This is a genomic window from Bacteroides faecichinchillae JCM 17102 (genome assembly GCF_000614145.1).
Classification (GTDB): domain Bacteria; phylum Bacteroidota; class Bacteroidia; order Bacteroidales; family Bacteroidaceae; genus Bacteroides; species Bacteroides faecichinchillae.
This window is the reverse complement of sequence record NZ_BAKK01000005.1, coordinates 115,344-168,161: the sequence shown is the minus strand read 5'-3', so window position 1 is coordinate 168,161 and position 52,818 is coordinate 115,344. Positions and strand designations below refer to the sequence as shown.

The window sequence follows — 52,818 nt, the reverse complement described above, 5'->3', positions numbered from 1 at the left end:
GGATAGGAAGTTCCATTTCTATTTGAAGGATCATCAGGGGAATGTAAGGGTTGTGGCGGACAAGGATGGTAATGTAGAGGAGACGAATGCATATTATCCGTTTGGGGGGACGTTTACTTCAACTAATAGTGTTCAGCCTTACAAGTATAATGGTAAGGAGTTGGATACGAGGAATGGGTTGAACTGGTATGATTATGGGGCGAGGCATTATGATGCGACGATAGGAAGATGGCATGTGGTGGATCCGATGAGTGAAAAGTATTATAATTCTAGTCTTTATATGTATTGTGCGAACAATCCAATAAAGTATATTGATCTAACAGGATTAGCATGGCGGTTAACATATGATGAAGACCATGATGGAAAAAGAAAATATAATGGTTATGAATGGGTGTCAGAGGAAGAATCATATAATGAAGATGGCTCATTGAAGAAAGGATTATATGCACAAGCTATTTTTTTCTCTGATAATGGCACTTTTGATTCTAAGAAAAACTATAATATAGGTTCTTCTACTGCGACTGTATATCTAGCTGACGGAACGACTCTAGAGTATGATGCTTCTACCAACCCCTCCGATCCAGAAGTTTTTGCAACGGTTCCTGAGGTATTTACGAGGCAAATGTAGGAACTCATCATGGTTCAAAAAGAAATTATACAGCCTTAAAGATGAGAGACATAAGAGCTAAGTCTCAAACATTAGAGTTAGGAATGACTAATCCAGCATATCAGGATGGAAGAACATTTGCTACAGGTATTGATATACATTATGCAGGTTATCTTAATTATACAGGTACTATTAACAATGGGAAAAATGGTGTATCCCAAGGTTGCTTACTTATTGATGTTAATGCTTGGTCTAATTTTATAAGCAATTTTGATAACAATATCCAACGGTCAAATTCCGTTAGTGTTACAGTTTCAAGAACATTTTCAACGCCAGTAAATGGGAACCGACTTCCGGCATTCAATTTTATAATGAATGGTTCAAGATCTAGTTTTTTTAATTCAAAAATAAGATAGAATATGAGAAAAATTAATTTAATTAAAGTTTCTGCTACTTTTTTATTAATGATGTCTTTCTATAGCGCATTTTCCCAAGTAAGTCTTTCTTATAAAAAGAATCAATTTAATAATAAGGGGCAAAAAGAAGGATTTTGGGTAGAAAAAAGTACTTACTGGATAAGAGAGAGTTATTTTAAAAATGGTATGTTGTCTGGAGTATACAAAGAATTTAACAGCGATGGAAAATTATATATTTTTGGAGAGTATCTGGATGATAAAAGGTGTGGAACATGGTATTTCTTTAACGACATGGGAGCTTTATGGATGATTTTCAAAGATTTCTCTAAAAACACAGCCTCAATTATTAATGAAGGAGATAAAAAAAGATATGTTCCCGATTATAAGTGTCGCAGTTTTGGCTATTATCCCAATGGAAATGTTCAAGAGGAAGGCTGGCTTTTATGGTCAGAAGGAGATGCTCCAGAATCAGACATGTCAGTTAAGTACGGTGAATGGAAATATTATGATGAAAGTGGGAAATTTATAAGGGCAGAAGTATACAAATAATCCATAAAATCAAGTTTACATTTTAGTAAAATTGAAGTAATATTGAAAAATTGTCATACCCTGATATATGTTATCTTTATTAGACAACTTATATTAGGGTATCATTTCATATGTGATAACTTATCCCTCTAAATATGCGGTTATGATGTTGCCGACCATCCAGTCTTCGTACAAGACAGCGAGCAATGTGCCAAAGGGGAATGGTCCTTCAGTATACCGGATGCTTTTGGAAGGATCGTCCTGACAGGGACCTGCAGGAATACACTAGATTATACAAATGACCCGTTCAAGAACGTGGTCGTAAAAGTTACCCGGTTAACAGGAGACAACCGGACGAATGAACTGAAAGGTTATACGCTGCCCGCACAGGTTGCCTTGACCACTCCTGTCGTGTTGGGCGTGAATTATTATGACCGATATAGCTTTATAGGATCCAATGGAATTCCTTCGGGCGCTGCCACTGCTTACGAAAAAGTAGCAGGATATGATGAGCTCAGGACAGTGGGAGTCAAAGGATTGCTAACGGGAACGCTGACGGCGAAACTGAACAGCAGCGGAGCAGTATCGGGATACCTGTACTCGGTACTGTATTACGATGAGCGGGGACGTTTGATCCAGTAGCGGGGAAACAACTCTCTGGGAGGGGAGGATAAGATATTTACCGCCTACGACTTCCCGGGGGATCCCACACAAGTCAGGAAGGTGCATACGGTCGGGGCGGATACCCGGACGGAAGTATATACCCATACCTATGATCAGGGGGAACGTTTGTTAAGGACTACCTATCAGTTGGACAATGACGCGGTGGTGACCCTGGTGAACAACACCTATGATGAAGTGGGACGCTTGAAGTCGGACGGCCGGAACGGAAACGCGAAACTGAAAACGGAGTATGCGTATAACATTCGTTCGTGGACGAAGAGTATTACAGGAACGTTGTTCAGTCAAACGCTGAACTATCAGGAGGCGATAACGGGGAATACTCCCTGCTATAATGGAAACATCAGCAGTATGTCGTGGCAGTCGGGAGTGGAAACCAGTCAAAGAGGATATCGTTTTACGTATGACGGGCTTTCCAGGTTGAAGGATGTCCTCTACGGGGAAGGCGCTACGCTTGCCGCTAATACGGACCGGTTCAATGAGCAGGTTACGGGGTATGACAAGATGGGGAATATTCTGGCGTTACGGACAGACGGTTGCAGGCAGTTATGGATGATCGATCATCTGACTTTGACGTATAACGGTAACCGGTTGCAGGCGGTCAGGGATGCCTGCACAAACTCGGTCTATGGGAATGGTACGGAATTTAAAGACAACTCCAATCAGACGGTGGAATATGCTTATGATAAGAATGGGAATCTGATTAAAGATTTAAACAAGAATATTAGTAGTATCGGATATAATTGTTTAAATTTGCCTGATGAGGTAACCTTTGCGAATGGTAACAGTATCCGGTATGAGTATGCTGCTGACGGAATAAAGCTGCGTACGGTGCATAAGACGGGTGCTGCTACTTTGACAACGGATTACTGTGGCAATGCGGTCTATGAGAATGGGGTGTTGAGGATGTTGCTTAATGAAGCCGGCTATGTGAGTTTCCCTGATAAGAAGTTCCATTTCTATTTGAAGGATCATCAGGGGAATGTAAGGGTTGTGGCAGACAAGATGGTAATGTGGAGGAGACGAATGCGTACTATCCGTTTGGGGGGACGTTTACTTCAACTAATAGTGTTCAGTCTTATAAGTATAATGGTAAGGAGTTGGATACGAGGAATGGGCTGAACTGGTATGATTATGGGGCAAGGCATTATGATGCGACGATAGGAAGGTGGCATGTGGTGGATCCGATGAGTGAGAAATATTGCGCTTCTAGTCTCTATAATTATTGTGATAATGAACCGATAGGTAGAATTGATTTTAACGGTCAGGATTGGTATAAGCGTCGAAAAGACAAGGAGAATGATGATGATGAATGGGAATATTTCTATAGTACAGACATTCATTCTCAGAAAGAACTTGATAAACAAATGAGTGATGGAGTTTATTTAGGTAAAACTTATGCAAATAACAATGTTTATTATAGTTTATTTGGAAGCCAAAAGATTGCGGATTCTTTTGAAGGAATGATATATCAAAAAATAGATGAAGCTATAATGAAGAAAGATGATTCACAAATAGAGAGTTCAGGTATGTATGGAGAATCCATTGGTCTTCCAAGAACAGATTTTTCTATACAAGGAATAGAACCTAAAGAATCTAAATATTTAGGAATAGATTCACAAAGAAATAATTATTCTATTATGTATGAAAACAGTACTAGTGGTGTGTATTATGTTCATGGTAAAATGATTGGAACTATAGTAGACTGGATTGGTGATTCTGATATGCCTAAGCTTATACATGGTTATTTCGGTGATAGTAAACCATGGTATCACATTCGAATTATGAATAAATCAAATTGCGACATAATCCATTTGAAATACAATTCAGCTCAAAGTAAAGTTCTTTTAGATAAATATAATAAATTATTCTTGAAGAAATGAAATCTATAGTTGTTTTTTTACTTTTTTTGGTTCTAACACAGGGTAAAGTTGAAGCTCAAAGTACTTCAAAAGAATCACCAATGGAGGATATGTCTTGGAATATATCAAAGGCTGTGGAAGGTTATTATTATACTTATTTTGAATATCCTCATAATATAGAGGATATTGAATGTTATTTATGGAGTGTCATTGACAATATTCTAACTTGTTATGTCATAGAACCTATCAATGAATGTGAAGTTACAAATTCCCAATACCAAGACTTTGTGACTTGTGGACATTCCTTTATAAATACATTGAAATATCTAAAATATAATGAGAAGTATATAATTATAGAAAACAAAAATAATAATTTTGATTTACGATGTCTAAGAGATGGACTTTCTGTGAATTATACTGCTGATATTTGCTGGGATTTGAGTAATTTTCTAAAAAGTATGCTATTTCGTAGAAATAAACGTTTTTTCTTTTATAATCAAAACAAGAAAATAATAGAGAATTCTGAATATGAATCTGTTTTGACACAACGAATAAAAGATACTAGAGACTTTTATTATCGGAATTATTCTGAGGAAGATAAAAGAAAAGGGAGAACTCAGTATATATTAATTAGGTATACCAAAGGAGAAAAAAGATTTAAATCTTTATGTCTTTCTGGTAAAGAGTTCCTTAAACATGGTTATTTGAAAGAAATATTTAAAGTATTAGATGTTTATTTCAAAGATAAAAAAGTTTATTCCACTGTTTTACTTTTGCCTATGCCAATACTAGAAAAAAATCACTAAGGTCGAAGGGAATGAATTATCGTAAACATATGGAATAACTTCTATCCTATATTACCCTGATGTTGATTTCCTAATTGGATAATTTATGTCAGGGTATTTTTTATCTAATGAAATTTCTTCAACTGGAAATATAAACAGCATAGTAATGAAGTAATAATATTTCTCTGTGTGGTGAAGAGTTTCCCAATCTTTTATGAACCTCAAAATATTTTGTAAATTTGTGCAAATCATGAATGTAGAAGTAATGTTGCTGAATCAATTTGACAAACGTTTTCCTACGGAAGAAAGTTGTATAGATTATTTTTGAATAATAAAGGAGCCACTATTGCCCAGATGCCCCAAATGCGCTTGCACATCTTATTATAATTGGTTAAAAGGAAAGTAAGCATTCGAGTGTACAAAATGCCGTCATCGCATTGCTCTTACAAAAGACACAGTCATGGAATATAGTAAGCAGTCTCTTCGTTTTGGTGGTTCTACACAATGCACTTGATGACTTCAATCAAGCAAGTTCTTTCAGCCAAAGAAGTGCAACACCAGTTAGGTATGGAACAATATCCGTCTGTGTGGTTAGTGATGATGAAGTTAAGAGACATCATGGGGAAACGGGAGAAAATCTATCAACTTTCAGGTGATATAGAACTTGATGAAGCATTCTTTCCTACTCGCATGAATGATGCAGAGAAAGAGGAAACCTTAAAGCGTGATGCTGGCAGCCAAAGATAAACTAAAGTTTTGGTTATCGCTGAAAGTAAACAAGTTGAAAAAGTACTTGGCGAATATTTGGCTCATCCAAAAGCTCAATGAGGGTATCCTAATTGATGCATCATCTTCGAGAATCAGTCAGAAAAGCCTTTGGTAAAGCCATAAGCTCTAGTGTCGGACTCATAGATTCCAGTTATTAATAGACAAGGTAAAAAATGCGTTTATTTTTATAATTGATGAATTATAGACAATAAAATACGAGGTCTACATTCGAATAGTCCGAACGTAAACCTCGTAAATGGTAATTTTTATGATCTTTCTTATGATAGATCTGATACTGCTTTGAAATAACCGATTGATTCGGCTATACCCATAAATGGATCACTCATATCCTTTTCATATTCAAGACTGCACATTCCGGTATATTTTACTTTCCGCATCATCTTAACCAATGCAGGAAAATCTATTTTACCACGTCCGAGTTCAATGGCATGTCCGGCTTTTGTGGAATCCGTTACATCTTTAATATGCATATCAAAGACACGTGTATGATACTTCTTCAAGTCCGCAACCGGATCACAACCGTTACGCAAATCGTGGCCTATATCCAAACACATGCCAATACGCGGATCTAAGTCTTTTGTATGTTCCCAAACATCTGTAGCATCCGGATATGTTTTAATATCTGGTCCATGTAAATGGATGGCATATTTAAAATCATATTCCTTGACCTTTTTATCGACATAAGGAAGTAACTCATAATTAGGAACTCCTACAATTGTTTTCACACCCACACGCTTGGCATATTCGAAGCTACGATCTATTTCTGCTTCACTTTTCATATAGATGGGACCCACAGCATATCCTGTCACTTTATGAGTCGCGCATTTTTCATGAAAAGCTTTAATTTGCTCGTCAGTACTGTTGAATGGCAAATGGAAATCTTTGATGCATAGATAATGAACACCCAGACGTTTCAAAGTCTTTAAAGTAGTATCTATATCAAATTTAGCAAAGGTAAAACCCGCCATTCCTAAATGGAATGGATTAACAGCTTTCCGAGCCTTTGATTTTGTCGGTTCCGGTAATTCTGCATGAGCTAAACCGCCTGTTCCCAAAAGGATGGCACCAGCAAGGCTTTTCTTAAGAAATGTTCTTCTTGATTTCTCCATGATATTAGTAATATAAAGTGTCTTTTAAATGTGTCGAGATAAGTTGTTTTTAATGGTAGCAAATATAGTGTTTTTCCTTCGTGTACGATAACGTTAAACGTTAATTTATATTGGGACATTAAAAAACTATAATAAATATTCCCATAATAATGCTCTAGAGGGCCTGGCTTATTAAAGAAATTTCAGGATATACAGTAATTATCCTTTTTTTCTCTTACTGCGATTTTAAGCCACTCGTAACTCTTCGGTGATAGTGAAAAGTATTGATAGATGTAATAAACGAGGTGAAGAAATGAGTCTATCTTAAATATATGTATAAAAGAACAATAAGGAATGAAGTATATAGAAAGTTTAAATCACCTCCTAATAATATTTTTGTCTAAAAATGAGTAGCTCATGGCTATAGCATAATGCTTTAAAACTACTGTAGATGGAAAACTTAGTTTCGTCTTTCAAATTTGATAGGCAAGAAAAACAAGATAATCTCCACTGCAATGTATCGTAAACTCATTAGTTAGGGCCTCGTTCAAAGTGCCTTGCCACCAATTTGTGAAGTCGCTTAATGGATAAACTAAGCCTTCTCCCTTTAAATTTTTGGCACTGAAATTAAGAATTGAAACTTGCTGACCTGGTTGTGAAGTGAAAGTCTGTGTATGCTGTGCCGGAATAAACACGCCATAATCCGTGATTGTCCGGACCTCCAGATCACTTCTCATATAATCGATAAGCAGGCTAATATTCCCAAGAGTATGGTCTTCTCGCTTTCCGGTAGCACCCAGAATGGCAATCTTATGAAATCCTTTTTCTTTAAGAAAATAGACAGCTTTTGTCTGGTCATTTGTTTCTTGATCGGAGATATGATGTATGATAGAGAAAAATCGCTCTTTATTGGCAGATGAAAGAGAATCACCATCTCCGATGATAATATCAGGAATATGTCCCTGAGCTATATATTCATTGGCAGCACCATCACAACAAATTACAAACTTAGCTTCCTTCAATATCTTTAAGGGAAGGGGAGCCGTTGGATATTCACCATTGGCAAGTACCACAGCTTCTGGTATAAATTGTTCATTTATCATTGCAATTGTTTCATCAGTTTTTTCCATTTGAAGTAGCCAAAGATAGCAATAATGGAGTAAAGTCCGTATAATCCTGAGGTGAAATAAAGATCTTTATAAATATAAAGTCCGCAGCAAACAATATCAACAAGAATCCAGGCAAACCATTGCTCAATGTATTTACGTGCCAGCATCCACATTCCTACTATACTTAACGCAGTGGTGAAACTATCCAGCCAAGGGACATTACTATCTGTATATTTAATTAGTATCCAGGCGATGCGAGAAAAGAAATAAGAAAAGCCAATGTCAGTGGGAGATAATATTTCCATGGAGTGTGTACGATGGGTAATTTGGTGGGCTTGTTAGCTGTTTCTGCTTTTGTGTAGTTACTTTTTTCTTTTCGGTGTCCCCACATCCAGAAAAACCATCCGTAAATAGCGGCAATCAAATAGTATATATTTATACCAAAATCGGCATAAAGACCTGCTTTATAGTAAATAAAGATATAAATAGCAGGCATGATAATACCTGCAATCCACAGATAGATATTTGCCCGGTATTCTAACCACAGGTAGACCAGACCAACGATTGTTCCGAATATCTCGAGATAATTTAGTTCCATATAATATAATTAAAAACGGAAGGAAAGATGTGCCATAACATTGGTTCCTGCTTGTGCAGCGTAACCGGCAACATCTATTCTATGATTCACATCATTTTCGTAAGAGCTGGAGGCCCAGCCATTGTTCTCATATTCCTCATTGAAGAGATTATATATAGTAACTCCGAAAGTAATGTCTTTTACTAATTTTTTGGGTTTGAATGTATAAGCGATATTCAGGTTACTAACAAAGTATTTGTCCAATGTTAGTGCTTCCACTTCTGCATTCGTCATATATTGTTTTCCCACAAATTGAGATTGTAATACTGCTTCGAATCCTTTGAAATGAAACGAAAAACGATTGTTGAGCAAAAAATCGGGGGAAAATGCAATGCGGGTACTCTTATGTTGAGTACTGACAATATCCGATAAATACCCTTTCGTGTTGTATATAGGAATGGTTTCTATAAAGTTCTTAATCCGATTCTTACTCCATGTAGCATTGATATCCCATTGAAACCATTCACATGGTTTGATATCTAGCATCAGCTCTAATCCCATGCGATAACTGTTCGGAACATTTTCTGTCAATGGTTCGCCTATCTCATTTAATGCTCCAGTCAGGACAAGCTGGTCGGTATAATCCATATAATAGAAGTTGGCTCCTGCTGCTAGCCAAGGATTCGAAAAACTATATCCCACTTCATAGTCAAGTAATTTTTCTGCTTTAGGATAAGAGCCGGGATTACCTTCTGTATAGTTGTTTCGTGTCGGTTCTTTCTGTGCAACAGAAAAAGAGGCATAAGCACGATGATTAAGAGTAATATTCCAATTTAGTCCGATTTTTGGGTTGAAGAAATTGAATTTCTTATCTACTGCTAACGGCTGAGGAATATTTTTATTCCAGTCGTATTTGTCGTTTGTTCCGTCAATCGTGTAATCAATGTGGCGATATTGTAAATCAGCATAAGCACTCAATCCGCTAATCAGATCATAACTGGCTTTCAAGTAAATATTTCCATCCGTTTTTTTCGATTTATTTCTGTAGTATTCATGATTTGGAGAGAGTGTACCTATATAATTTTCTATCCAAATCACTTTCCCGAAATTGTTTCCCTGATATTGGTTGAGCCCACCACCCAAAGAAGCAATCAGGCGATTGTCTGTATAGTTGAGAGAAAATACTCCACCCCCGAATTTATTATCCATTTTTTTCTGACGTACAAGGTCGCTTTCTTCTACTTCTTTCTCATTATATATGAAAGGTTTCAAACCATATTCCAAATATGATCTGTCTTCTTTATACTCTTCATAATAACCATCTCCTTTAGTATAATGCAAGGCTACATTCAGATTCCACGCATTAGAGAAGGTATGGTTGAAAAGTAGTTGGTAATTTTTTTGCAGGTAGTTATCTGTTTGGTCGTCATAATAATGTACTGTTTTATCCTTATCAGTGTATTTTCCACAAGGATTATAACGTCTTCCAAATTCCTTCATCTCATCTTTAGTAGCATATCCCCAGGCATGATATGTTTTTTCTTTTCCGGCAAATGTGATCAACTTTATTGATGTGTTTCCGGCCAAATATCCTCCTTGTAGGTAATATGAATTGAGATTAACGGAGGCACGATCAATGTATCCTTCCGTACCGATATTTGAGAGACGTGCGTCGAAAGTCCAATGATTGTCTAGTAATCCTGTACCTATTTTTACAGTTTCTTTATGTGTATTGAACGAGCCATAAGAACCGTTGAACTCTGCATACGGTTTCATGGAAGCACCTTCAGTTTGCATATTCACACTGGCACCAAAAGCACCTGCGCCATTAGTGGATGTTCCTGCTCCACGTTGTACTTGTAGGTCTTTTACGGAAGAAGAAAAGTCCGGCATGTTCACCCAGAATAAGTTATGGCTTTCGGCATCATTCATAGGTATTCCGTTTACGGTAATGTTGATGCGTGTACCGTCTGTACCACGAACACGAAGGGTAGTATAACCAATACCTGCTCCGGCGTCTGAGGTCGTTAAAGTAGAAGGTGCCATACTTAACAAGTAAGGAATATCTTGTCCGAAGTTTATTTTTTTTAGTTCGTCTTTACCGATATTGGTGAAAGCTACAGGAGTTTTAGAGGTGGCACGTGTAGATACTACCTGCACTTCCTGCAGATTTATTACTTTCAGACTGTCTGAAGTCGCACTCGTTTGTGCATGGACAGCGATGCCTGTGCCTAAAAAGGCAGCGGTCATCATAATCATTTTTTTCATTGCGCTTATTTATTAATTCTCTACGCCGGCATTACCCGGTTCAGATTCTATGGGTATGTTCTCAGCCCGTCATATTAAGGCACCCCCTCTTCGGTGAATCGACTGCGAAATTACAGCTTTTGCAGGAGTAAAACAAAAATAACTTTCAAATTTGACAAAAACAATGTAACTTTGTAATTTCTTGAAAGATGTAAGCAAACAAGTATTTATTTTAATTTATAATTAGATTATGTTATTATTTCAAGCAACTTTGGCAGCAGATTCTACACAGGTAGCTGCTGATGAATTATTGAAACAAGCGATTGCTGATGCAGATGGTTTGGATAAACTGTCGCTTATTACCCAACAACTGATTGATTTTGGTATACGTGCCGGGGAACGTATTTTGATTGCGGTCGTTGTTTTTATTGTGGGGCGTTTTCTTATCTCGTTACTCAACAAGTTTGTTGCGCGGTTGATGGAGAAAAGAAAAGTTGATATAAGTATCAAGACCTTCGTAAGAAGTCTGGTGAATATTCTGCTGACCATCTTATTGATTATTTCTGTTGTTGGTGCATTAGGTGTTGAAACCACTTCATTTGCAGCTTTGTTGGCGTCTGCCGGTGTCGCTGTCGGTATGCTTTGTCTGGTAACTTACAGAACTTTGCCGGAGGATTGATTGTCTTATTGTTTAAACCTTATAAGGTTGGGGATCTGATTGAAAGTCAGAATGTAATCGGTACAGTGAAAGAGATTCAGATTTTCCATACTATTTTGGCTACCGCAGATAATAAAGTAATTTATGTTCCGAATGGAGCTATGAGTAGCGGAGTAGTGACTAATTATAGCAATCAGGCAACTCGTCGTGTGGAGTGGATCGTTGGTATCGATTATGGTGAGGATTATGAAAAAGTGGAACGAATTGTAAGTGATATTCTGACAGCTGATAAACGTATTTTGGCTGATCCTGCTCCATTTGTTGCTCTTCATGCACTGAGTGATAGCAGTGTGAATGTAGTAGCTCGCGTATGGGTAAAGAGTGAAGATTATTGGGGAGTTTATTTTGATATCAACAAGACAATTTACGAGACTTTCAATGAGAAAGGTATCAATTTCCCATTTCCGCAACTTACTGTACATAAGGGTAACTGATAAAAATTATAGGAATTAGCAAACTTATAAAGTATAAAAAACTTTACCACAGATTACGCAAATATTCAAAGAATAGGAAATATGATAATCAAATGTTTTGAATTTTATTTGTATGGGTGAGTAATCTGTGGTGATTTTTGATATAAATGTTATGTCTGATGTGATTTGTTATTCAAGCTTTTATTGTATGCCGAAATCTTCAATCAATTCATATTTGTCTTCTTTAATCCCTAGTAGGTGATTAATCTTCCTTCTCTTTTCCAGATCCGTGAAGTATTTTTCCACGACTTGATAGAGATCAAAATTACTGGTTGATCCTGCGGCCATATCAAGTGATTCTACCATTTTTTCTACTGCCTGATGGATTTTTTCAGCTTCTATCAGATGTAGTTCGTTGCTATGTATTAAATATTTTTCCATAACTGCAATGTTTTAAAGTTACATAGTTATAACGTTCCGTAAGGATGGAAAGTTCAGGGGAGAAGATTTACTTTTGGAACCTTCAGAATTTAAATTGTTGATTATAAAAATATAACTATTATAAGATAATGTTGCTATTGTTTGGATTGACGCGCATCCTGATGTGAATTTGTTATACGATGCCTATAAAGGTTATCATGAAGTAGCTTTGAAAGCTTGTTTAGGAATGGGAGATGAGAAAATTATGAACCTGTTACCGAGAAAAGATTGAGGCCTCGAAAGCGTTGATTGTAGGTCTTCGCTCTGGGGATGAAGGGATGAAAGAACGTCAAAAGAAGTTGGGTATTGTGTGGTGTCACCAACGGAAGTTGCCGATAATAGCTCAGGAACTGGAATGGTTGAAAAATATTGGAGTGTCTAAAGTGGTTGTTCATTTTGATCTGGATGTATTGGAACCTGCTTAAATTATAGAGGGAGTGGGGGCAATATGTTGAATCAGTTGCCTTTATTAAAATAATGGAAGTGATTGAGCAGATATAATGCAGGGATTGGTATAGTTAACTATTGATATGATAGGAAAGTGATAGATAATAAACAAAGTTATCAACACGCTAATCAATTGTTTAATAGTAATCTATTGTGTTTTTACTACTATTTATAAACAACTTGAAAATATTGATCTGTTGATAACATAATTGTATGTAGATAATCACTTATTTCAAATATCCCAATGGTTGGAAAAACTATTGGGATATTTGAAATAAACTTCTTATTGATTGAATATGACGAAGCGATTGAATTAATATTTGGCCGAATTAGCTACTCTTCCGTTCAATAAAGTTATTTATTGTCTTTTTCCAACGACTTCCTGTATGATATATGCGTGTTCTAGAGCTGGATATTGAGTTATATATTCTTTTGTTACATCTTTGATATAGCAATAGGTTGGAGCAGGAGTAAAGTTGGCTCTTACACTCCGTTGCCCGATAAGAGAGAAGAAATCTCGTGTAATATAGAAAATACTATTATCATCTTTGACTGTTACACGCCAATAATCACGAAGTTTGGTATTTCCTACAATGGTGATAGCACTTTCTTCATCTAAAATAATATGTTCTTTTTCAAAATCTGCTTCTTTTTGCTGATCATTCTGATAATATACCCGTATTGTTCCTCCAGCTTCAGCAGGTTCTTTATAGGTAAATATATATCCTTTTTCCGTATCAGACTGTTTCATTTCCTTTTCTAGTTTGCTTTTATCGCCTACCGTTAAGTTATTTCCTTGAATAATATATATTCTTTGATGGACAACATTATTTTCTTCCCAGTATTTTACTGTAATAGTCAATATGTATACATTGTTGGATTTATCTTCAATTTTGATCAATGCAATTCCTAATCCAACAGGCTTGAAGGTTATTTTTTCACCATCAAAGTTGGTTTGGATAGCTTTTTTATTACTATTGGTCACTGTAAAATTACCGTCACCGCCTTTTATATATAAAGCTGTAGTTTCTCCACTGAAGGGTGATAAGGTTATAGAACGACCTTCGTTGTTGAAAATAATATGTGGATTCTCGTATACAAGAGTGATAGGTGATGGATCATCATCGCTACAACCTGCAAAGTTGATAATGCAGAGAAGTAGCAATAATGTCCCGAATAAACGTTTAATTCTCATGTCTTTAAGTTTTGGTTTATAGTTTTGTTTAGTTTTTCCTTTCCCAATTATGGTTTGTTCAATGTTTTACTCGAAACGAATACAGATATTTTCTTATTTCTTCAACTTGCCTACAAACATTACATTGTTATCATCTTCGTTCAGAGAACCTAATAGTTCTTTTAATACTTTTTTATCATTTTCCGTGCAACTGCTTTCCGATAACCGTTTTTCAATAGCATTCATTAAATGGATCGGTTCATACATTGCAAAGAAATAACCGTTTGTGAAACAAAGGGGAGCGCCTATTCCTCCAAATTTGTCGTTTTTCAGTCGGATATAATGTGTATCTTGCGTCTTTTTATCTACTGCAATTGCACCTTTTCTTCCAAGATTTACAATATATTTTTGTGGAAGATCAAAATAGATTTTGAAGAAATCCTCTTTTTCTGGTAGATTACTTAAGGCAAATAGGGGCTTGGAAGCTCCGGCTTGCGCATCATATATATATAAGGTATCATTACCGGTAATCATATAAGTTAAGTCTGAGGTATTTCCATATGACCAGATTTCGTTGGTAAAACCTGAGAAATTACCTTTTTCGTCCAATGGGTTGGTTATATCTTCTGCCTTTCCAAGATATGTAGTTACTTGGTCGTTGGCATCAACAACTGCTGAAAATATTCCTTTTTTATCAAAACAAAGATTGACTAAAGAAATACTTCCATCACTATTTAGTGCAATCTTGGGTTTGTTTAGATCATTTTTAAGATCGATTGATTTTTCAAAAGTACCGTCTATATTATACTTATACAACTTAGAACTGTTAGAGAAAGGTGCCAAGTAAATAGCTTTACCTGTTTCGTCAATTACTTCACTATAGAGAGAACCACTATACTCACCTGGACCCTGTCCTATTTTTCCGATGTCATATAGATATTTTCCTTCTCGGTCAAACAGTTTGTAGACTCCTCCATGCTGACGGATGCCGATATAGTGATCGGTAATTGTCGGCCACCAGAATTTAAATAATGCGGAATCACTGTTGTCGAAATGAACAAGCTGACAGTCTTCTACCCATTCACTGAGAGGTACATCAATTGTGTCAGTCACTTTACTGTAATCACACAAGGTGAGTGTGTTTTCACTACTGTTATTAGCGATAGTCGCATTGTTTTTATCTTTGGACGTACACGAGAATATACCTCCAGCCAACAAAAAGCACAAACATAATAATTTTGCCTTTTCCATAATGTATTTTATTTGAATTTACAATTGTATTGATTCTTGCAAGCTACCGCTGTCTGCTGAAATACAAACTAACAAAAAAAGAATTGCATTTCCAACTATTTTACTATTAATTTTAGTCTAAAGTGTTTTTATATCAATTTCTTACATTTAATTGCTGTCTATATAGGGTTTATTGATTTGTTACCTTTTCATCACCTAAGAAGAAACCATATTGAAGTAACTTCCGCCAATGTTACTTACATACCTACTTAAACAAATATTGTAGTTTGCAAGACGAGAATCTGAAATTTATCATGTACATTTGCAATGTTCAGATGTTTTTAATGAAACGTGATGTGCAAATGACTTTTGGAAAAATAGATGTGAATGTAGAGTTTTAAAACTTTGAATGATGAATATAGAAGAATTTAGAGATTATTGTCAGTCTTTTAAAGGGGTGCAGGAAAAAATGCCTTTTTTGGATGTTTCGGATAAATACAGTCGTGATGTTCTTTGTTTTTATATCGGGAGTAAATGGTTTTGTTTTGTGAATATTGAGATATTCGATTTTTGTTGCTTGAAATGTGCACCGGATAGAAACTTAGAACTTCAAGCTTCCTATATGGGTATAAAACCGGGATGGCATATGAATAAACATCACTGGATTAGTGTTTACTTTAATCAAGATGTTTCGGATCGCACAATTAAAGAACTTGTACAACAATCTTATGATATTGTCTATAAATCTCTTTCTAAAAAGGAAAAAGAATTAATTGGAAAATATAAAGTCGCTTGACCCACTATTATAAAAGTTCTCTGACTCACCTTTATAACCACAACTGATCCACTGAAATTATAATAAAAATTGACCCTATAGAATTACGATGTTCCAGTCTTGTTTTTGTACTTTAAAAAGCTTATTAACGTAACATACCCACAGTTTTCGGACTGACCTGGTTTTCCGGTTTACACACTGGTTTACACAAACGTAGCAAAACGTAGCGTATATAAAGAAAAAAGCGATTATCTGTTTTAGATAACCGCTTGATTTTCAGTATTTTAAAAGTGATCCGCCTGGGGCTCGAACCCAGGACCCCAACATTAAAAGTGTTGTGCTCTACCTGCTGAGCTAGCGAATCAATCCTTATTTGCAAATCAGTTATTTCCTGATTGCGGGTGCAAAGGTAATGACTTTTATTTAATCTGCAAGTATTTTGTAGAAAAAAGTGCTAATTATTTTTCTTCTTTATTGCTTGTTTCTTGATTATCAATAACTTCTACCTCATCATATTTTATTTGTTCTTTGTTGATAATAAAGCGTTGATAGTAGGAAAGCATCAAAGTTGTGAGTGGCAAGGCGATGATCATGCCTAGCATTCCCATTAATGACCCCCAAATAGAGAGTGACAAAAGGATAATTGCAGGATTTAATCCTGTAATTTTTCCCATGATCTTAGGAACAAGTAGAGTATCTTGTATGGCTTGAACGATGACAAAAACTGCTAATGCACATGCTATGATAACCCAGAAGTTCTGTCCCGTATCGGCAGCTTTGAGGATGGCCAATATAATTGTAGGGAAAAAACCTATTATTTGCAAGTAAGGAACCATGTTCAGAGCACCGATGAAAAGTCCCAGGGCGATAGCCATTGGGAAATCGATAATTAGAAAACCAATACTGAAGAGAATTCCTACACAGAATGCAACAAGAGCTTGGCCGCGAAAATACTTGTTCATGCCATTCTGTACATCGTAAACCAGGTTAGAGGCAAACTTACGATATTTGTTGGGGAGCAGGTGCAACCATCCTTCGGCTATAACTTCATAATCCAATAATATGAAAATAACATATAATAGTATGATGAAAGAAGCGAAAATGCTGAAAATAATATTGAGAGACTCTGCCACTAAAGCCCACATCTTAGGAACCGTATCTTTGATAGCTGCAAGAATATTTTCCTCACTCAATAGACGGTTTAATGCTTGTAAGTCAATGTTCTCATGGATAAATTCAGAAAGTGTCTTGGGGACATTATTTCCTGCTCCATTAGTGAGGTAAGTAACTAAAAGATCATTCATCCTACCCATTTCTGTGATCATTGGTGGTACTAACAGATAGAATAAAGCAACTCCGACAACTGTAATCAAAAATAGAGCACAAAAGATGGATATAATCCGGCTCTTTAAACGTAATTTATATTGGAAGAATTTTACTAAAGGATAAATCATGTAGGCAATTAACCAGGCAATGAAGAAAGGTAATAACACTCCGCTTAAACGTTGTACCAACATTAATATTCCTATTGCTAAAACCAATCCGATAGAGCCACGTATAAAACTGTCAAATGTAATTTTCTTCCTTTCCATATCTGTTCTTATTGAGATTATACTTGTTTATCTTTTTCTAGTGCCTGAAGATAACATTCTCTGCATAAAGGTTCATATTCTGCGGTCTCACCTAAAAGAAATTGTTTGTCATTTTTTACTGTACGGTGAGAAAAGGAAGCTAGCTGACCACATTTTACACAGATTGCATGTACCTTAGAAACCTCATCGGCAATAGCGCATAATTGGGGCATCGGACCGAATGGATTTCCTTTAAAGTCCATATCCAATCCTGCGATGATTACACGAATACCGTTGTTAGCAAGTTGATTACATACATCAATCAGCCCATTATCAAAGAATTGTGCTTCGTCAATGCCGACAACATCTATTTCGGAAGTGAACAATAGAATACTAGCCGATGAGTCGATGGGAGTAGATGCAATAGAATGACTGTCGTGAGAAACAACTTCTTCTTCAGAGTAACGTGTGTCAATGGCCGGTTTGAATATCTCTACGCGCTGCCGGGCAAATTGTGCTCTTTTCATTCTTCGAATTAGCTCTTCCGTTTTCCCTGAAAACATAGAACCGCAAATAACTTCTATTCTACCTCTTCTTCTAGTCTCAAGTATGTGATCTTCTGAAAATAAAACCATGTGATTTTGTGTTATCTTTATTAAATGAATATGTGTACAAAGATAATATAACCTTGGAAATTTCATTGTTAATGGAGAATTTTTTATTTTTCGTATCCCTTTATTAATCTGGTGGTAAGAAATAAGATTCCTATATCTACTGTAAGATATCTCTGATATAATACTAGAAAATCTCCATATATATGTTTAAGTGAAGCTTTTAAAGCAGAATCTTTTATGTATAAGAACTGTTAAATTATTCTTTATTTTAAGTTATTGCGCAATTTATTTCTAAATTCGCATAATAAATAACGATAAAGGGACATGAAACAGAAACTATTGGCAGATATAGAGTTGGATGTTCAGGAGTTGAAATGCCTTATGAAGTCATTTTCTCAGGAACCAAACTCGACTTTAACGGAACTGTTGAAGCGTAATATCTTGCAAATGCAAGGGCGTTTGGAACAGCTGCTACAAGAGTTGGATTCTGACCGGGAACTTCCCTTGACTTCTATAGCTATAGAAAATCCAGAAAAAAGTTTTATTCCTATTATAGAGAATTCCGATGTTAAAGAAGACGTTTCTATAACAAAGAATGCTTTGCTTGAAGAACCGTCTGTTGTTAAAGAAACAGTGAAGGAAATTACAACAACTTTAACGGAAGAAGTTACAGTAACAGAGACGAGAAACGAAGAACTGCCTGCTGTGAAAGAATATTTTGTTGTTGAAAGACCTCGGATAAAAGAACAGACACAAGTGAAAGTGACTGAACAATCTCAAATGACAGAGCAATCTCAAAAAACAGGGCAGATTGAAGTAATAGAGACGTCACAAGTGACAGGACGATCTCAAACTGCAGAACAATCATATGTGGATGAGCAGCCTCAAATAGCAAAAGAACTTCCAAAAACAGAAGAACCTCATAAAGCAGCAGAAAGTAGTATAGAGGCAGAATCTCTGACCGAGGAAGAACTGTCTGTACAAGAATCTCCTGTAACAGAGAGTGTTCTTATCTACGAAAAGGTAGAAGAAAGAGCACAAGTTATCGTGGAAGAACAAAGTAACATACCCGTTTTGAAGGATGAAGTTAAAACATCTGTTTTGGGAGAAAGCATAAAAATATCGAAAGGTTTACGTTCTTCCATAAGTCTGAATGACTCTTTCCGCTTTTCGCGTGAACTGTTTGACGGAGACAGTAGCTTGATGAATCGTGTCATTGAACAAATATCGGTAATGAGTCTTATAAAGCAGCTATGGCTTTTCTTTCTTCGAAGGTTACTATTAATGAAGAAAATGAAGCTCACAATGACTTTCTGGAGCTACTAAAGAAATATTTTAATCAATCAGCATAAGATATATGGGAAAGTTATACGTAGTGCCTACACCGGTAGGAAATTTGGAAGATATGACTTTTCGCGCTATTAAAGTGTTGAAAGAGGCCGATCTGATTTTAGCGGAAGACACACGTACTTCCGGAATCTTATTGAAACACTTTGAAATAAAGAATGCAATGCAATCTCATCATAAGTTTAATGAACATAAAACGGTGGAGAGCGTTGTTAATAGAGTAAAGGCAGGTGAAACAGTCGCACTGATTTCGGATGCCGGTACGCCGGGTATTTCGGATCCTGGATTTCTGGTTGTTCGTGAATGTGTTCGTAACGGTATCGAAGTACAATGTCTTCCGGGAGCAACCGCTTTTGTTCCGGCGTTGGTAGCTTCGGGCTTGCCGAATGAAAAGTTCTGTTTCGAGGGTTTTCTTCCTCAGAAGAAGGGACGTCAGACACGTTTGAAAGCATTGGCAGAAGAACATCGGACGATGGTATTCTATGAATCCCCTCATCGGTTGTTGAAAACACTGACTCAGTTTGTTGAGTATTTCGGTGCGGAACGTCAGGCAACTGTATCACGTGAAATATCCAAAATCCATGAAGAAACAGTGCGTGGAAGTTTGGCTGAATTGGTGGAACACTTTACCGCTACCGAACCACGTGGCGAGATTGTGATAGTACTTGCAGGAATAGACATTTAAAATAACTTCATTTAAAAACGTAAAATGTAAACGTATGAAAAAGTTAGCAATTTTATTTGTATGCGCAGCTATGTTGGCTTCGTGTGATGGCTTAAAGGGTGGAAGTAAAGACCTGAAAGCTGAAAATGACTCTCTATTGATGGAATTAACACAGCGCAATGCTGAATTGGATGATATGATGGGAACTTTCAACGAGATCCAGGAAGGTTTCCGTAAGATCAATGCAGCTGAAAGTCGTGTAGATTTGCAGCGTGGTACTGTTACTGAAAATGCAATTAGTGCTAAACAACAGATTGCTTCTGATATAGAATTTATCACTAAGCAGATGGATGAAAATAGAACTCAGATTGAAAAACTACAAGCGCAGTTGAAAAGCAGCAAATCTAATTCTGCTCAGTTGAAAAAAGCAGTAGAAGCTTTAACTGCAGAATTGAATGCTAAGCAACAACGCATTGAAGAACTTCAAACTGAATTAGCTTCCAAGAATATTCGTATTCAGGAATTGGATGCGGCAGTTAGCGAATTGGCCGCTACTAAAGAAACTCTGACAGCCGAAAATGAGGCAAAAGCTAAGACTGTTGCTGAACAGGAAAAGAGCCTGAATGCTGCATGGTTTGTGTTTGGTACCAAATCCGAATTGAAAGCTCAGAAGATTCTGGAAAGCGGAGATGTACTAAAAAGTGCAGATTTCAATAAAGACTACTTTACTCAAATCGACATTCGTACAACCAAAGAAATCAAGCTGTATTCTAAACGTGCTGAGTTATTGACTGCTCATCCTGCAGGTTCTTACGAACTAGTTAAGGACGATAAAGGTCAGCTGACTTTGAAGATTACCAATCCTACTGATTTCTGGAGTGTATCCAAATACCTGGTTATCCTGGTAAAATAAGATAGATAATCTTTATTTAATAGCCAATGTGCTGATACCTCGATGCCTGAGTAATCAGCACATTGGCTTTTTTATTTTCTATGTCGATATAAAACTACTAATGAACTATAAGAATTTATTTTTTGATCTTGATGATACAATCTGGGCCTTCTCTCAGAATGCTCGTGAAACTTTTGAAGAAGTATACCATAACTATTCATTGGATCGTTACTTTGATTCATTCGACCATTACTATATGCTTTATCAGCAACGGAATGCCGAACTTTGGATTGAATACGGTGATGGAAAGATAACGAAAGACGAGCTGAACCATCAGCGTTTTTTGTTTCCTCTCCAATCGGTTGGAGTGAATGATAAGGCCTTAGCCGAGCAATTCTCAAAAGACTTTTTTGCGATTATTCCTACCAAGAGCGGTTTGATGCCTTATGCACAGGAAGTATTGGAATATTTATCTCCTCGTTATAATATGTATATTCTTTCTAATGGCTTTCGTGAATTGCAATCACATAAAATGCGTTCGGCGGGAGTCGATCATTATTTTAAAAAGGTGATCCTATCGGAAGATATAGGTGTGTTGAAACCCTGGCCGGAAATCTTCAATTTTGCTTTGTCAGCTACTCAGTCCGATTTGTGTACTTCACTAATGATAGGGGATAGTTGGGAAGCTGATATAACTGGTGCATACGGAGTTGGAATGTCTCAGGTTTATTATAATGTAGCAGAGCGGAATTCTTTCCCATTCTATCCTACTTATCAGATTCATTCATTGAAAGAATTAATGGATTTATTATAGTTTTTATGGATTAAGTCGTATTTTTGCTGCGTTTAATAAATGCATAAAAATACGATAAAGTTATGGATAGTACGCTTCTTCCGTTCTCTTTGCTCTGTTTTACTTCGTTTTTCACGCTCACTAATCCTTTGGGAACCATGCCCGTATTTCTCACTATGACACATGGAATGACAGATCAAGAACGTCGGGCAATTGTGCGTCGGGCGACTATTGTGTCGTTTATAACGATTATGGTATTTGTTTTTGCAGGGCAGTTCCTCTTTAAATTCTTTGGTATATCGACCAATGGCTTTCGTATTGCAGGAGGCGTTATTATCTTTAAAATAGGTTTTGACATGTTGCAAGCCCGTTATACACCGATGAAACTGAAGGACGAAGAAATCAAAACTTACGCTGACGATATCTCCATTACCCCTTTAGGGATACCGATGCTGTGTGGACCGGGCGCGATAGCCAATGCAATCGTATTGATGCAAGACGCGAATTCTTTTGAAATGAAAGGTGTTTTAATTGGAACTATTGCCTTGATCTATCTCATTACTTATTTCATTCTCCGCGCTTCTACACGTTTGGTGAATGTGTTGGGAGAAACTGGTAATAATGTAATGATGCGTTTGATGGGGTTGATCCTGATGGTAATTGCGGTAGAATGTTTTGTGAGCGGAGCAAAACCAATATTGACCGATATTGTGAAAGAAGGGATGTTGGGAATGATTCACTAACGTTTTTGCAGATAGTAGGACTTATTCTTTTTTATCAATTATACATAGCTACATCTAATTTGTTCATAGTATTAATTTAAAATTAAAAGTATGGGAAAGATTAGCTATAGCCTTGTATATAACCGGAAAAAGAAACTGAACAAGAAGGGTAATGCACTTGTACAAGTGGAAGCTTATCTGAATAGACGGAAGATTTACTTCTCGACCAGAGTTTATCTCCGGCCTGAACAATGGGATACTAAACGGAGAATGGTGAAAGAGCATCCTAATAAAGAAGCTTTGAATCGTATGCTTTATGGAATTGTTGCTATCCTCGAACAAAAGGAACTGGAACTTTGGCAACAGGGAAAAACAATCTCGTTGGAATTATTAAAGGATACGGTAACCAAATCAACAACAGACAGTCGAAATTCCTTTCTGACATTTGTCAAAGAAGAAATAAAAAACTCCTTATTAAAAGAATGTACCAAACAAAATCATCTTTCTACTCTCCAGCTGTTGCAGGAGTTTAAAAAAGAAATTCGTTTTGCTGATTTAACCTTTGAATTCGTTTCTTCATTTGATAATTTTCTCCAATCGAAAGGATACCACATTAATACAATAGCCAAACACATGAAACATGTGAAACGTTACGTGAATGTGGCTATCAATAAAGAATATATGGATATCCGAAAATATGCTTTCAGGAAATATAAAATAAAAAATGTGGAAGGGAAGCATACGCATTTATCTCCGGAAGAACTTCGTAAAATAGAAAATTTAGAATTGGAAGGACGATACGCAAAGTTACAGCATTCCAAAGATGCTTTTTTATTCTGCTGTTATGCCGGATTGCGATATTCCGATTTTGTGAATCTGACTGCTGCTAATATTGTAGAACTTTATCAGGAGACATGGTTGGTTTATAAATCCGTTAAAACCAAGATTGAAGTACGTCTTCCGTTGTATCTGTTATTTGGCGGGAAAGGACTGTTGGTTTTAGAACGTTACAAGGATACTCTCAATGACTTTTTCCGATTGGAAGATAATTCAAATGTGAATAAAGAATTGAATGCTTTGGCTAAACTGGCGGGAGTAGATAAACATATTTCTTTTCACACCGCTAGGCATTAAATCTTTTCTTATTCATTGAAAATAAGAAACTTACAAGTTCTATTTTTTTAGACAGGTAACGATTTAGAAACGAGTTAAGTTCCCTTATTTGTCTAAATCTGCATTATTAAAAGGAACGCCTACTTAATAAGTTTCGCAAAGATATAATTATATTCAAACAAACCAGCAAAACCATATACTTTTTATTTTGCTTTCATTCAAAAAGAGAGTTGTATTCTTCATCCTTATTCATTTGTTCAATTAAAAAATCAACCCACGCTTGTGTATAGCCATAATTTTTATTCATAGAATCATAAACACAATATTTAGTATTTGTTCTTTCTGGATGTGAACTACCTGTTTCTGGTCTTATTTTATATTTTTTCCAACACCTTGTATGTGTATCCATATTGAATTTATCTACTCTTTTCTTTCCCTTAACTATTGATTTATTTCCTAAAGCTCGCTGGACCATTTCAACAACAGTACCAGGTTTTATTTTGTCATCATTTGCAACGGGAATATGTTTTTCTTTGATTAATGCAGCGATTCTTTCGACTTTTTTCTTTTCTTCATCTGTCATTTTATCAAAAGAAAAAAAATTGAATAGGCAATGCATCTTTAGATTTATGGTTTGCAACCTGAATTAAAAAGGCCTTAAAAGCATACTCACCTGAATTTAATACATCAGTAGTTATAGAAGAACGATATTGATTAATAAAGGAAACTATACTATCATAGTCTTTATTTGCTTTTGTAGCCATACTTAATGTCTCTGAAGATGGAAATAACTGCAAAGCAAAAGATAACGATTCGCGCAAACAATATTTATGTCCAAATTCAGCTTCCACGATTTTATCAAAATTCAATAATAAGGATTCGCATTCTGCAAAAATATTAGAATCTAATTCAGGTAAAAATTTGTGTTCAATTTTGTTTCTTAACGGTATAAAAAACTCTAAATTCTTGCGAATAGGATTGTTGCTGTCAACAAAATATTTTGCGACACACGTTTTTAGTTCCCAATACTGAATCTCTCCATTTACCTTTTTGTATCGGCCATTTTTTTCTTTATATATTGGCTTAATCTTTTTTCTTAAAAAGATTCCATGTAATAAAGAAGTCCATGCTATACACATTAAAACAATGTATCCGCCCGATTTAAATTTAACAGCAGGTTTATTATACGTCTCTACTGCTAATAATGCGGAATCTAATGCTTTATCAAGACAAGACTTTACTTGTAATGGTAATCCTTTCATGTTTTCCCAATTTAATTATTCTATAAAATACTCTACAATTCACCAAGACATTATCGAAATGCAATATATCAAATTGATCTAATATTCAATTACTTGATTTATAATTTAAGCAATTATTCAATTAGTCTATTTACAATATTGATTTTATTTATATTTATTAAATCATATTCGTAAATAGAGGCAATAATTATTTGATTTTCAGAGAAATCTCGTTTCAAAATTTTTATCATTGCTTCGATATTTTGATGATCAATTTCTTTTCCACTAGGAGAATCAAGAATTATTGGCATTTTTATATTTAAATGTTTTTCAACTTCCAATAAACATGCTAATCTAAAAGCAAAAACTGTTTTATGCAAAATTGCTCCAGATAATTCTTTCAAATTTGATGTAAACAAATATTTTTCTGAGATAGATTCTCCATCTAATCCTAACTCTGTAAGATACTTCCTTGTATTATTAAATATTGGTGTTATAACACTATTTGCAGCACGTGTTAAGTCCTTTATTTTTGAATTAATTTCAGCAATCTCCTTTTCTAACTTTGCTATTCCTTTTTTTACAGCTACTTCATTAATAGGAATTGTTGAGATTCTTTTATCAAATATGTCGGCTATTGTTTCAACATTATCAAAAAAAGACAACTGTTGTTCTTCAAATCTACGTTCTTTCTCATATTTACAGATTTCTGCTTGAATCTGGTTGTATTGTGTCGCTATAAGTTTACGCTTTGCTACAAGAAAATCTATGGCATCATTAAGACCCACAATATTATTTTCTGTTACAGCTATAGTATCTCCATTTGGAGTTTTTACCAATAAACCAATCTCTCCAATAAAGTTTCTAAAATGCTTATTTTCTTTAAGGACTTTGTCTATCCGAGATAGTTCTTTTTTCAATAGATTATGCCGCATCTTACATTGATTGATTTTGCTATCAATCAAAGAATTGTATGATTCTCCTGCAAGATTATTGGATTCGGAATCAATAGTTTCTTGATACTTAGAAACACTAAACATCTGTTTGTATTTCAAAAGATCTTGTCTCTTTGTCTCCTTTTGTCTATATAATTCAGAACAATCAATCTCTGCAATGCCTCTAATTAGTTCCTCAATATTAAAGCGAATACTTCCAATGACAACTCCTCGATTAAGCAAAGTCCATCCCTTTTCCTGGTCAAAATAGAATATTCCTAAAAGATTATTTATTAGTTCTGGATAATTGGCTTTAAAAATAATTTTATGAAGGGCCGCTTCATCACTTGGCAAAACATATGTTACTACAGAATCATTCTGTTTCAATTCAATGTAATCCCTCGATTCTCTACATAATACTAAAACCTCTCCACTATCCAAAGTTATTTGACTTTCGACTTTGCAGTTCTCGAATTTAATATGCTTAGTATTAGGTATGCTATATCCGATTGAATATAACATAAGTCTTAGTAAAGTCGTTTTACCCTTACTATTTGCAAGGCTATGTATGAGATTGTTTCTATCAGAGAAAACAATCAAACGTTTATTACCAGCCTCTTCGATATAGATTGAATTGAAAATCATAGATTCACAGCATTCTTAATATTGTCTATTTGAATACGTTTGTTCAAAATATTGCGAACAATAATTTGTAGGAGTTTTTCTTGTAGAGTATTAGATAAAGATACACTTTCCCCTTCAAAAAGATATGCGAACTTACTACTCTCCATTTCTATAAATTTTCGTTTCCTTTCACTTTGTTTTGCTTCTTTATAAAAAACATTGTATGCACATAGCACCTTAGTTACAAATTCGTATTTTTCCGAGCAGGTATTTATAATTGCTTCGTAACTTCTCGATAGTTCATATATCTCAGAATCATCAAATTCATCTTCATCATAATTTTCATTTTGAGTTACAAGAACTATTAAAGGCCATATAATATCTTTTTTAGTTAGTTTTATATCAGACATCCTTTTCGTTCCACTTCTAAAAAGATCTTTTACCCAAATTCCGTGTAAGTTGTCTTTAGCTATAGATATATTTCCTAATTTGGGAATGAAATCACCAATAGCATTCATAACACATTTATATCTTTCATTGTCATTATCTGTCTCAAAAGGTAAAATCTGTATTTTGAATTTACTCGTATCAAGAGGCTTTTCAATCTTAGAGATTATCTTATTAATTTTATCTTTTAAAGGTCTTGGCAATGAGCTATAATCCCTTTGTGAAGCACCATAAAATATAGGGTTCAATTGTTTCTCATTGAATGGGTTTGGAGTGTTAGTTATATATATAAGTTCTTTCACTACTCCCAATTTATGCTCTGCTTCTGATAAAGATATTATAGACTTTTTAAGATTGGATAGTACATTTGAGAAGTCAGTACTACTATTTACAACAGACTTTGCTTGAGCCAAAATACTGCTGCCATTGTTTAGATTGATTTCTATATCTTCAGATCCTTCTAAACGGATACTGGACATATCTTTAATATTCTCAAGCATTAACACTATTGCTGCGTTCGCTTGAAAATCAAATCCAAACAATACTGAGGTAGCTGTTCTATTTGTCATTATTGTATTACATTTACAAATACCTATGCAATATTAGTGATTTTTTTGATAACTACTTAGCTAACAAGTAATAAAACTGTAATTTTGTACTAACAAATTAATATTAGAAGTTTATGAAGATAAGAAAAGTTAAATGGACAAATCATCCTATATTAGGAAATCTTGAATTGGATTTTGTAAATCCAGTAACTAATCATCCTTTTTCAACTATTGTTTTTGCAGGCGAAAATGGGAGTGGAAAAACGACCATCTTGGAAACACTAAATACCTTCCTGTGCATTGGTAGTTTTAAGCCATTTGACATGATAGAATATGAGGTAAATAACGAATTGTATATTCTCAAACCTCCAATGATTCCAGAATCAAATGACACGTTCTTTACACGATTTGATGTGAAGAATGATACAGCTGAAAATATACGTTCAGATAAAGTTAATAACCCAAGCACCATTCAATCTGATGAAAAAGATCCAAGGTCGTATGGATGTGTGTTTTCGAGGCCTAGAGCGGACTATAAAACTAGCAAAATAGAGTCTGTAAAAACAAATGAATTAGACAAGAATAAATACGATTCTGATAAAGAAGACAATTTTACATCATTAAAGCAGCTTATTGTTGATATTCAAAATCAAGATAACGAAGAGTATTATGATATAAATACACAAAGGGAAAGCCGTGGGGAAGCAGCAATGACTACTTCTGAATTTGAACACAATTCGAAAATTTTTAGATTTAAAAAAGCATTTAATAATTTCTTTGATAAGGTAAAGTACAAAAAAGTCGGGAATATTGATGGTGAAAAGGTTATATTATTTGAGAAAAACGGAGTAGAAATATCGATAGATGATCTAAGTACAGGAGAAAAACAAATTGTATTTAGGGGGGCTTATCTTTTAAGAAACATAAATCAGCTTAATGGTGCTATAATCATGGTTGATGAGCCCGAATTAAGTATGCACCTAAATGGCAGAAAAACATTTTAAGATATTATAAAAATCTCTTTACAGATAATAATGAGGTACAAATAGCTCAATTATTTTTTGCAAGCCATTCTGAGGGTGTTATTAGTGAAGCCCTGCAAGACTTGAATGATACAAAAGTTATAATTCTAAAAGATAGCATGGGAAACATCTCAGCAGGAAGTATTGATGCCCCAGCAGTATTACCATATACTTTAGCGGCTGAGATTAATTTTCAAGCTTTTGATGTATCATCAACAGATTATCACAATGCGTTATATGGTTATATAGAAGCTGAAGGTTGGAAAAATGATTATGATGGGCATCAGGTAAAAGTCAATTATACAAAATTGAATAAGAACGGAACAACATCAAATTTACAAATTTCTAAAACGGAAAAAATTCGGCATATCATTCATCATCCAGAAAATCGCAATAATAGTTATAGCGAACAAGAATTAAAAGATTCCATAGAATGTATGAGAAATTACATTAGAGCGCATCGTACAATTTGATACAAAATACTTAAATTCTTAAAACAAAACGAACTGTGGCAAAATTGTATATTACCACAGTTCGTTTTGTTTATTGAAATTACCATTTGCAAAATGGAAATGTGGATGTGACATCTACCGTTTTGCAAGAGAGGATAATGACTGAAAGCAGTAGGTCGAGGATGTAGCGGGGTTGCTCGCGTTCCTTTGACCAATCGTTGGGGTTGTTCTTGATTTGGGATGCTTTATCAATGGTTACGGCATAGCGTTCCATTATCCATTCAATGGCTGACTTACCATTGACGATGTACTCATAGGCTTTGAGCGGAATGTTCTCAATGGTAATGTGGCTATTGTAGATGATGTGTGTTTTGTCGGCGATGAGCTTTCCGTTTTCGTCACGCACTTTGGCAAAGCGCATCTTTTCCACGGCAAAGTATTGGTATGTTTCTTCGGTCCACTCGTCCTGCCAAATGTCAATGTCTCCCGTAACAATTACACCGAGTGTACGTTGTGCCTGCGCCGACATTTCCGAATAAGCGACTGCGCCTTGTTCTGTAGCAGGAATATTGATGCCTTGCTCATAGTTCAAATGTAAGTCGGCCAGTTCCTTTCCGGCTTTATAAAAAGCCATAAAGTCCTGTACGTTATCCACTATGGGAATGCGTGGCAATGACTTCTTCAGATCATCGGCGAAACGCTCTCGGTATTGCTTGGAATGAAGCAATCCATACACATAGTAGAAAATATGTTCTTTAGTAATGGCTCGTGAGCCGCCAAAGCGACTGCGGACTTCTTTCAATATCCAGTCTGTGATGCCGTCGCGACGGATATAACGATTAGTTTCTGCATCATCGAAAAGAGTTCCTTCTCGATTTTTGTTTTCTTCATACCAATATAAAGGAAAACATTTTGTTCCAGCTTCAAAATTATTGTAATCAATAATCGTATTATATAAAAATAAGGAAAAATCCTTATTCCCACCTGTTCCCTTCATACCAATAACTTGGTTGTAGCAGTTAGGTGGGAAAATATGCTGCCATTGCCCTGGACGTTCTATTAATGAACGTTCATAGTACAAATATGATTTTTGAAAAAGTCTATAGGTGTAAATTGTTACACTTTCAGGGATAAAATTTAGTAAGTGTCCTGTTAATGCTACTTTTTTTAGATTAGCAGACCACCCAATTTGCGTTGGATTATAATTAAAATCCTCTGCTTTCCGATGACTAATAGATGTATTATAATTGTTTATCATACGATTAATATTGCTCAGCAGAGTATTTTTATCGAAATTGCATACCCATGAATCACGGAGGATAACACACCAATAGGTATATAATTAAAAAAACCTTGCCCAATCGTATTATCAAATAATGGAATTAAATTATCGAATATTCCATCACGTTGATTTATCCAATCTGCTTTTTCGTTAGGAGTGATTATTTGCCAGTCCAATTTCTGTGAAGAAATGGAACGGAAATCTTTGACCATTTTGAGCTTCTGTTCACGAGTAAGGTAATCGCCAATATCGTGATAATGGATGCCCGTCTTTAGCTCTTTCTTTGCCGGATTCTTGACAAGGAAAGTAATGGCAATGGGAGTGCGTGAACCGCTACCAAAGATTTTGCCACCCTCTTTGCGCGACAATTCGCCCGAAGTACGCTGGTTACCGCGCAGATTCAGTACATAGATGGAGGTAAATTCTTCTTCAAAGCATCGACGCATACCATCTTGTGCATTACCATCAAGCCATGATCCATTACTTATAAAAGCTACTATTCCGCCATCGTTTTCAGGTATTCGGTCAGATGCCCAACGAAATGCCTTAATATAAGTATCATAAAGGGAATTCTTCAAAGTCGTACTTGATTCATTTACATATGTATTTGCTATTCGCATATCCAAATTTGGATAGGAAAGATTCTGTGCATTATCATTAGCCGAACCTTGTTTGGCGGAATATGGCGGATTCCCCACAATCACCCTTACATGCGTGGCCATCTGCTTCTTAACCCGTTTGGAATTGTCCTGGAAGAACTCCGTGAAAAGCTCGTTGTGCTTTTTCTCTGCCAATTGGAAGGTGTCAGTCAGACAGATTCCGCTATATGGCAGGTAAGTTTTACGACGGGTTATCTCATGGAACACCGATTCTATGTTCACATCAGCTATATAATAGGCCAGCAACACGATTTCATTGCAATGGATTTCATTAAGATACTTGCGCTCCATATCCTCGGGGCGGATAAGACCGGACTGCAACAATCGCGTAATGAACGTACCTGTGCCCACAAACGGGTCAAGTATATGTACATTCTGTGCGGTCAGCGAAGTGTTGAACTCCGCCTTAAGAATGTCATCCACAGAACGGATGATGAAGTCCACGCACTCTACGGGCGTATAAACAATGCCCAGTTTTTCCACTGTAAGCGGGAATGCGCCCTTAAAGAATTTCTCATATAGGTTCTTGATGATGGTCTGTTTTCCCTCCAAATTATCAATGCCACCAACATTCATGCGTACCGATTCGTAGAATTTATCCAGTATCTCGGTATCTTTCTCGAAAGCCTGTTCTTGTAAGAGGTCTATCATGCGCTGCATGGAACGGCTTACGGCGTTGTTGTTCACGAACTGGTAATCGGCAAACAAAGCGTCGAACACCGGACGGGTGATGATATGCTGTGCCAGCATCTCGATGGCCTGTGCCGCATCTACTGACGGGTTAAGGTCGCGCTGTAGCCCCTTGAGGTATTCGTTGAACGCCTTTTTGTGTATGCCGGACTGGATAAGTTTGGATATGCGCTCGATGAACTTGTGCGCGATGAGTCCGATTTCCTTAGCCCAGTTCTCCCAATATAGGCGGTCGCCGCACTTTTCCACGAGCTTGGCATACATGCCGTCCTGCAACTCGCCGAATCTGAGTTCCAACTGGCGTGCGATTTCTGCATTCTCCAGCTCCCGTGCCTCACTCTCTCCCTCTTGAAAGCCTAATCCCGGCCTGCCGATAGTGACTGACGGAGTGTAGGACTGTTTGTTTGGTTTCTGCTTGTTGAGCGCAATCTTATTCACCATCGCATTGAAACGGTCGTCGTGAGAGCGTAGCGCGTTCAGGATTTCCCAAACTACATCAAAGGTCTTGCTATTATCAAGTGCTTCTTCTGCTGAAACACCAGAAGGCACGACAATAGGGATGATGATATATCCGTATTTCTTCTCATCGAGCTGTCCCTTGTGGAAAGTACGCATCACACGGCCAACAGACTGTACCACATCCACCTGTGAATTACGGGCAGAAAGGAACAGTACAGCATCAAGCGACGGTACGTCTACACCTTCGGACAAGCAACGCACATTGGTCACCACCCGACACTCTCGGTCATTGTCCGGCTCATCAGACAGCCATTGCAGAATTCCATTTCGTTCCTGTGAGTTCATAGAGCCGTCTATGTGTTTTGCGGTTATCGAAACGGTATGCGATAGGCTTTCCGCATCCAGATTTTTGTCGTACTTTTCCGATATTTGCGGCAGTACGGAAGCAACATATTTGGATGCGATGCCCGTCCTGCTTGCGCTCTTGTCAATGGACGAACAGAACGCCACAGCACGGCGCATCATGTGTGGATCGGCATCCCATGTGCGATGATCATCACCCTGTATCATCTTTGAGAGGCCGTTGATCACACCGATAAGTTTGGACGTATCATCAAAATTCAGTTCGGTGGTCGTATCGGTGATGTCCCGCTTTATATTATCAGGCACATCGTTTTCACCGACAGTAAGGACAAGCACCTTGTAATCGGTCAGCAGCCCGTTCTGTACGGCATAGGAGAAATTCACACGATAGAACTCTTCTCCATAAAGTGCCTTGTCGTCCATTGAGCAGAGGATACAGTCCTTTTCAGAAGCCTTTACTTTGGCCGATTCACCGTACAGGCGCGGCGTAGCGGTCATGTACAACCGTTTTCGACCTTTCACATTGTCATCGGAGTGTATTTTAGTGAAATTGCTCTCGTCCTTATCAGACAGTTTTACACCCGTAGTGCGGTGTGCCTCGTCGCAGATAATGAAGTCGAACACACCATATTCGCCGTTTGTTTCGGAAAGTATTTCCTGTTGTGCCTCTGACACGGCATCAATGGACTGGTATGTGGAAAACACTACCACCAGTCCATCATGGCTGCGGTACTTCTTCAGTTGCGAGGCGATGGACTTCGGATTGGTAGATGCAGGTACGGCAAGGTCTACCACACTGTCATCTGCATCATCATATTTGTTTTTCTGTATCTTACGCGAAGCCTTGGAATCCGAACAGATACAGACCGCCTTTATGGTTTTTCCCGCATCAGCTGACCATGCGTTGAGTGACTGACCCAGCAGAGCGATGGACGGAACCATAAACAACACCAGCCCCTTGCCGTTCAACAACTGTTCGGCGATAAGCAACGAAGTATAGGTTTTTCCTGTACCGCAGGCCATGATGAGCTTACCACGGTCGTTTCCCTCTGTAATATAATGCATGTATGCCTTGGATATGGCATCGAGTTGATGTTTGCGCGGTTTTTTGCCTTCTATGAGTGCTGAGTTTCCCGTAAGACCATCCAACAGCTTTTGCCAATCCACTGGGGATGAATTCAGGTCGGCCATGCCGACACGTGTCACTGGCGGTTCCTGATTACGGATGGCTTCCTCGGCATTGCTCCCCCAATGACTGGTAGTAGAAATCCATACGCGATTGGAGAAACGGGTTGTTTGAAATGTAACCTCATTTGTAAATGTGCGGCTGGAGGTGGCAAGGAACGAATCCACGGCAGGCTTGTCTATTGTGGCATCCTCGGCATAACACTTGCACTGGATGGCCCAATAGTCGCCCATTTCTGTCTTTGCCACAAGGTCTATACCTGTGTCTGTACCTCCGAAATCCTTACGTCCCGGAAACTCCTCCCATAGCCAGACTTTTTCCAACTCGTTGTAACGTGGGTCTGTCAGCAACCATGAGCGCATCAGTCGCTCGAACTTTGTACCTTTCTCCTTTTCCGTGAATGATTCGGTACGGAATTTATGCAGTATCTCCTTGAAATTCATCTCTTGATAAGAGATAAATGCAAGTAAAATCACATTTGAAAATCAGTATGTTCTGTACCTATGAGAATTTGATTGGCTCAACAGGCGGATAGTTTTAATACAATTTATGGCATTATCAACAAGTTGTTTATGCTTATTCTTCAGTATTTTGTGTACCTTTGCATCATAACTATAACTCTTATCAAGAGATTCGGCTTTTTACTAAACAATTTTCATGCCTGTCCTGTTATAAGTCTTTCAGAATAAGTCCGTTCGCCTTATCCACCACATTCGTGTCAAGCGAAGCAAGATAGATGCGTGTCGTTTCTTCTGAATCGTGCCCCATACCTTCACTAATGACTGCAAGAGGGATATTTTTGCTTTTAGCGATACTTGCCCAGGCATGTCTTGCACAGTACATGCTCAACGGATGAGCCAAACCGACTAAACGGGCTATCTCTTTCAATGCAATGTTTACACGAGAGATGGCATTTCTGTACTGTATCCGTTCATCGGTACATCGGGTGATTATTGGCAACAGATATTGCATGTCAGAATAACTTTCATACTTATTTACAATCTCTCCCATACACTTTTCCCATTTAACGGTGAGTTGCCGGCTAGTTTTTTTTCTCCTGTATGTCAGAATACCATTTTTCAAATCCGATTTTCTCAGATATGCCATATCAACAAATGACATTCCACGGGTGTAGAACGAAAAAAGGAACATATCCCTTGCATAATCAAGATGCGGCTTCAATGTCAGATCAAGTTCCTTGATATATTTGATGACTTTTAGAGGAACAGCACGTTTCACTGTCTTGTCAATGCCTGTATAAACATGTCTAAACGGGTACTTCTGTTCAATCAGTTCTTTTTCCACGGCACGGTTATACACGGCACGCAAAATACGCATATAAAATGAAACTGTGTTGGGACAGATTTCTTTGCTTTTCAGCCATGCCTCATATAGCATCATCATATCGCTATCAATTTCACAAAGAAGGATATCTTGTCCATAGCGAAACTTCATGAAACTGTTCAATGCCGCTGTATAAGTTTCTGATGTCCGTATTTTGTTCAATAATTCTAATTGTTTGATGATGCCCTGCATAAAATTAAAAAATGACTGTTCATCCACCCTGTTTTGAAAGGCAACTATAATATCATTCGCTGTATATGTACTTTTTCGGTTATCCAGTTGGTGGATAATCATGTCCAGCCGTTTCAGGTCCCATTCCATGCGTTCCTGCAAGGAAAGGAGCAGATTGCTTCGCTCCGAACGACCGACAAAGATACAGCTTCCGGCTTCGTTCCATTCATCCGTAAATATCCGGTAATCCGTCTTTAGCTGACGGATTACACGGTTCTGGATAATCTGATAATAGATGGTTCCTTCCTTTCCCTCTATGGTGGAAGGTCTGAATTTCACTTTCACACTGGCCATAGGCTTAATTTTTAGGTTTGTCCGTAATTGACTTGTCCTTGATGGACTTCGCCTTGCTGTTCAGTTCTCTCGCGGCCTGTTCTTTCAGCCGTGCCTGCTCGGTCAGGGTGGCCTGTCTCCGTACCGCTTCCTCGTAGGCTTCCACGTCTTCACGCATCTGTTCTATACGTTCGTTATTCCGGTTCGGTCCAAAGAGGCTCTCAAGTTCCACGAGTTGTTCGGGGGTAGCCTCTCCGCCAAAACCATTGCGAAAACCCTGTAAGTAGTTCACTTACAGGGTTTTCTGTTTTTGGGTGTATGCCCTGAAATGCCACGAAAACGCCCCGTTTTGACATAGTTGTGCTACACAGATGCTACACGGCAAGAGAGCCAGAAAGCGTGTAGCAAATTTTTAACTAACTATTTGATACGGCGTGATTTGTCATACTTTTGTCTGCTCATAATCCAAGTGTAGTGAATACCTTTGCGGCTACAATCTGCTACACAACACGCAAAGGATAATATTTAACACTTTAACATATGAGCAAGAGCAATCTTAACATCCGGTTCTACCTCAGAACCAACCACGTCAACCGTGATGGCACATGCGCTATCATGGTGCGTATCTCCGTCAATGGAGAGCGGACTGCCTTCAGTACCAAACTGTCGGCAGACCCTAACAAATGGGATGCCGACACCAACCATGTTGACGGAAAGAGCAAAGCGGACAAGGAGCTTAACCGTACACTTGATGACATGAGAGCTTCCATCCGCAATCACTATTATGAACTGGAGCGATATGATGCGTTGGTGACTGCTGAGAAAGTGCGCAATGCCTTTCTCGGCATAACAGTCCGTACAGAATCTCTTATGCAACTGTTCAAGGAGTACGTTGACGAGTGTCGCTCCCTGCTTGGCATAAGCCGTACAAAAGCAACGGTACAGAAGTATGACCGCTGCTACCGTCGCGTTCAGGAATTTCTGAAGGCTAAATACAAACTTTCAGACATTCCATTAGTGGAAATCGGACACAAGTTCATCACTGACTTGGAATGCTACCTTCGCACGGTCAGCAAATGCAATGAGAACACAACAGCGAAGTTCCTCCAGACTTTCAAGATGATTATTATCCGTGCCCGTAATAACGGATATATAAAAGGTGATCCGTTCGCCAACTATAAAATACGACTGAAACGTGTTGACCGTGGCTATCTAACCGAGGAAGAACTGAAGATCCTCCGCGAAACACCAATCACATCCAAGCGAGTGGCACAGGTAAGGGACGTGTTCCTTTTCGCCTGCTATACAGGACTGGCTTATATTGACCTCAAACTACTCCGCGCGGAGAATATCCGTACATCGTTTGACGGCAATCAGTGGATTATGACCCATCGTCATAAGACTGACACCCCTGTCAATGTACCTATACTGGACATTCCAATGGAACTGATTGAGAGGTACAAGGGAGTCAGCAAGAAAGGATACATCCTTCCCATCCTCAGCAATCAGAAGATGAACCAGTATCTTAAAGATGTAGCGGAAGCATGTGGCATAGAAAAGAACATCACTTTTCACATGGCCCGCCATACCAATGCCACTTTGCTTATTTATAACGGAACAAATATAACAACCGTACAGAAATTACTCGGGCATAAAAGTGTAAAGACGACTCAGATTTACACGAATATAATGGATATTACCATTGTGCGTGATTTGGAACGGACCACTCTTTTGGGCGGTGAGTGATATGAAAAACAAGATCAGAGTAATATGAAAATAGGAGGAATACAACAATGTCCTCTTTTTTTTTGTTATATTTGCCGCCATATTTTTATATAGAACAGAAGAAATGAAAGAATTTGTAATCTCCGAAGCCCAGGTTGAAACAGCTGTACTGGTGGGAATCATCACTCAAACGCAGGATGAACGTAAGACCACTGAGTATTTGGACGAACTGGCTTTCCTTGCCGAGACGGCTGGGGCGGAAGTAGTGAAACGATTTACGCAGAAGTTGCCGACAGCTAATTCGGTGACCTATGTTGGAACAGGTAAATTGAATGAGATAAAAGAATATATTTTGCATGAAGCCGAAGAAGAACGTGAAGTAGGAATGGTGATCTTTGATGATGAGCTTTCCGCTAAACAGATTCGTAATATTGAGGCTGAACTGAAAGTAAAGATACTCGACCGTACTTCTCTGATTCTTGATATATTTGCAATGCGTGCGCAGACAGCTAATGCTAAAACGCAGGTAGAGCTTGCCCAATACAAATATATGTTGCCCCGTTTACAACGATTGTGGACGCACTTGGAACGCCAGGGAGGTGGTTCCGGAGGCGGAAGTGGTAAAGGTGGTTCTGTAGGTCTTCGCGGACCGGGTGAAACACAGCTCGAGATGGACCGTCGTATCATCTTAAACCGTATGTCATTGTTGAAAGAACGTCTGGCTGAGATAGATAAGCAGAAATCAACTCAACGGAAAAATCGTGGGCGGATGATTCGTGTTGCTTTGGTAGGTTATACCAATGTAGGAAAATCGACCATCATGAATTTGTTGTCAAAAAGTGAGGTGTTTGCAGAGAATAAACTGTTTGCAACACTGGACACGACTGTCCGTAAAGTCATTATTGATAACCTGCCGTTCTTATTGTCCGATACAGTCGGATTTATTCGTAAATTGCCAACGGATCTGGTAGATTCTTTTAAATCGACACTCGATGAAGTGCGCGAGGCTGACTTGTTGCTGCATGTTGTCGATATTTCTCATCCGGGATTTGAAGAACAGATAGAAGTGGTGAATAAAACGCTTGCCGATATCGGTGGTTCCGGAAAACCTATGATTCTTATATTTAATAAAATAGACGCCTATACCTACGTGGAGAAAGCGTCGGACGACCTTACCCCCAGAACAAAGGAAAACTTAACACTCGAAGAACTGATGAAGACGTGGATGGCTAAGATGGAGGATAATTGCCTCTTTATTTCCGCCCGCGAGCGAATCAATATGGACGAACTGAAAAGTGTTGTGTATCAACGAGTGAAAGAATTGCACGTTCAGAAATACCCCTATAACGATTTTCTTTATCAGATCTACGAAGAGGAAGAGTAATTAATCTAATGTACCGCTTTGCAAATTGGGGAAGGCGGTGCATAATTTGTATCTATATGAAAGATTATCGTAGACTGACTGAAGACGAGGTGCTTCAGCTAAAGAGCCAGTCGTGTCTGGCTGATGATTGGGGGAATGTGCTGGTTGCCGAAGGTTTTAATAGTGAATGCGTTCATCACACTCGATTCTCGGGCGAAGTGAAGCTAGGTGTGTTCGACGCCGAATTTACTTTGCCGGGAGGAATCAAAAAACACTCGGGATTACGGCATGTTACTTTGCATAATGTAGTGGTAGGGGATAACTGCTGCATTGAGAACATCCAAAATTACATTGCAAACTATGAGATTGGGAATGATACTTTTATTGAGAATGTAGATATCATTCTGGTAGACGGGTTGAGCACTTTTGGTAATGGGGTAGAAGTTGCCGTCCTAAATGAAACCGGTGGTCGGGAAGTGCTGATAAACGATAAGTTGTCAGCTCATCAGGCGTATATAATGGCTTTGTATCGCCATCGTCCGGAACTGATCAATCGAATGAAATCGATAACGGATTATTATTCCAACAAGCATGCTGCTACTGTGGGAAGTATAGGAGATCATGTAATGATTCTTAATACAGGGTCCATTAAAAACGTTCGTATCGGTGATTATTCACATATTTGCGGAACTTGTCGTTTGACCAATGGAAGTATCAACAGCAATGTGACAGCTCCTGTACGGATCGGTCATGGAGTGATTTGTGATGACTTTATTATTTCTTCCGGTTCCCATGTGATGATGGATCAATGCTAACCCGTTGTTTTGTTGGGCAATCTTGTAAGTTAGGACATAACTATTCTGCTTCCGAATCTTTGTTTTTCAGCAATTGTCAAGGAGAGAATGGTGAAGCCTGTGCAATCTTTGCAGGTCCTTTTACAGTGACGCATCATAAGTCTACTTTGCTGATTGCCGGAATGTTTTCGTTTATGAATGCAGGTTCGGGATCTAATCAGAGTAATCATATGTATAAGTTGGGACCTATCCATCAGGGAACGATGGAAAGGGGGGCTAAGACAACTTCTGATTCATACATTTTATGGCCGGCACGTGTCGGAGCTTTTTCTCTGGTGATGGGACGTCATGTGAATCATGCGGATACTTCTAATCTTCCTTTTTCTTACTTGATTGAGCAACGGAATACTACTTATCTGGTTCCGGGAGTGAACCTGCGAAGTGTCGGAACCATTCGTGACGCTCAGAAGTGGCCGAAACGTGATAAACGAAAAGATCCGAATCGTCTGGATTATATAAATTATAATCTTCTGAGTCCGTATACTATTCAGAAGATGCTCAAAGGGCGTTCTATTTTAAAGGACCTTAGACGGGTATCCGGTGAAACGTCTGAAACATATTCTTTTCAGAGTGCAAAAATAAAGAATTCTTCTCTGAATAATGGGATACGTTTCTATGAGATTGCCATTCATAAATTCCTGGGTAACTCTATTATTAAACGTCTGGAAGGTATCAACTTTCAGAGTAATCAGGAGATACGCCAGCGGTTGAAGCCGGATACCGAAATAGGTAAGGGTGAATGGGTGGATATTTCCGGATTGATAGCTCCTAAGAGTGAGATCGACAGATTGTTGGATGGTATTGAAAGTGGTTCGATAAATCGTTTAAAATCGATAAATGCTTGTTTCTCTGAAATGCATGAGAACTATTATACATATGAGTGGAGTTGGGCTTATGATAAGATTCAGGAATTTTATGGACTGAATCCGGAAACTATTACTGCCCAAGACGTGATTCGTATTGTGAAATCCTGGAAAGAAGCAGTAGTTGGTCTGGATAAAATGGTGTATGAAGACGCCAAGAAAGAATTCTCTCTTTCTTCCATGACCGGATTCGGTGCTGATGGTTCGCATGATGAGATGAAGCAGGATTTTGAACAAGTTCGCGGGGATTTTGAAAGTAATACGTTTGTGACGGCAGTACTGAAACATATTGAAGACAAAACAGCCTTGGGTGATGAACTTATCAAAAGGATTGAGCATATTGAAGAGTAACTTTTAGATTTTTTGAAGAAACATATTCATTGAAAAATGTATATTCATATTGGGCTGAAAGTCTATGTATAAATTAGGCTTTCAGCTCATGTTTTATCAATCAGATTTCCATTGGGATTATATATGGATGATTTTTAATCATCCGGTTTTTATACTACATAGAGTTTTAAAAGTGATTTTTATCTGCAACTTGCACCAAATAGCATGTATCTAACTGATATATAGGTCTTTGGCGGTATGTAAGATACGGTGGCAGATCGGTTGCAGATACTTCATCTGCAACAGTCGTTTTTCTTTGTTTGTATACTGGTAATCTGTTGTATATCAGTTGTTAATATCCAGCTTGATAACTGTCGATCTTCTAGGATAGCTAATAATACCTTATTATTTTGACTATTAATAGTTTGTTTTGGGAACAAACATGATTTAGTTTAATCACATCTTCTGCATAGGATTATATTTCTCAATCACATATTTAGCCACTAACCTTTTTTATTTTAGAATATTGAACCTATCAAAGTAGTCACTTTGTTTCTTCTACCAACTGTTTCAACTGCTTGAATTAACTGTTCAAAGTCTCTAAACAAAGTGTTTTGTTACTTGAAACAGTTTGTTTCCCTACTTGGAACACTTTGTTTCAAGTAATAGAACACTTTGTTTCAACTAACTGAAACTAACTGAAACAACCGGGTTCTCCGTTATTCATTCTTAATTCTTCATTTTTCCTTCTACATTCTTCATTCATATTTATTACCTTTGCCTCACTAACTAATATTACGTAATAAAATAAGAAACTTATGGCAACACCTCCGTTTAAGTATCAGCCCATGTTTGAAAAGGGGAAAGATACAACTGAGTATTATCTGCTTACAAAAGACTATGTATCAGTAAGCGAGTTTGAAGGCAATCCTATCCTGAAAGTGGAGAAAGAAGGTTTGACTGCGATGGCTAATGCGGCTTTTCGTGATGTGTCATTTATGCTTCGTCGTTCGCATAACGAACAAGTTGCTAAGATTCTTAGTGATCCGGAAGCTAGTGAAAATGATAAATATGTGGCATTGACTTTTCTCCGTAATGCAGAAGTGGCTGCTAAAGGAGTATTACCTTTTTGTCAGGATACGGGTACAGCAATTATTCATGGTGAAAAAGGACAGCAGGTATGGACAGGTTTTTGCGATGAAGAAGCTCTTTCATTAGGTGTTTATAAAACTTATACGGAAGAAAATCTTCGTTATTCGCAAAACGCGCCTCTAAATATGTATGATGAGGTAAATACAAAATGTAACCTCCCTGCACAAATTGATATTGAAGCTACCGAAGGTATGGAATATGAATTCCTTTGTGTAACGAAAGGTGGTGGTTCTGCAAATAAAACTTATCTGTATCAGGAGACAAAAGCAATTTTGAATCCGAACACATTGGTTCCTTTTTTGGTGGAGAAGATGAAAACGTTGGGTACTGCGGCTTGTCCTCCTTACCACATCGCTTTTGTTATTGGTGGAACTTCGGCTGAAAAGAACTTACTGACTGTAAAATTGGCTTCTACTCATTTTTATGATAACTTGCCGACTACAGGAAATGAATTCGGACGCGCTTTTCGTGATGTTGAATTGGAAAAACAGGTGTTGGAAGAAGCTCATAAGATTGGTTTAGGTGCGCAATTCGGTGGTAAATATCTTGCTCACGATGTTCGCATCATCCGTTTACCTCGTCATGGTGCTTCTTGTCCGGTAGGTTTGGGCGTATCTTGCTCTGCTGACCGTAACATTAAATGTAAGATTAATAAAGAAGGTATTTGGATCGAAAAACTAGACTCTAATCCGGGTAGCCTGATACCTGCGGAACTGCGTCAGGCTGGCGAGGGTGATGCTGTCAAGATAGACTTGAATCGTCCGATGCCGGAGATTCTGAAAGAACTTACTAAATATCCGGTAGCTACCCGTCTGTCATTGAATGGAACTATTATCGTAGGTCGTGACATTGCTCATGCTAAACTGAAAGAACGTTTGGATCGTGGCGAAGATTTGCCTCAATATATCAAAGATCATCCTATTTACTATGCAGGCCCGGCAAAAACTCCGGAAGGTATGGCTTGTGGTTCAATGGGACCGACTACAGCCGGACGTATGGACTCGTATGTTGATTTGTTCCAAAGTCATGGCGGTAGCTTGATTATGCTTGCAAAGGGTAACCGCAGCCAACAAGTGACGGATGCTTGTAAAAATCATGGTGGTTTCTATTTAGGCTCTATCGGTGGACCGGCTGCTATTCTTGCTCAAAACAATATCAAGAGCATAGAATGTGTGGAATATCCTGAATTGGGTATGGAAGCTATCTGGAAAATAGAGGTAGAAGATTTCCCAGCATTTATCTTGGTTGATGATAAGGGTAATGACTTCTTCAAGCAAATCAAACCTCGTTGTACTTTAAGCGGTAGTAAGTAATTACTATCACTTAATTAAATAATTAAAGGGATACCTGTCATTGTGCGTATAGGTATCCCTTTTTTACTAACTTTCTTTTCAAATACTTGTAATCTGATGAACCAATCCACGATAAAACTACCTAATCAGAACAATCAGCATATCGTTTGGCTAGATGTAGTACGTTTAATTGCAATGTTTACAGTAGTCTGTTGTCATTGCACCGATCCTTTTAACTTTTATCCCGGTACAGCTCCCAATATTGAAGAAATAAAATTCTGGGGGGCAATTTACGGGGCGGCATTGCGCCCTTGTGTACCTCTGTTTGTGATGATTACAGGAGCGCTATTGTTGCCTGTTAAAGGGGATGCATCTACTTTTTATAAGAAACGTATTCCTCGTGTGTTTTTCCCGTTCTTACTCTGGTCGATCCTCTATAATCTTTTCCCTTGGATAACGGGACTGTTAGGATTGAGTCCTCAAATTATTCTTGATTTCTTTCCCTATGCAGGTGGAGATGTGATGCGTCAGTCTTTCTCTGTCGCTATGAAATATATAGCATCGATTCCTTTTAACTTCTCCATTCTGGCAGTACATATGTGGTATATTTATCTGCTGATCGGACTTTATCTTTATTTGCCTGTTTTTTCGGCATGGGTAGAAAAAGCTTCGGAGCGTGCTAAACTCATGTTCCTGGTGGCTTGGGGAGTGACGTTACTTCTTCCTTATTACTATCAATTTGTTTCCGGATATCTGTGGGGTACCTGTCCATGGAACTCATTTGGAATGCTTTATGCTTTTGCCGGATTTAATGGATACTTATTGTTGGGACATTATTTGCGTAATATTGAATGGAGTAGGCGTAAAACCCTGCTTATCGGTATTCCGATGTTTGCGGTTGGTTACTGTGTGACTTTCTTTGGTTTCCGCCATATGACAGCTTTGTCGGAGTATACGGATGAAATGCTTGAGCTATTCTTTACTTACTGTTCTATCAACGTAGTAATGATGACTATACCTGTTTTTATGCTGGCGAAGAAAGCCAATGTACGTTCGGAAAAAGTGAGAAAAGCCTTGGCAAATCTTACAGTTTGCGGTTTTGGAGTTTATATGATTCACTATTTCTTTACCGGACCTTCGGTTGAATTAGTAAGAGCCATTCATGTGCCAGTTCCTTTGCAGATACCTGTAGCTGCTGTAGTCGCTTTTATCGTTTCCTGGATGTTGGTGCGACTCATTTACCGTACAGGAAGGATTGCTAAGTACATTGTGGATAACCTTCGGCCTGTGCTCAAAAATGAATGGTTTATTGAGTACTTTGTCTTGCGACATTATTATAATAATATAAAATGAAAGTGTAATCTAAAGATTTTGGCTATAAAAAGAAATTTTGCGATTTGTGTTTATTTTCGTATCTTTGCGGAAATAATCTAGAATCAATAAATATGAAACGCTTTTTTATTTTTGTAGTAACGGCTTTATTAGCTGTTTCAGATGTGCTTTTCGTCTCAGCACAGAACGGAGTTACAGAGTTGCAAAACCTACCTAAAACCATTAAGTCAGGCCCTTATAAGGCTGGCCACATACAGGGTATCGCGGTTGATGCCGAACGAAAATATATCTATCTTTCGTATACCACTATGCTCATTAAGGCAGATCTTAACGGAAACGTAGTAGGATCGGTGAAAGGTCTTTTGGGACATCTTGGTTGTTTGGATTTTAATGCGAAAGATGGTCGTGTATATGGTTCACTGGAATATAAAGATGATGGCATTGGCAAGGGCATCTTGAAGATGGAGAAGAGTGCCCGTAAATTGGACAATGCCTTCTATATAGCTATCTTTGATGTGAAACGTATCACGCGTATGGATATGGACGCCGAAAAGGATGGTATTATGACTACGGTTTATCTACCTACTGTATTAAACGACTATCTGGCTAAAGTTACTACGAATGAGGGTGAGAAACAACATCGCTTTGGTTGTAGTGGGATAGATGGTGTGAGCTTCGGACCTCGCTTCGGAAAGAAGGATGGCAAGGAATATCTCACAGTAGCTTATGGTATTTACGGTGAAGTGGACCGTTCTGACAACGACTATCAAGTATTGTTGCAATATGATACGAGTAAGTGGCACAAATATGAGGCGCCACTTTCACAGGAAAATATGCATACTAATGGTCCTGCCCAACCTGACAGAGAGTATTTTGTCATGACAGGTAATACCACTTATGGCGTGCAAAACTTGGAGTACGACCCTCATACTAATAACTGGTTTATGTGTGTATACAGTGGTAAGAAGAAGCATTTTCCAAACTATTCTCTTTACGCTATAGATGGTGTGGGACGTCCAGTGAAGCAGCCTCTCAAAGGTATACCTTATCTCAAGAAAGGTTTTGTTGTACCTCTCAAAGCAGAAGGATTGAAGGATGAATCAACGGGTATCCGAGGCTGGAACTTTACTATCGGATCGACGGGAATATGCTCATTGGGGAAAGGTTACTTCTACATTTCTCAGAATTATCGTTCTGCAGAAGGACAGGGGAGTAATATACGCCTCTACCGTTATACAGGTGAGGCGCAAAATCCGTTTGAATTGGTAAAATAGTAGAGCTTAATTTCCTGATTCGAGATAGTGCATGACCTTACCACTGATTTGCAATAATGAAATCTCGCAAAGTTTAGTGTTGTATTCAGCCGTAAGAATGCGTTCCTCTGCATCCAGTAAGCTCTTTTGTGCTTCACGAACTTCGAAACCGGAAATGTCTCCTTGTATATAACGTTCCATGGCAATCTCATGATTGTCTTTAGCAGTTATAACATTTTGCCGTTCTAGGTTTAATAATTGAAGATTATTGCGATAGGCTTGCCATAAATTGCTAAGATCCGAGCGAAGTGCCAGTTCAAGTTCCTGGCGCTCCAAACGGCTGTTCTTAATGGCAAGACTTGCATTCCGTTTTTCACGACGTCGATTACCGTCAAATATATTGAAGCCGACAGTGACTCCTGCATTAAAGCCTAAGTCACCTCTTCTGGTATTTGCGTTGATGTCATATTTATTGAAAGTATATCCATATCCGGTATTTAATTTAAGATATGGATAATTGCGCGAATTTATCTTTTTATAATCCAATTGCGAGAGAGTTGTATTTTGATCGGCTCTCAGCAAGGAGGCATTAGTAGTCAGAGTCGATTTCCATAATTCTTCAAATTGCAAACTGCTGTCTATATTGATTGTGGAATCTTTGATTACAATAAACTGATCTACATTTTTATTAGCCATTAACTCATTTAATTGGATACAGGAAGAACGAAGTAACTCTTGTTGCTTTATGTATTGTGCGCTGTCTGCATTGAAGTCTACCTTTGCCTGTTGATAATCCAAACCGGAAAACTTGCCGACAAGATGACTTATTTCTGCAATACGCAGGCGCTCCTTTGATAATGACATGGCATATCGGAAATTCTCCAGGCGAATCTTCTGTTGGATAAAATTGTAATATTCAGAAGTCAGAGTAGCTATGAAATCTTCGATGGCAATCCGAGTGTTGGTTTCACCTTGACGTTCTAATATTTTTAATTGTTGATAGGTGGTACTGATGTTGAATCCGTCAAAGATGGTCCAATTCAGGTTAAGCCCTACATTAACAGTCTGATCGTACACACCGTTGTTGCTGGTAATCTCTCCGGTCGCACGGGATTTCGTTTCAATATTGTCTAAATTACCTTTATAGCCGGCGGAGAAGTCTAATGTCGGTAAGTATCCGGCATTTCCTAACGTTGCGTTATTCTTGCTGATTTGTTCTTCATTGTGGATAATACTCAGCGAATAATTGTTTTGTAATCCCTCTTCCAGGCAGTCCTTTAATGTACGAACCTGTGGTTGCGCTTTTGCATCAGAAACCGATAGAAAGATACATGCTGTAATGATATATATAATGCGTTTCATGCAAATTACTTTTGGATTCATTCTTTTAACTTTTTAATTCGGTTGGTTGAAATGTAACTATAAATAGCAGGAACAATATACATTGTAAGCAAGGTAGAAACCACCATACCGCCAACTACTGCAGTACCCATAGCAATACGCTGATTACAACCTTCACCGGTGGCAAATGCGAGTGGGATTAATCCCAATACCGTAGAAGCACTTGTCATCAAAATCGGACGAAGACGTTGTAAGGCTGCGTCTTTAATAGCCGACATCTTGTCGATACCGGTTTCCTGTTTCTGGTTGGCAAATTCTACAATTAAGATACCGTTCTTTGCTACTAGACCAATTAACATGATAATACCGATCTGGCTGAAAATATTCATCGTGATTCCACTGAAGTGCATAAATACTAAAGCTCCGGCAATAGCCAAAGGCACTGTCAGCATGATTACCAATGGATCTTTGAAACTTTCAAATTGAGCTGCCAGAATCAAGTAAATCAGCAGAATGGCCAAAATGAAAGCAAACATAAGACTGGAAGAACTTTCACGATATTCTTTGGAGTCACCGGCCAGTGCTGTACGGAAAGAATCATCCAGCGTCTCTTTCGCAATCTTATCCATCTCTTCCAATCCTTGGCCAATGGTTTTTCCATCAGCAAGTCCGGCGGATATAGTGGCAGATACAAAACGATTGTAGCGGTATAATTTCGGCGGAGCGATACCATTGACTAACTCTATCAAGTTATCTAATTGTATCATTTCTCCGTTATTGCTTCGGATATAAATCGCTTTCAAATCGGACGGCTTATTACGTTGCTGACGATTAATTTCGCCAAGAATTTCATATTGCTTTCCGTTCATGTAGAAATATCCCATTCGCTGACCACTCAAACCGTATTGTAATGTTTGCGCTATATTTTTGGTACTTACACCCATAACACTCGCTTTATCACGGTTTATTTGAATACGTGCTTCCGGTTTACTGAACTTCAAGTCCACATCCGCCATCTGAAAGATCGGATTCTCATATACCTTAGCCATAAATTTAGGTAGAACTTCCTCCAATTTTTCCAGATTGGTTGCTTGTAGCACATATTGAACAGGCATGCTTCCTCGTCTTCCTCCAAAAGAAGACTGCTGTTGCACGAACGAACGTGCCATTGTTTTACTTTGTACGGCTTTAGATATCTTCTCAGCAACTTCCATCTGAGTATAGTCACGATCTTTCATATCTTTCAAGGTAATACGGACATTTCCACTACCACTCGATACTCGGGCTGTAATTGCTTCTGCATCCGGTAGTATAGAATCCACAAGTTGGTTAATATCTTCCGTATAATCGCGAATATATTCATAAGTGATACCTTCAGCACCACGTGTATTGATCGTGATTTGTGATCGGTCCTCTAATGGCGCCATTTCTGCGGGAATTGTGTTCCATAAATATCCAATTACGCAAATCGTGATGAGAGTGAAAGGAATAGCAATCCAGCGTTTACTTAGGAAAGCTGCCAATGAGCGACTATATATGTTGTTCAATCCATTGAAGAATGGTTCGGTCTTACGGTAAAACCAATTCTTCTGATCTCTTTTTACGAGTAGCTTGGTTGCCAGCATTGGAGTAAAAGTCAATGCAGCAAATGATGAAATGATTACCGAACCGGAGATTACGATACTAAATTCTCGGAACAAACGTCCGGTAGTACCTTCCATGAAAACAATTGGGAAAAACACAGCTACTAACGTAATAGTAGTTGAAATGACGGCAAAGAAGATTTCTTTAGCTCCCTCAATACCTGCCTCTTTTGGACTCATCCCACGTTCAATACGTATATAGATATTTTCCGTCATTACGATTGCATCGTCCACCACAAGTCCTACGGAGAGTACAATGGCTAGCATGGAAAGTACATTGATGGAGAATCCTGCCAGATACATTACAAAGAATGCACCGATCAGTGATACTGGAATCACAATACAAGGTACCAATGTTACACGCCAGTCGCGTAAAAAAAGAAAAATAATGATAATGACTAATATGAAAGCCTCATATACCGTTGACTTAACCTCATTGATAGAGGCACGAATAAATTGAGTATTATCGAATCCATAATTGTAATGTACATCCTCTGGCAAATCTTTCTTCATCTGCTCCATACGCTGATAAACAGCATCGGCAATTTCGATATGGTTAGCACCGGGCTGTGGAATTACTACAACTCCCACCATCGGTACTCCATTCATTTTCATGTAGCTTTTGATATCTGCCGGACCTAGTTCCGCTCGCCCTATATCGCTGAAACGTACAATCTGATTATTAGATTCCTTTATGATCAAATTATTGAACTCTTCTGCCGTATGCATGAGTCCTAATGTACGAATCGTCAATTCTGTAGTATTTCCCTCGATACTACCGGAAGGAAGTTCTACATTTTCATTATCTACCGCATTTTTTATGTCAATAGGTGTAATGCCATATCCTGCCATTTTTGTTGGGTCCAGCCAAAGACGCATTGAATAACGTTTCTCTCCCCAGATAGACACACTACTTACATCAGAAATGGTTTGTAATTGTTCTTTTACAGTCAAATCGGCAATTTCACTTAATTCAAGTAGTGAACGTTTATCGCTTTGAAGTGCTACCATTAAGATAGGCATAGCATCTGCATCAGCTTTTGAAACAGTAGGCGGGTCACAGTCGCGAGGAAGATAACGTTGGGCGCGAGACACTTTGTCGCGAACATCATTCGCTGCAGTTTCAAGGTCTACCGATAATTCAAACTCCACTGTAATGCGGGATTGTCCTTGCTGACTGACACTGGATAGAGAACGAATTCCCGGAATACCGTTAATGTTTTGTTCCAATGGTTCGGTAATTTGATTCTCGATTACATCGGCATTAGCACCGGGATAGGAACAACTGACTGAAATAATTGGATTGTCTACCGATGGATATTCACGAACACCCAAGTAGTTGTATCCGATGAATCCAAAGAGAAGAATAATGATCGTGAGTACCGTGGCTAATACTGGACGGCGTATACTTAATTCAGATATATTCATACTGGGAAGGTTTTAGTCAATGTTATCCAAAGTGACGGGCAAGCCCAGACGAAGTTGCAAGATTCCGGAAGTAATGATGGTGTCTCCAACTTGTAATCCCCGGATAATTTGTACTTCGGATTCATTACGGATTCCTGTCGTCACTTCTACTGGTTCAACTTTGCCGGATTTATATAAGAACACTTTATCCTTACCCATTTCCGGTTGGATAGCTTCTGTCGGGATAGCAATGGCATTAGGTATTTCTTCCTTTTTTAATAAGATGTTAGCATAACGACCGGGAAGTAATGCGCGATTAGTGTTCGGATAGAGCGCGCGGGCGGTAAACTGATGCAGATCAGGATCAATGGCGGATTCAACCGCATACACTTGCGCATTGAATGCATCTAGCTTCCCTTCAACCTTAAAAGTAAGATTGGTACCTTTTTTTATTTGTGTAGCGTAACGTTCCGGTACAGAAAACTCAACTTTTAGTGGAGCTATTTTAGTTAGCTTAGCAACCACTGTGGTTGGCGAGGCATATGATCCGACACTGATTTGTCGAAGACCAATTATTCCGTCGAAAGGAGCATGCAGTTCTGTTAATGCAATGTTTGCTTTCACTATTTCTATATCAGCATTGAGGGTGGCTAAGTCTGTTTTTACTTGTTCATAAGCCTCTTTACTGACCGCATCCCGCTTTAATAAGGCATCTTGGCGAAACACACGATCTTCTGCCAACTTTAATTGAGCAAGTAATCTTTGTAATTGTGCTTGCAATGGACGATCATTAACTTTAGCAAGAAGCTGCCCTTTTTTTACAGCTGTTCCTTCTTCAAAGTTTATTTCAATTACTTTTCCGGATGTTTCAAAAGATAAATCTACCTCCTCGTCAGGTTTGAGTAAACCAATGGTTGGAAATCCGTCAGTTAATAGTTGTGGTTTTATGATCTTAGCATTAACATTCAGAATTTTTTTTCCATTCTTTTTGTTGTTGCTCAGCACTTTGTCGGCAGCAGCCAATTCATCGTTCGTTTTTGGTAATTGAGAGTAGATCCCTCCACCGATAATTCCGGCACTTACTAAGATAATTATGCCCCATTTTGTCTTTTTATTCATGGTTTTAGTATCGTAATAGATATGTTTTTATTCTTTTCAGTTAGACAATAACAGGCACCAAAGGTTTAATGGGGAAGGAAGATATAATTTAGTTAAGTAATTTAAGAAACAGACTAAATGTGTTTAAAAGATAGTATCTCTCTTTTTGTTCATTAGGTGTTTACCTTTTTTGTTAAATTTGCTAAAAAAGACAAATTCTAGCTTAAGGATTAATAAAAGTTAAAGTTTCAAATGCAACTTTTTGACTTTTAGAAATTAAATATTGGGAGAATTGAGTTTATTTGATGCGTTGTCTGGTGTAAACTGTCTATTTATTATATATATTGCTGACTATATGTTACTTATTAAGTTTTTGAAAAAAAAGTGCATATAAAACTAAAACCTGAAAAATTTGCGTATAATTATAAAGGTTTATAATTTCGCGGAGTTTTTTAGGGATTTATAAACAAGAACGACACAAAGTTAAAATACACATTCTTTATTTATAATAGCCTAATATATCAATTCTGTGTTTTAATGTATTTATAAGATATTTAACTTATTAACAAGTGTTATGAATGAATCTATTGTGAGGGTAGAACACCTTTCACATCGTTACAGCGTACAATGGGCTATTCGGGACATTAATCTTGAAATCAAGAAAAAAGGTGTTTTTGGTCTGTTGGGCTCCAATGGTGCAGGGAAGTCGACTACTATGAACATCATGTGTGGAGTATTGAATCAGACAGAGGGTGAAGTTTTTATAAATGGCATCAGCTTGAGAGAAAATCCGGTGGAAGCTAAGAAATACATCGGTTTTCTTCCTCAAAAACCGCCTTTGTATTCTGATTTTACGGTAGACGAATATTTGGTTTATTGTGCGCAACTCCGCCGGATGGAACCAAAAAGTATCAGAGCAGCTGTAGACTTTGCGAAAGAAAAGTGTGGTATCATGCACTTTAGTAAACGTCTTATTAGTAATTTGTCCGGAGGATATCAACAGCGTGTGGGTATAGCTCAGGCAATTGTACACAATCCGTTGTTTGTCGTATTAGATGAGCCGACTAACGGACTTGACCCGAATCAGATTGTAGAAATTCGCAATTTGATTAAGGAAATTGCTGTTGATCGTGCAGTCATGTTGTCTACTCATATTCTTTCTGAAGTACAAGCCACTTGTGATGAGATAAAGATGATCGAACATGGAACAGTAGTATTCTCTGGTACTATCCGTGATTTTAATAATTACATGGCACCTAGTACTTTTGTTGCTATATTTGAGAATCCGCCTATAGTAGAAGAATTTGAGAAGATTGAAGGTATTTTAAAAGTCGAGAAACTGACAACAACTCGTTTCCGGTTCCACTTTGATGGGAATGACCATTTCATGACACGCCGTTTCACTGAAATGGGAGTAGAAAAAGGGTGGCGTCCCAGTGAGATTATTCTCGAGCGCGATTCATTAGATACTGTTTTTGCACAATTGTCTGGCAAGGGAATCAAAATCGATTAATCATATAATTCAAACATTTACATGAAAACTACATATCGGATAGCCATTGCCGAACTGCGTTCTTTGTTTTGCTCTCCAGTAGCATGGCTTATTTTAGTTATTTTTGCTGTACAGGTAGGTGTGGCATTTGGAAATGCTTTTGACCGTCAGGTATTAGGACAGGCATTAGGCCATGGCCTTTGGGATGTGACTGCCTCAATCTTTACCGGCTGGATGGGAATTTTTCCAGGATTTTTGCGTAATCTTTATCTGTA

38 protein-coding genes, 1 tRNA gene, 8 pseudogenes and 1 riboswitch (1 of these 48 cut by a window edge) are annotated in these 52,818 nt (G+C 37.9%); of the genes and pseudogenes, 27 read left to right on the top strand and 20 right to left on the bottom strand.

Annotated features, from left to right (window positions below; translation table 11 throughout):
- The 8 genes from JCM17102_RS28870 to JCM17102_RS28850 all read left to right on the top strand — a co-directional run.
- A partial coding sequence (locus JCM17102_RS28870; RefSeq protein ID WP_148302042.1) for an RHS repeat-associated core domain-containing protein occupies nt 1-628 on the top strand: 628 nt, incomplete at its 5' end.
- A 41-nt stretch (nt 629-669) separates the two neighbouring features.
- Nucleotides 670-1,023 carry a hypothetical protein gene (locus JCM17102_RS04355; protein WP_025074141.1) on the top strand — a complete coding sequence of 118 codons (354 nt, stop codon included), beginning with the start codon at nt 670-672 and terminating at the stop codon, nt 1,021-1,023.
- 3 nt (nt 1,024-1,026) lie between these two features.
- Complete coding sequence (locus JCM17102_RS04350; protein ID WP_025074140.1) at nt 1,027-1,572, top strand: toxin-antitoxin system YwqK family antitoxin; 546 nt, start codon at nt 1,027-1,029, stop codon at nt 1,570-1,572.
- 294 nt (nt 1,573-1,866) lie between these two features.
- Complete coding sequence (locus JCM17102_RS28865) at nt 1,867-2,193, top strand: hypothetical protein (RefSeq protein WP_025074139.1); 327 nt, start codon at nt 1,867-1,869, stop codon at nt 2,191-2,193.
- A gap of 81 nt (nt 2,194-2,274) precedes the next feature.
- Nucleotides 2,275-3,354 (top strand): RHS repeat domain-containing protein, encoded by a 1,080-nt coding sequence (locus tag JCM17102_RS31290; protein ID WP_051572775.1) that lies wholly within the window; start codon nt 2,275-2,277, stop codon nt 3,352-3,354.
- Entirely contained in the window at nt 3,246-4,115 is an 870-nt protein-coding gene (locus tag JCM17102_RS29485) for an RHS repeat-associated core domain-containing protein (protein ID WP_275564328.1), read from the top strand. The genes JCM17102_RS31290 and JCM17102_RS29485 overlap by 109 nt, the downstream gene beginning before the upstream one ends.
- Entirely contained in the window at nt 4,112-4,900 is a 789-nt protein-coding gene (locus tag JCM17102_RS04330; RefSeq protein WP_025074136.1) for a hypothetical protein, read from the top strand. Before JCM17102_RS29485 ends, JCM17102_RS04330 begins: the two co-directional genes overlap by 4 nt.
- Before the next feature lie 492 nt (nt 4,901-5,392).
- Nucleotides 5,393-5,626: a hypothetical protein gene (locus JCM17102_RS28850; RefSeq protein WP_025074135.1), complete on the top strand. Its 234-nt coding sequence runs from the start codon at nt 5,393-5,395 to the stop codon at nt 5,624-5,626.
- Nucleotides 5,627-5,925: 299 nt separating this feature from the next.
- Here the strand turns inward: JCM17102_RS28850 and JCM17102_RS04315 are convergent, their stop codons facing one another.
- From JCM17102_RS04315 to JCM17102_RS04300, 4 genes and pseudogenes are all read right to left on the bottom strand, one after another.
- A complete protein-coding gene (locus JCM17102_RS04315; RefSeq protein ID WP_025074134.1) occupies nt 5,926-6,777 on the bottom strand; it encodes a sugar phosphate isomerase/epimerase family protein in 852 nt (283 codons plus the stop codon).
- 452 nt (nt 6,778-7,229) lie between these two features.
- A complete protein-coding gene (locus JCM17102_RS04310) occupies nt 7,230-7,859 on the bottom strand; it encodes a thiamine diphosphokinase (protein WP_025074133.1) in 630 nt (209 codons plus the stop codon).
- A pseudogene (gene pnuC / locus JCM17102_RS26165) lies at nt 7,856-8,463 on the bottom strand (nicotinamide riboside transporter PnuC). The gene JCM17102_RS04310 and the pseudogene pnuC overlap by 4 nt, the downstream one beginning before the upstream one ends.
- A 9-nt stretch (nt 8,464-8,472) precedes the next feature.
- Nucleotides 8,473-10,710, bottom strand: coding sequence for a TonB-dependent receptor (locus tag JCM17102_RS04300; protein WP_025074132.1), 2,238 nt, complete (start codon nt 10,708-10,710; stop codon nt 8,473-8,475).
- Nucleotides 10,711-10,807: riboswitch (TPP riboswitch) on the bottom strand.
- Nucleotides 10,808-10,939: 132 nt separating this feature from the next.
- On the opposite strand from JCM17102_RS04300, the pseudogene JCM17102_RS26160 reads away from it, so the two are divergent.
- A pseudogene (locus JCM17102_RS26160) lies at nt 10,940-11,841 on the top strand (mechanosensitive ion channel family protein).
- A 180-nt stretch (nt 11,842-12,021) separates the two neighbouring features.
- On the opposite strand, the gene JCM17102_RS04290 reads toward JCM17102_RS26160, so the two are convergent.
- A complete protein-coding gene (locus JCM17102_RS04290) occupies nt 12,022-12,261 on the bottom strand; it encodes a hypothetical protein (RefSeq protein ID WP_025074131.1) in 240 nt (79 codons plus the stop codon).
- Between the two features lie 124 nt (nt 12,262-12,385).
- Between JCM17102_RS04290 and JCM17102_RS31285 the strand changes: the two are divergent.
- Nucleotides 12,386-12,722 (top strand): annotated as a pseudogene (locus JCM17102_RS31285) (arginase family protein); the annotation flags it as partial.
- 383 nt (nt 12,723-13,105) lie between these two features.
- Here JCM17102_RS31285 and JCM17102_RS04275 read toward each other — a convergent pair.
- Complete coding sequence (locus JCM17102_RS04275; RefSeq protein WP_025074130.1) at nt 13,106-13,942, bottom strand: hypothetical protein; 837 nt, start codon at nt 13,940-13,942, stop codon at nt 13,106-13,108.
- A 93-nt stretch (nt 13,943-14,035) separates the two neighbouring features.
- Nucleotides 14,036-15,172, bottom strand: coding sequence for a DUF4934 domain-containing protein (locus tag JCM17102_RS04270; protein WP_025074129.1), 1,137 nt, complete (start codon nt 15,170-15,172; stop codon nt 14,036-14,038).
- Nucleotides 15,173-15,563: 391 nt separating this feature from the next.
- Here JCM17102_RS04270 and JCM17102_RS04260 point away from each other — a divergent pair, with 391 nt between their 5' ends.
- Nucleotides 15,564-15,947: an MmcQ/YjbR family DNA-binding protein gene (locus JCM17102_RS04260; RefSeq protein ID WP_025074128.1), complete on the top strand. Its 384-nt coding sequence runs from the start codon at nt 15,564-15,566 to the stop codon at nt 15,945-15,947.
- Nucleotides 15,948-16,217: 270 nt separating this feature from the next.
- Here the strand turns inward: JCM17102_RS04260 and JCM17102_RS04255 are convergent.
- From JCM17102_RS04255 to JCM17102_RS04245, 3 genes are all read right to left on the bottom strand, one after another.
- Nucleotides 16,218-16,290, bottom strand: a tRNA-Lys gene (locus JCM17102_RS04255).
- 94 nt (nt 16,291-16,384) lie between these two features.
- Nucleotides 16,385-17,518, bottom strand: coding sequence for an AI-2E family transporter (locus JCM17102_RS04250; RefSeq protein ID WP_025074127.1), 1,134 nt, complete (start codon nt 17,516-17,518; stop codon nt 16,385-16,387).
- A 17-nt stretch (nt 17,519-17,535) separates the two neighbouring features.
- Nucleotides 17,536-18,132, bottom strand: a complete 597-nt coding sequence (locus tag JCM17102_RS04245; RefSeq protein ID WP_025074126.1) for a thymidine kinase — start codon at nt 18,130-18,132, stop codon at nt 17,536-17,538.
- A gap of 303 nt (nt 18,133-18,435) precedes the next feature.
- Between JCM17102_RS04245 and JCM17102_RS32345 the strand changes: the two genes are divergently transcribed.
- The 6 genes and pseudogenes from JCM17102_RS32345 to JCM17102_RS04215 form a co-directional block, all read left to right on the top strand.
- Complete coding sequence (locus JCM17102_RS32345; RefSeq protein ID WP_051572765.1) at nt 18,436-19,437, top strand: DUF8457 domain-containing protein; 1,002 nt, start codon at nt 18,436-18,438, stop codon at nt 19,435-19,437.
- Nucleotides 19,438-19,468: 31 nt separating this feature from the next.
- A complete protein-coding gene (gene rsmI / locus JCM17102_RS04235; protein ID WP_025074125.1) occupies nt 19,469-20,143 on the top strand; it encodes a 16S rRNA (cytidine(1402)-2'-O)-methyltransferase in 675 nt (224 codons plus the stop codon).
- 34 nt (nt 20,144-20,177) lie between these two features.
- Nucleotides 20,178-21,035: a Cbp1 family collagen-binding glycoprotein adhesin gene (locus JCM17102_RS04230; protein WP_025074124.1), complete on the top strand. Its 858-nt coding sequence runs from the start codon at nt 20,178-20,180 to the stop codon at nt 21,033-21,035.
- Nucleotides 21,036-21,135: 100 nt separating this feature from the next.
- Entirely contained in the window at nt 21,136-21,828 is a 693-nt protein-coding gene (locus JCM17102_RS04225) for a YjjG family noncanonical pyrimidine nucleotidase (RefSeq protein ID WP_025074123.1), read from the top strand.
- A 62-nt stretch (nt 21,829-21,890) separates the two neighbouring features.
- Complete coding sequence (locus tag JCM17102_RS04220) at nt 21,891-22,550, top strand: MarC family protein (RefSeq protein ID WP_025074122.1); 660 nt, start codon at nt 21,891-21,893, stop codon at nt 22,548-22,550.
- Nucleotides 22,551-22,640: 90 nt separating this feature from the next.
- Nucleotides 22,641-23,660 (top strand): annotated as a pseudogene (locus JCM17102_RS04215) (site-specific integrase); the annotation flags it as partial.
- A gap of 196 nt (nt 23,661-23,856) precedes the next feature.
- Here JCM17102_RS04215 and JCM17102_RS31280 read toward each other — a convergent pair.
- The 4 genes from JCM17102_RS31280 to JCM17102_RS04200 all read right to left on the bottom strand — a co-directional run bounded on the left by JCM17102_RS31280 (nt 23,857) and on the right by JCM17102_RS04200 (nt 27,458).
- Nucleotides 23,857-24,225 (bottom strand): hypothetical protein, encoded by a 369-nt coding sequence (locus JCM17102_RS31280; protein ID WP_275564327.1) that lies wholly within the window; start codon nt 24,223-24,225, stop codon nt 23,857-23,859.
- Between the two features lie 4 nt (nt 24,226-24,229).
- On the bottom strand, nt 24,230-24,904 hold the full coding sequence (locus JCM17102_RS31275) for a DUF3644 domain-containing protein (RefSeq protein ID WP_275564326.1): 675 nt from the start codon (nt 24,902-24,904) through the stop codon (nt 24,230-24,232).
- A gap of 113 nt (nt 24,905-25,017) precedes the next feature.
- A complete protein-coding gene (locus JCM17102_RS04205) occupies nt 25,018-26,259 on the bottom strand; it encodes a hypothetical protein (protein WP_275564325.1) in 1,242 nt (413 codons plus the stop codon).
- Between the two features lie 200 nt (nt 26,260-26,459).
- Entirely contained in the window at nt 26,460-27,458 is a 999-nt protein-coding gene (locus JCM17102_RS04200; protein WP_025074119.1) for a hypothetical protein, read from the bottom strand.
- A 113-nt stretch (nt 27,459-27,571) separates the two neighbouring features.
- On the opposite strand from JCM17102_RS04200, the gene JCM17102_RS04195 reads away from it, so the two are divergent.
- Nucleotides 27,572-28,441, top strand: a complete 870-nt coding sequence (locus tag JCM17102_RS04195; RefSeq protein ID WP_025074118.1) for an AAA family ATPase — start codon at nt 27,572-27,574, stop codon at nt 28,439-28,441.
- Nucleotides 28,442-28,542: 101 nt separating this feature from the next.
- On the top strand, nt 28,543-28,932 hold the full coding sequence (locus tag JCM17102_RS04190) for a hypothetical protein (RefSeq protein ID WP_148302041.1): 390 nt from the start codon (nt 28,543-28,545) through the stop codon (nt 28,930-28,932).
- Nucleotides 28,933-29,011: 79 nt separating this feature from the next.
- On the opposite strand, the pseudogene JCM17102_RS26140 reads toward JCM17102_RS04190, so the two are convergent.
- From JCM17102_RS26140 to JCM17102_RS04175, 3 genes and pseudogenes are all read right to left on the bottom strand, one after another.
- Nucleotides 29,012-33,993 (bottom strand): annotated as a pseudogene (locus JCM17102_RS26140) (DEAD/DEAH box helicase).
- A gap of 226 nt (nt 33,994-34,219) precedes the next feature.
- Complete coding sequence (locus tag JCM17102_RS04180; protein WP_025074116.1) at nt 34,220-35,419, bottom strand: tyrosine-type recombinase/integrase; 1,200 nt, start codon at nt 35,417-35,419, stop codon at nt 34,220-34,222.
- 4 nt (nt 35,420-35,423) lie between these two features.
- Nucleotides 35,424-35,654, bottom strand: a pseudogene (locus JCM17102_RS04175) (hypothetical protein); the annotation flags it as partial.
- A gap of 284 nt (nt 35,655-35,938) precedes the next feature.
- Between JCM17102_RS04175 and JCM17102_RS04170 the strand changes: the two are divergent.
- The 6 genes and pseudogenes from JCM17102_RS04170 to JCM17102_RS04145 all read left to right on the top strand — a co-directional run bounded on the left by JCM17102_RS04170 (nt 35,939) and on the right by JCM17102_RS04145 (nt 45,583).
- Entirely contained in the window at nt 35,939-37,144 is a 1,206-nt protein-coding gene (locus tag JCM17102_RS04170; protein WP_025074114.1) for a site-specific integrase, read from the top strand.
- 103 nt (nt 37,145-37,247) lie between these two features.
- Nucleotides 37,248-38,507, top strand: coding sequence for a GTPase HflX (gene hflX, locus JCM17102_RS04165; RefSeq protein WP_025074113.1), 1,260 nt, complete (start codon nt 37,248-37,250; stop codon nt 38,505-38,507).
- 56 nt (nt 38,508-38,563) lie between these two features.
- Nucleotides 38,564-40,554: pseudogene (locus JCM17102_RS26135) on the top strand (DUF4954 family protein).
- Between the two features lie 797 nt (nt 40,555-41,351).
- Nucleotides 41,352-42,998 (top strand): fumarate hydratase, encoded by a 1,647-nt coding sequence (locus tag JCM17102_RS04155; protein ID WP_025074112.1) that lies wholly within the window; start codon nt 41,352-41,354, stop codon nt 42,996-42,998.
- Nucleotides 42,999-43,094: 96 nt separating this feature from the next.
- A pseudogene (locus tag JCM17102_RS04150) lies at nt 43,095-44,249 on the top strand (acyltransferase); the annotation flags it as partial.
- A 173-nt stretch (nt 44,250-44,422) separates the two neighbouring features.
- Nucleotides 44,423-45,583 carry a hypothetical protein gene (locus JCM17102_RS04145; protein ID WP_245798467.1) on the top strand — a complete coding sequence of 387 codons (1,161 nt, stop codon included), beginning with the start codon at nt 44,423-44,425 and terminating at the stop codon, nt 45,581-45,583.
- Nucleotides 45,584-45,589: 6 nt separating this feature from the next.
- Here JCM17102_RS04145 and JCM17102_RS04140 read toward each other — a convergent pair whose 3' ends face one another.
- Genes JCM17102_RS04140 through JCM17102_RS04130 form a run of 3 tightly spaced genes read right to left on the bottom strand, consistent with a single transcriptional unit; the run spans nt 45,590 to nt 51,072 of the window.
- A complete protein-coding gene (locus JCM17102_RS04140) occupies nt 45,590-46,945 on the bottom strand; it encodes a TolC family protein (protein ID WP_025074109.1) in 1,356 nt (451 codons plus the stop codon).
- A complete protein-coding gene (locus JCM17102_RS04135; RefSeq protein WP_025074108.1) occupies nt 46,942-49,974 on the bottom strand; it encodes an efflux RND transporter permease subunit in 3,033 nt (1,010 codons plus the stop codon). The genes JCM17102_RS04140 and JCM17102_RS04135 overlap by 4 nt, the downstream gene beginning before the upstream one ends.
- A gap of 12 nt (nt 49,975-49,986) precedes the next feature.
- A complete protein-coding gene (locus tag JCM17102_RS04130) occupies nt 49,987-51,072 on the bottom strand; it encodes an efflux RND transporter periplasmic adaptor subunit (RefSeq protein ID WP_025074107.1) in 1,086 nt (361 codons plus the stop codon).
- Between the two features lie 553 nt (nt 51,073-51,625).
- Between JCM17102_RS04130 and JCM17102_RS04125 the strand changes: the two genes are divergently transcribed.
- A complete protein-coding gene (locus JCM17102_RS04125) occupies nt 51,626-52,564 on the top strand; it encodes an ABC transporter ATP-binding protein (protein WP_025074106.1) in 939 nt (312 codons plus the stop codon).
- A 21-nt stretch (nt 52,565-52,585) separates the two neighbouring features.
- On the top strand, nt 52,586-52,818 hold the start of the coding sequence (locus JCM17102_RS04120; RefSeq protein WP_025074105.1) for a Gldg family protein. It continues 2,062 nt past the right edge of the window; the window shows 233 of its 2,295 coding nt (coding positions 1-233); it begins with the start codon at nt 52,586-52,588; its stop codon lies off the right edge, out of view.

Bases quoted from the DNA above. Each gene is read 5' to 3' on its own strand.
- JCM17102_RS04140 (WP_025074109.1), bottom strand. From the start codon at position 46,945: ATGAATCCAAAAGTAATTTGCATGAAACGCATTATATATATCATTACA.
- JCM17102_RS04155 (WP_025074112.1), top strand. From the start codon at position 41,352: ATGGCAACACCTCCGTTTAAGTATCAGCCCATGTTTGAAAAGGGGAAA.
- JCM17102_RS04290 (WP_025074131.1), bottom strand. From the start codon at position 12,261: ATGGAAAAATATTTAATACATAGCAACGAACTACATCTGATAGAAGCT.
- JCM17102_RS04130 (WP_025074107.1), bottom strand. From the start codon at position 51,072: ATGAATAAAAAGACAAAATGGGGCATAATTATCTTAGTAAGTGCCGGA.
- JCM17102_RS04220 (WP_025074122.1), top strand. From the start codon at position 21,891: ATGGATAGTACGCTTCTTCCGTTCTCTTTGCTCTGTTTTACTTCGTTT.
- JCM17102_RS28850 (WP_025074135.1), top strand. From the start codon at position 5,393: ATGACTTCAATCAAGCAAGTTCTTTCAGCCAAAGAAGTGCAACACCAG.
- JCM17102_RS04315 (WP_025074134.1), bottom strand. From the start codon at position 6,777: ATGGAGAAATCAAGAAGAACATTTCTTAAGAAAAGCCTTGCTGGTGCC.
- JCM17102_RS04275 (WP_025074130.1), bottom strand. From the start codon at position 13,942: ATGAGAATTAAACGTTTATTCGGGACATTATTGCTACTTCTCTGCATT.
- JCM17102_RS04180 (WP_025074116.1), bottom strand. From the start codon at position 35,419: ATGGCCAGTGTGAAAGTGAAATTCAGACCTTCCACCATAGAGGGAAAG.
- JCM17102_RS04300 (WP_025074132.1), bottom strand. From the start codon at position 10,710: ATGAAAAAAATGATTATGATGACCGCTGCCTTTTTAGGCACAGGCATC.
- JCM17102_RS04355 (WP_025074141.1), top strand. From the start codon at position 670: ATGAGAGACATAAGAGCTAAGTCTCAAACATTAGAGTTAGGAATGACT.
- JCM17102_RS04250 (WP_025074127.1), bottom strand. From the start codon at position 17,518: ATGGAAAGGAAGAAAATTACATTTGACAGTTTTATACGTGGCTCTATC.
- JCM17102_RS04350 (WP_025074140.1), top strand. From the start codon at position 1,027: ATGAGAAAAATTAATTTAATTAAAGTTTCTGCTACTTTTTTATTAATG.
- JCM17102_RS04260 (WP_025074128.1), top strand. From the start codon at position 15,564: ATGAATATAGAAGAATTTAGAGATTATTGTCAGTCTTTTAAAGGGGTG.
- JCM17102_RS04200 (WP_025074119.1), bottom strand. From the start codon at position 27,458: ATGACAAATAGAACAGCTACCTCAGTATTGTTTGGATTTGATTTTCAA.
- hflX (WP_025074113.1), top strand. From the start codon at position 37,248: ATGAAAGAATTTGTAATCTCCGAAGCCCAGGTTGAAACAGCTGTACTG.
- JCM17102_RS04230 (WP_025074124.1), top strand. From the start codon at position 20,178: ATGAAAAAGTTAGCAATTTTATTTGTATGCGCAGCTATGTTGGCTTCG.
- JCM17102_RS04145 (WP_245798467.1), top strand. From the start codon at position 44,423: ATGAAACGCTTTTTTATTTTTGTAGTAACGGCTTTATTAGCTGTTTCA.
- JCM17102_RS31275 (WP_275564326.1), bottom strand. From the start codon at position 24,904: ATGAAAGGATTACCATTACAAGTAAAGTCTTGTCTTGATAAAGCATTA.
- JCM17102_RS04125 (WP_025074106.1), top strand. From the start codon at position 51,626: ATGAATGAATCTATTGTGAGGGTAGAACACCTTTCACATCGTTACAGC.
- JCM17102_RS32345 (WP_051572765.1), top strand. From the start codon at position 18,436: ATGAAACAGAAACTATTGGCAGATATAGAGTTGGATGTTCAGGAGTTG.
- JCM17102_RS04135 (WP_025074108.1), bottom strand. From the start codon at position 49,974: ATGAATATATCTGAATTAAGTATACGCCGTCCAGTATTAGCCACGGTA.
- JCM17102_RS04225 (WP_025074123.1), top strand. From the start codon at position 21,136: ATGAACTATAAGAATTTATTTTTTGATCTTGATGATACAATCTGGGCC.
- JCM17102_RS04170 (WP_025074114.1), top strand. From the start codon at position 35,939: ATGAGCAAGAGCAATCTTAACATCCGGTTCTACCTCAGAACCAACCAC.
- JCM17102_RS04245 (WP_025074126.1), bottom strand. From the start codon at position 18,132: ATGGTTTTATTTTCAGAAGATCACATACTTGAGACTAGAAGAAGAGGT.
- rsmI (WP_025074125.1), top strand. From the start codon at position 19,469: ATGGGAAAGTTATACGTAGTGCCTACACCGGTAGGAAATTTGGAAGAT.
- JCM17102_RS04330 (WP_025074136.1), top strand. From the start codon at position 4,112: ATGAAATCTATAGTTGTTTTTTTACTTTTTTTGGTTCTAACACAGGGT.
- JCM17102_RS04270 (WP_025074129.1), bottom strand. From the start codon at position 15,172: ATGGAAAAGGCAAAATTATTATGTTTGTGCTTTTTGTTGGCTGGAGGT.
- JCM17102_RS04195 (WP_025074118.1), top strand. From the start codon at position 27,572: ATGAAGATAAGAAAAGTTAAATGGACAAATCATCCTATATTAGGAAAT.
- JCM17102_RS31280 (WP_275564327.1), bottom strand. From the start codon at position 24,225: ATGACAGATGAAGAAAAGAAAAAAGTCGAAAGAATCGCTGCATTAATC.
- JCM17102_RS04310 (WP_025074133.1), bottom strand. From the start codon at position 7,859: ATGATAAATGAACAATTTATACCAGAAGCTGTGGTACTTGCCAATGGT.